Origin of the sequence: Escherichia sp. E14S1 (assembly GCF_004211995.1) — a bacterium.
Classification (GTDB): domain Bacteria; phylum Pseudomonadota; class Gammaproteobacteria; order Enterobacterales; family Enterobacteriaceae; genus Escherichia.
The window spans coordinates 1-42,773 of the sequence record NZ_RHJQ01000028.1; the positions used below are offsets into that span (position 1 = coordinate 1).

Here is a 42,773-nt window from a genome sequence, read left to right on the forward strand (position 1 = left end):
TGAATTACCGATCCACTACAGGATGAAAATCAGCGGCTGAAGAAACTGGTGGCCGATCTGAGTCTGGATAAGGAGATGTTGCAGGAGGTACTGAAACAAAAGTTCTGAGGCCGGCTCAGAAGCGCCAGGCGGTGCATTTCCTGCAGGAAGCATACCGCATCAGTGTCCGCCGGGGATGCGGGTTGCTGATGCAGAGCAGAACTGTCTACCACTGGCAGAGCCGGCGTGACGATCGGGCGATAACCCAGCGTATCCGGGAGATCGCGGAAACCCGGATACGGTATGGTTGTCCGCGTATTCATATCCAGCTGCGGCGGGAGGGCTGGCTTGTTAACCATAAGAAAACACACCGGATTTACTGTCTGGAAGGCCTCAACCTGCGCAGAAAGCGCCCCCGCAGACATGTCAGTGCAGCACATCGCCAGCAACGTCCGGTCCTGACGCATATCGATCAGTGCTGGAGTATGGATTTCGTGTCGGATAATCTGTTTAACGGACGGCGTTTCCGGGCGCTGACTGTAGTCGATAATTTTAGTCGGGAGTGTCTGGCGATCCATGCCGGAAAGTCGCTGAAAGGCGAGGATGTGGTCGGTGTGATGGAAGGGTTGCGGGTGCTGGGTAAGCGCCTGCCAGTACGTATTCAGACAGATAACGGCAGCGAGTTTATCTCAAAAAGTCTGGATAAATGGGCGTATGAACACGGCGTGACCCTGGACTTCTCGCGCCCCGGAAAGCCGACAGATAACCCGTTCATTGAATCATTTAACGGCAGTCTGCGGGATGAATGCCTGAACATTCACTGGTTCCTGTCACTGGAAGATGCGCAGGACAAACTCGACAGCTGGCGCAGGGAATATAATCATGAAAGGACACATTCATCATTAAATGACATGACTCCGGCTGAATTCATCCGAAGTCTCCGGAAAGACGAAGATCTCTGATTTAGCACTGCACTGATTTTGGGCCAGGGTCAGTTTGACCATATCACTCATTATAGCTGGCCCTGGACGTGGGTTGTTTCCAACACCTATCGCCAGGCTGTTAATGCCTTCTATAAAACCACCTTCAAGACTGGCAGCAACTCCGATGAAGATATGCAATTAGAGCGGCAATTTATCTACGACAACCCAATCTGTTTTGGCGAAGAGTCGTTATTTTCACGCGTTGATGAAATTCGTGTGCTGGAGAAAACTGCCGACTCCGCTCGTATTTATGTTCGTTTTGCATTGACCAATGGCAACAGCGAAGAGCAAGAATTTGTTTTACAGCGGCGTGAGGGTAAGTGGGAAATTGCCGATTTTATCCGCCCAGGCGGCGGAAGTTTACTTAAACAGATTGAAGCGAAGACTGCCGCCAGATTACAGCGGTGAGCGGAATAATTAATACCAGATAAAGGAAACTGGAAATGAATAATCAACTGTTACTCTTTTTTCTAATGTTCATACTCACAGGCTGCGTCAGTAATGAAAAAATCAGTCATGTAGAAAATGATATTCATCTGATAAATATAAAAGTCGATCAACTCCAACAGGATATCAACGCGTTACGTCAGGAAATTCAGGTAGCGAAAGAAGCGGCAGAAAAAGTTAACACACGGCTGGATGATGCCGGAAGATGGCCAGACGGAATTTGGGCGCACCCGCCACGGTGGTAATACTCCACTAAACATCAATCAACCATTAATCATAACAATAAAAAACAGGGAGAAATAAATAATGAAAAAGACTTTCAGCGTGGGAACACTAATTCTGGTAACTGGCTTATTAAATGGGTGCGTCAATGAGCAAAAGGTCAATCAACTGGCGAGCAATGTGCAAACATTAAATGCCAAAATCACCCGACTTGAGCAGGATATGAAAGCATTACGCCCACAAATCTATGCGGCAAAATCTGAAGCTAACAGAGCCAATACGCGTCTTGATGCGCAGGACTATTTCGATTGCCTGCGCTGCTTGCGTATGTATGCGGAATGATAAAAAAATCCCCGACAGCGTGTCAGTTGCCGGGTTAGAGGCTGTTTGCTAAGAAAAAGCCAAACATAAGGACATGATTATGCGACGCTGGCACACCTGTTTTTGTATTCTGCTGTTCTGTGGCTTCAGCGGAAACGTGTTGTGCAAAGAATCGATTAATGAAGCGATAGAACGTTTGTACCAACCATTGATCAGTAATGACGATATACCAATAACTGATGAATTCAGTCTCGATTTGCGAAGTAATATGAGCGCTACTCCCGGCAAAATGACACCCTGGCTGAATAATAATCTTTTGTGTCGCTGTGTCGATGACGCTTTCGTTTCTGCAGAAATAATCCAAAGCACACACCTAAATGGCGGCCGAACGCATGTACTGTTGCAGCTGGTTATCAAACAAAATCGCACCGATGTCCACCGGTTACTGGGGCTGATGCTGGTTCGTGAAAATGATAATCATCGTTGGCTAATAGAAGACATCGATGACGGTACTGAAATCCCCAACAGTCTACGGGCAGAAATACGCGAAGATACGCGAATGAAACGCAGAGCTGTAATTAATACCCCCTCGAGCGATCATTTTTCTCATTCGATATCAATGACGGCACTACTTGCGCAGCCAGAAAAATACCATTTGCAAAAGGTGGTTGTCGAAGGTGTTGGCAATATTGAGTTTGAAGGCAACGCCTTATATTTAAATAAAGAATCCTGGGAAAATTTTGTTCAAAGTGATAGCGTGTGGTTGGATTTTGATTTCCCAAACCCAGTCGTGACCTTAGCTCGTGCTCGTCAGCTAAATGGCGATTATGTCCGGATAGCTGGAACATTTGATATGGATATACGAGGTCATTTTGGCATGTGGAGTGGGGGTATTACCGATATTACTTTGTATGAGCGCGTCACGACCCGTAAAGAGTTTGCGCGCCACAGAGAACAAGAAATCAAAAAATTACAGGCGGAATCTGCTAAAAATAATATGGAAACGACGACAAAATGAAGCCACTATTGTTAATCATTTCTATATTAATCCCCGGCATTCTTCTGGCCCAGTCTCCCTCATTAAATGTTGCACAACCTCGTGGGATGGCTCATCTATATGACAAGCAAGATTACGTTCTTCCTTTTATAACCAACACAGTTGCCTGATAAAAATAATAAACAACCTTAATCTGAATAATCAATGTTAAGAAAATGAAACTCTAGTTTCGCTAAAATCAAAGCAAGTGAGTAAATAAAATGCTGAAATGTCCTGTTTGCTTTAGCCATCCTGTTGCCTTGCCTCATGGCGTTTGTCAGACTTGTTATAATCGATTGAAAGCCTGGCATTATCACACCAGTAATTACTGGAAAGAAAGTTGGGGAACATGCACCAGTCCTCGTCTTTCGGCTCTTTATGTCGCTGTAATGATTGTTGATGCTGCAGGAGAGTCACAACTGGCAACCCGCAAAGAAAAAGAATGGCATCTGCGGCGATTGTCTTTTGTTAGCGATTGCATTGACCATCTTGATGATACAGATCTCTTCCCACTCACCCGTTCAGAGGTGAATACGTGTAAAAAAATAGCACTTGATTACTGGTGCCAGCCTTCATGTACCAAAACCTTAGACGAAATATCTCGAAATATCGATAAAATGCTCAAGATACAAAACCCATCCGATAGGGATGCCAAAACATTAATAAGTCTGATGGCATCAAGTGAAGAGAACCTCGATTTTTTATGGTGGCAATTCATCGAGAGTTCAGTAGATTGCATTGAAAATAAACTTAGCGAAGAAATATGGCTGTACTTATTTAACAAACATTTTTCACCTGAACTCCAGAGATGGGCGCAACAACAAGATAATAAGTATGAACTCTATTTTTCTTGAGAAAATTACAAATCACCCAAAAAAAATTAATATAAATAATTTTTTCTGGCATATTTTATGCATAACAATTAAAAGGCATAGTTATTATGATTAAAACCGAATTTGGTATTATTGATGAAATTGATGCCGATAAAAATTATAGTCACTATGAACCTGAAAAATATAATTGCGTTTATATTGATGATGACATTTACATTGATGAATGGTGGGAACAACTCCAGACAATAAAAACCTTCTATCATAGTTTAAATCGTCCAGGTTATGCGCTTGCTCGCTACGGAGTTACCATTATCCCACCAGATTCATTAAATCAGTTTCTTCATATTGTAATATCAGATCCAAAATTCCAGCACGATCCTTTACTTCTTTCTTTATCAGAAGTAATACAAAAAGCCATCAGAGAAAATAAACACATGATACATTTCGGCATATAAATAAATGCCTAATGAGATAGATTCTGAAGTAATATCCCCGGTAGCAATTCTGCTACCGGGAACAGCGAATTTAACGTCCGACCGCTGCTTTAGGGCGTTTCTTCGCGCCAGCATTCACCGGACGAGATTGCGTAGACGACGCTTTTTTTGCCGTAGCAGGCGTCTGACGCTGGGTCGCCATCGGCGTATGTTTGGTCAACGCTGGACGGGTATTGCGGTTCTGACGGCGAGCTTCGCGCATCTCTTCAATGGTTGGCGCAGGCACTAAGCAATCGCGACGGCTGCCAATCAGATGCTTTTTACCCATCGCTTCCAGCGCCTGGCGGATTAACGGCCAGTTTGCCGGATCGTGGTAACGCAACAACGCTTTATGCAAACGACGCTGTTTGTCGCCCTTCGGTACGAAGACGTCTTCACTCTTATAACCAATCTTCGCCAGCGGGTTTTTCCCGGTGTAATACATGGTGGTCGAGTTAGCCAGCGGCGATGGGTAGAAGTTCTGTACCTGGTCGAGGCGGAAGCGATGCTTTTTCAGCCACAGCGCCAGGTTCACCATATCTTCATCACGCGTACCCGGGTGCGCGGAGATGAAATAGGGGATCAGATACTGCTCTTTACCTGCCTGTTTCGAGTAGGTATCGAACAGCTCTTTAAAGCGGTCATAGCTCCCCATGCCCGGCTTCATCATCTTCGACAACGGCCCTTCTTCGGTATGTTCCGGGGCAATCTTCAGATAACCACCTACGTGATGGGTCGCCAGCTCTTTGATATAGCGCGGGTCTTCCACGGCAATGTCGTAACGCACGCCGGAAGCGATCAGGATCTTCTTGATACCTTTGAGATCGCGAGCACGGCGATAGAGATTGATGGTCGGTTCGTGGTTAGTGTCCATATGCGGACAAATATCCGGGTAAACGCACGACAAACGGCGACAAGTTTGCTCGGCGCGCGGCGATTTGCAGCGCAGCATATACATGTTGGCAGTTGGCCCACCGAGATCGGAAATCACGCCAGTAAAGCCTGGAACAGTGTCGCGGATCGCTTCAATCTCATTGATGATCGAATCTTCCGAACGGCTCTGAATAATGCGCCCTTCATGCTCGGTAATAGAGCAGAAAGAGCAGCCGCCAAAGCAGCCGCGCATAATATTGACCGAGAAACGAATCATTTCGTAAGCCGGAATACGGGCGTTACCATAAGCCGGATGTGGCACGCGCTTATACGGCAGCGCAAAGACGCTGTCCATCTCTTCGGTAGAAAGAGGAATAGCAGGCGGGTTGATCCACACATAGCGGTCGCCATGTTTTTGCATCAATGCGCGGGCGCAGCCTGGGTTAGTTTCGTGGTGCAGAATACGCGAAGCATGGGCGTACAGGACTTTATCGCCCTTCACTTTCTCGAAAGAAGGCAGCAACACGTAGGTTTTTTCCCACGGTTTCGGGCGCGGCGGCTGTACGGTAACGGCTTTGGCTTCTTGTTTTTTCGGCGCCACCGGTTTGTTATCCGCGCACGGCAAATCTTCGCCATACGGATGCGGGATCGGGTCGATTTTCCCCGGGGTATCGAGACGGGTGGAATCCACGCCGCTCCAGCCTGGCAGCGCCTCTTTCACGATAATCGCGGTATTGCGCACATCGCGGATTTCGCTAATCGGCTCGCCCATTGCCAGACGGTGCGCCACTTCCACCAGCGGACGCTCACCGTTACCGAACATCAGCATGTCGGCTTTAGAATCCACCAGCACCGAGCGGCGCACGGTGTCAGACCAATAATCATAATGCGCGGTACGACGCAGACTGGCTTCAATACCGCCGAGGATCACCGGCACATCTTTCCACGCCTCTTTACAACGCTGGGTATAAACCAGTGTGGCGCGATCCGGACGCTTACCTGCGACGTTATCCGGCGTGTAAGCGTCGTCATGACGCAAACGACGATCGGCAGTGTAACGGTTGATCATCGAGTCCATATTGCCTGCGGTAACGCCGAAAAACAGATTCGGTTTACCCAGACGCATGAAATCGTCTTTGCTGCTCCAGTCCGGCTGGGCGATGATCCCAACGCGAAAGCCCTGCGCTTCCAGCATACGACCGCAAATCGCCATCCCGAAGCTTGGGTGATCGACATACGCGTCGCCAGTAACCAAAATGATGTCGCAGCTATCCCAGCCAAGTTGATCCATCTCTTCACGAGACATCGGCAAAAACGGTGCCGGTCCAAAACAGGCGGCCCAGTACTGCGGCCAGGAGAACAGGTCGCGATCCGGTTGGATCAGGGAGATAGAGCTCATTTTGCTTCCAGAAATGGTAAAAAAATAATCAAAGGCCGGGGATTATACGCTGTATCACGCGCGGAAATGAAGTGATGTTGATAAACGGTGACGAAATACCCTGGTGAAGTTTTCACTGCCGATCGGGGCAAACACATTTAAGGCTAGCGGTATCGTGGCAACTGCCGCTACTATTTATGCCGATCAGCAACGTTCAGGTCATGTTGCACGACGATCGGCTATCCGAGGACACCCACAGTAAGGCAAGGTATGGAACAGGTTATTACAAAGCGCCGCTATTACGATATTGGTCTACAGATTGAAGAGTTGCTGTATTCAGGCGTATTCAAAGCCGGAGAGCGCTTACCTTCAGAACGTGAACTGAGCGAGCGGTTTAATACCAGCCGGACTACCATTCGTGAAGCCATCATTATGCTGGAACTGAAAGGCGTACTGAATGTGAAGCAAGGGTCAGGGATCTTCTTTGTCGATTCCACCGATAAGCTCAATCAGAAATCATTAATGCCTTATTCAGAAATTGGCCCGTTCGAACTGTTGCAGGCACGCCAGGTGATCGAGAGCAATATTACCGGTTTTGCAGCCAGCCAGATCAGCTTTAACGAATTACAAGAATTAAAGAAAATCATTAGCTTGCAGGAAAAGGCGATCGCAGCGGAAAGTGATAAATTTGAAGAGCTGGATCACCGATTTCATAGCCTTATTGCCGAAGCAACGCAAAATCGTGTGCTGATCAAACAAGCCGCCGAATTATGGCGGGCAGTGCGCACAGAAAACCCCCGCTGGAAGAAGCTGAACTACAAGTATTTGCACGAAAAGCCTTTGCGTCTGCAATGGCTGGAAGATCACCGGGCTATTGTCCTTGCGCTGCAACAGAAAGATTCAGAGCTTGCCAGAGAAGCGTCCTGGAACCATCTGGAAAACAGCAAAAATGAACTGATCAAAATCTTCAAACAAGACGCTTCCATTAGCGACTTTGATGACTTTTTCTTCGCTCGTTAACCTTCATTTATCCAGAGCTGACGTGAAAAATGACGCTGGCTCTGCATCACCCCTCATCTGGTACAATCTATCTTGTTAATTGGTCTAATAAATTATCAACGGACTGATGATAAAGCGCGCTTTGCTCGTGCCGAATGCAGCGTGAATACCTAATCTGGCATAACAAATTAAAATTAAATACGTTACACAATCATCGCCAGCCTGATCAGCGTAGCGCATCAGGCAGTTTTACGTTTGTCATCTATCTCAAATCACTTCCTCTTGTTCTGTTCCGTACTTTTACCTTTCTCTGCAAGCGTGATGCATCTCTCTGTTTTTGGTCTAATGAATTATGTAAATTGGTCTACACACACCAACTACCAGGAGTAAGCACATAATGTCAGGGAACGAGAGCATCACTGTCGCCCACCATGATCAGGTCACCACCTGGCCTCGAGACGGGTTACAGGCTGATATTGTCCATATTGGTTTTGGCGCTTTTCATCGCGGACACCAGGCTGTCTATACTGATCTTACTAATCAGCTTTCGAACACCCGCTGGGGGATCTTTGAAATCAACCTGTTTGGTGATGCTCAACTGATCGAAAACTTAAATGCGCAAAATGGGCTGTTTTCGGTGGTGGAAACGTCTGCATCGCAATCTACCTCACGCCTTGTACGCTCGGTGACTGGCGGTATCCATACCCCCGTGGACGGTATTGCCGCAGCAATCCAGAAATTGACTGAACCTCAGGTAAAAATCGTTTCATTAACCATCACCGAGAAAGGCTATTGCCTCGATTCGCAAACGCGATCACTTGATCTCACCAATGGATTAATCAAACACGATCTACAAAATCCGGATGCGCCTCAGTCGGCTATTGGCTTGATCGTTTGTGCTTTGCAACAACGCAAAGCGGCCGGACTTGCCGCGTTTAGCGTACTCTCCTGCGATAACTTGCCAGACAATGGGCATCTGACGCGAAATGCCGTTCTCGGTTTTGCCCGACAACTGGACCTGCCCCTGGCTCAGTGGATCGAAGAAAATGTCTCATTTCCAGGCACGATGGTCGACCGCATTGTTCCGGCAATGACCGAATCGCAATTCGCCTTACTGGAAACTAAAACTGGTTATGCCGATCCCTGCGGGATTGTCTGCGAATCATTTCGCCAGTGGGTGATCGAAGATAATTTTGTGCATGGGCGACCGGAATGGGATAAAGCAGGCGCGATGTTTGTCAGCAATGTTCAGCCTTATGAAGAGATGAAGTTACGCATGTTAAACGGTAGCCATTCATTTCTGGCTTATAACGGCTCACTGGCAGGCTATGAATTTATCTGGCAATGCATGGAAGACGCTAATTTTCGTTCCATTACCCGCCATCTGATGATCAATGAACAAGCCCGAACACTTAATCCTGATTTAAATATCGACGTCCAGGAATACGCCGACCTGTTAATTGAACGCTTTAGCAACCGTAATGTTGCACACCGTACGGGGCAAATCGCTATGGATGGTTCGCAAAAGCTTCCCCAGCGTGCGCTAACTCCCTGGCTTAAATTGCATCAGCAAAAGCAAAACAATGCTGTTCTGTCACTGCTCGTTGCTGGTTGGTTGCATTATGTCATTGAAGCTGTTGAGAAAAGCCAGTCTGTCGCTGATCCAATGAATGAACAATTTCATGCGCTAATAAAGGAACAACAAGACGCATGGCAACAGGCGCTCGCATTACTGCACCTTAGCGCCATATTTGGTGAATTAAGCAATCATCAGCCCTTTATAAATGAAATAAAAATTGCCTTTGCAAATATAAAAAACAAGGGCATCAAGGCCACAATCAGCCAATTATTATCGGACGAGCAGAAATGAAAACATTAATTTGTCAGCAGCCTGGCGTTATGGAGTATGTGGAAAAAGATATTCCCGTGCCAGCAGATAACGAAGTGCTATTAAAAATTAAAGCCGTGGGTATCTGTGGTACGGATATTCACGCATTTGCCGGCAGACAGCCTTTTTTTAGCTACCCACGTGTATTAGGTCATGAAATATGCGCCGAAGCAGTTTCACAAGGCAGTCAGTGTCAAACGGCACAATCAGGCCAGCGCTATTCCGTTATCCCATGCATTCCGTGTGGCGAGTGCGCTGCCTGTCGGGAAGAGAAAACGAACTGCTGTGAACGTGTTTCGCTGTATGGCGTGCATCAGGATGGGGGTTTTAGTGAGTACCTTGCGGTACGTGAAGACAACCTTGTGCCGCTCCCTGACGAGGTCAGCGACAGCGCCGGCGCATTGGTTGAATGCTTCGCCATTGGGGCACATGCCGTTCGTCGGGCTGAGATCAAGGCTGCACAAAACGTACTGGTGATTGGCGCCGGGCCAATCGGTCTGGCAACGGCAGCCATCGCCAGGGCTAAAGGGGCGCAGGTTGTTGTTGCTGATATTGATAGTCAACGTCGCCAGCACGTTGTGGATAATCTTGCTATTAATGCCTTCGATCCCACACAGGAAGGTTTTATTGCCGCGCTTAGTGAAGTGTTTGGCGGCGAACTGGCTTGCGTCGTACTTGATGCTACGGGAAATAAAGCCTCGATGAGTCAGGATGTCAATCTTATTCGTCATGGCGGCAAAATTGTTTTCATCGGTTTGTATATCGGTGAACTCGTTATTGACGATCCGACTTTCCATAAAAAAGAGACAACGTTACTCAGTAGTCGCAATGCCACACGGGAAGATTTCACGTTAGTTATTGAACTGATGCGCAGCAATAAAATTCACGAAAACTTAATGAAAAACCAGGAATTTAATTTCTTTAATGTTGGCGAAAATTACCAACGTAACGTTGTAGAAAATAAAAATATGGTCAAGGGTGTGATCACTTTTTAAGGGAACAAAGATGACAACTGTTTATGTCGGTGAAGCAAATTTAAAATCACTGGTACACCACAAATTATATACTGCCGGGCTGGATACTAACACCGCACAACAAGTTACGGATGTTTTAGTACATGCCGATATTACCGGTGTGCATTCTCACGGTGTTATGCGTGTCGAACATTATTGCACTCGCCTTGCTGCCGGAGGGTTAAATAAAACCGCGCAATTTAGTATTGAGCAAATATCACCGTCAGTGGCCATTCTCGACTCTGATGACGGGATGGGGCATTCAGCATTAATTAGCGCCACAGAGCACGCCATCAAACTGGCACAGGAAGAAGGTCTTGGGTTTGTTAGCGTTAAAAACGCCTCTCACTGTGGCGCGTTGTCTTATTTTGCAGAGATGGTCACCAACCAAGGATTGATTGCTATCGTAATGACGCAAACCGATACCTGCGTAGCGCCTCATGGCGGTGCCGGGCGCTTTTTGGGAACTAACCCCATCGCCTTTGGCTTTCCGGTGGAAAACAGCCATCCGATGATTGTTGATATGGCGACCAGTGCCACGGCTTTCGGCAAAATACTTCATGCAAAGGAAACCGGAAAACATATTGGTGAAGGACTGGCGATAGATAAAGACGGTAATGGCACCACTGATCCGCATAAAATTGAAAACCTGTTACCTTTCGGTCAGCACAAAGGTTCAGGCATTGCGCTGGCTATAGATGCACTGACTGGCGTGCTGATGAATGCGAATTTTGGTAACCATATTGTTCGCATGTATGGCGATTATGACAAGATGCGTAAGCTGGCAAGTTTGGTTATTGCCATCGATCCGAAAAAGCTCGGCAATCCTGTTTTTGCTGAAACTATGGCGCAAATGGTCACGGAACTTCATGCCGTTAAACCGGTTCCCGGCGTTGAAAAAGTATTAGCACCGAACGATCCACAAATGCACTATAAAGAAAAATGTCAGCAGGAAGGTATTCCCGTTCCGGCAGGGATTTTCCATTATCTGACAGAGAATTAATAATCTCTTTTTATTCTAACGATAGAAAAGCGCTGTATTTATCGTTTCTGTTATATTAACCAGGAGCAGGATATGAAAGCACTTCGTCCTCTGACGGCATCGCTTATGCTGTTGACCAGTTGTTTATTAATTTCCAATACCACACTGGCAAAAACAACATTAAAACTCAGTCATAATCAGGATAAAAGCCATGCTGTCCATAAAGCATTAAGCTATTTAGCTGATAAAACCAAAGAATATTCTAATGGTGAACTAGTTATTCGTATTTACCCAAATGCGACATTGGGTAACGAGCGCGAATCACTGGAACTAATGAACTCTGGCGCATTGCAGATGGTGAAAGTGAATGCTGCGTCACTGGAATCTTTCGCCCCGGATTACAGTCTTTTCAGTCTGCCTTTCTTATTCCGCGACCGTGAGCATTATTATCGCGTTCTGCAAAGCGATTTAGGTAAACAAATACTCAAGTCATCAGAAAGCAAAGGTTTTGTGGGTATTACGTATTATGACGGCGGTGCGAGAAGTTTTTATTCCAATAAACCGATTACAAAACCTGAAGATTTAGCAGGAATGAAAATTAGGGTTCAACAAAGCCCCAGCGCCATTGCAATGATGAAAGCGCTTGGCGGTGTCGCCACACCGATGGCTCAGGGAGAACTTTACACTGCGCTCCAGCAAGGTGTTGTTGATGGCGGAGAGAACAATACCGTTGTCTATTCTGATATGCGTCACGCCGAGGTGGCAAAAGTCTATTCACGTGATGAACACACCATGGTGCCTGATGTGTTAATTATCAGCACCAATGTGTTGAATAAACTTGGCGACAAAGAGCGTACGGCATTATTAAAGGCAGCCGATGAATCAATGATGCAAATGAAAGATGTCATCTGGCCTGCCGCTGAAAAAGAAGCCTACGACAAAATGAAAGAGATGAACGCAACAGTGGTTGATGTTGATAAATCCGCTTTCAAAGAACGCGTAAAACCGCTATACGATGAATTTAAAGCAAAAGATGCACAATCGGCCAAAAACCTTGAGCAAGTAGAAAGTATGTAACCCTAATGGGCAGGTAATCCCTGCCCTTTCATGGAAGACTTATGCGCACACTCACTCATATTCTTAATAAGATCCTTGCCGGATGCTGCTGTATTATTCTCGCCATTATGGTGTTCTGCGTAACATGGCAAGTTATTGCTCGTTTTATTTTTAACGCTCCCAGCACCGTGCTTGATGAATTTACCCAGATTTTATTTATGTGGATGATTTTACTTGGCGGTGTATATACCGCTGGGTTAAAAAAACATCTGGCGATTGATTTGTTGGCTCAGAAACTTCCTGCGGCATCTGTTCTGACGCTTGACAGTTTTATCCAAATTATTATTACCGTTTTTGCAGTTATTTTTATGATCTATGGAGGAAACATTGTTGTTGAAAAAGCACAACATGTTGGACAAATTTCTCCTGTATTAAAATGGCCGATGGATAAGGTCTATTGGGTTATGCCTGCCAGTGGGCTTATTCTGGTCTGGTATTCAGTGATGAATATTATTGACAACTATCGTAAACGGAATTCTCATTAACGAGGGAAGTATGGACTTTGAATATATCTACCCCGTCTTAATTTTATTTGGCAGTTTTGCCGTCATGCTGGCAATAGGTGTGCCAATTACTTTTGCTATTGGCCTTTCTTCACTGTTATCTATTATTACTGCCTTACCTCCCGATGCCGCCATTTCTGTGATTTCGCAAAAAATGACAGTGGGACTGGATGGCTTTACGTTATTAGCCATTCCCTTTTTCGTGTTAGCCGGAAACATTATGAATACCGGAGGCATCGCCCGGCGGCTGGTTAACCTGGCGCAAGCATTAGTTGGGCGTCTGCCTGGCTCACTGGCTCATTGTAATATCCTTGCAAACACGCTGTTTGGTGCTATTTCAGGTTCTGCTGTTGCGTCAGCCGCCGCGGTAGGTGGGATTATGTCACCACTGCAGGAAAAAGAGGGCTATGATCCGGCGTTCTCTGCGGCAGTGAATATTGCCTCTGCCCCCATTGGTCTGATGATCCCACCGAGCAATGTGTTGATTGTTTATTCCCTCGCCAGTGGAGGCACTTCTGTTGCAGCGTTGTTCTTAGCTGGATACTTGCCAGGCATTCTCACCGCTGCTGCTTTAATGTTTGTGGCGGCTCTTTATGCACGACGTAACCATTATCCAGTGGCAGAACGCATCAATTTTCGTCAGTTTTTGCAAATATTCCGTGAATCAATACCCAGCCTGATGCTTATTTTTATCATTATTGGCGGTATTATCGCGGGGGTATTTACGCCCACAGAAGCATCGGCAATAGCAGTAATTTATAGTTTATCCCTGGCGATGATTTACCGGGAAATCACCCTTAAGAAGCTCAATGATATTCTGTTAGATTCGGTGGTAACCAGTTCAATTGTTCTGTTACTGGTAGGCTGTTCGATGGGGATGTCATGGGCCATGACGAATGCTGATGTGCCTGAGTTAATCAACGAATTGATTACCAGCGTTTCGGATAACAAATGGGTCATTCTTCTTATCATTAATATCATTCTGTTGATCGTTGGCACCTTTATGGATATCACACCAGCGATCCTGATATTTACACCTATTTTTCTGCCGATCGCCCAACATCTGGGGATAGATCCGATTCACTTCGGCATTATTATGGTTTTCAACTTAACCATCGGTCTTTGCACACCTCCTGTCGGTACCATTCTGTTTGTTGGTTGCAGTATTGGCAAGGTCAGTATCGACAAGGTAATAAAACCATTGCTGCCGATGTTTCTGGCATTGTTTGTGGTGATGGCAATGATTTGTTATTTCCCGCAGCTCAGTCTGATGCTGCCTGGGTTATTTTCAACCTGACAAACAGACGGGCCTGAATGATTCAGGTCCGTCTGTTTACGTCTTTACTCACTGTGAGGACTGCATATCGCCAGGAGATTTAATTGGTCCATTACGGTATCGGATTGACCAACAGCTGCCCTATCGAGCCGCGATCGGCCATTTCCAGCGTCTGGCTATTAAAGTAGAACGGGAAGTGCGCCCAGGAAGGCTGACCGAAATAGACAAGCAGCTCCACTTGTCCGTCGACCCAAACGGTATCTTTCCAGCCTCTGTCTTCCGGGAACGGCATTGCGCCGTTAACGTTGCGGATCTGGAACATCACGCCTTCAATATGGAACGCTTGCGGTTCATCTGCTCGTACGGTCCAGCGCTCCCATGTTCCTTGCTGCGCGGTGACATCAATACGGTTGACGTCCCACAGCTTTCCATTGATACCCGGGTCATCACTCAGACTGATATCACGGCTGCGAATCGGCGAACCGGCCATGATTTCGGTTGGCAGCAGGCGCATCGGAAGACTGTCTGTGACCAGCGGCAGAAGACCGGTTGGGCGCAGCGTTAGCACCAGCGTGGAAACCAGAATGCTGGATGGCTCAAAGAAGCCACGAATACGATCAACAATGCTCGCCGCTTCGCCACAGGTGATAGACACTTCATCACCGTTGCTCATATCCACCAGAATCTCGCGGCGCTCGCCCGGTGCCAGCGAAAGTTGCTTCACCGACACTGGCGCAGGCAGGAATCCCTGATCGCCAGAAATCACATGTAACGGGCGACCATCGCTCATCTGTAGTTGATAGCGACGAGAGTTCGACGCGTTCAGCAGTCGCAAGCGCACCCAACCACGCGAGACTTCAACGTACGGGCTTTGCACACCGTTGACCAATAACGTATCGCCAACAAAGCCGCCGCTTCCTGGCTCGCTGTATTCCGGCGTGCCAAAGTTATCCAGCCTTTTATCCTGGATAATGACTGGAAAATCATCCACGCCATAATGGTTAGGGATTGGCAGCGACTTGCTGACTTCATCTTCCACCAGCCACATTCCGGCAAGGCCGTTATAGACCTGCTGTGCCGTGCGGTTGGGGGTATTGGCGTGATACCACAAGGTCGCTGCGTTCTGGCGAATGGGGAGTACGGGCGCCCAGTCAGCGTTTGGCGACATCATGCGTGCCGGACCGCCCATCAGTGGGCCTGGCACCTGTAGCCCGGCCACCGTCATTGAGACATTTTCTGTCAGTCGGTTGCTGTAAATCAGCTTAACATCATCGCCCTTCCAGACGCGGATAGTCGGCCCAAGATAGCGACCATTGATACCCCAAACCGACGCGCGCGTTCCTGGCGTAAATGACCAGTGCGCACGCTGTACGGTCATAAACAGCGGTTGCCCACGGCGAGATTCAAGCAGCGGCGGAACGGGCAATGGTTGCTGTTGACCGGCTGCGCTGGCCTTCAGGGGGACAGCACCTGCACAGAGTGCAATCCCCGATGCCTGAATGAACTGACGCCGACTGAGTGACATATTTGCTCCATGTAAAACTGGCTAAAGTAATACCGTGCAGGAAAGTGTTCCCGCAAAAAACAGATTGCCGACTTAAACTTTTCCGGCGGCTTCGCGCTCTGCGACTTCTTTATCGAGCTCGGCGATTTTTTGTTCCATTATCGAACGACAATGGGCAGCCAGCTCGCGAACCTGATCTTTACCATATTGACTGACATCAATTGGCGGCAGCATTTCTACGATCACTAAACCATTATTCAGTCGGTTAAGATTAATCTTATTCGAAGTCGTGGAAACACACACGGGAATAATCGGCACACCTGCTGCAATCGCAGCATGAAATGCCCCTGTTTTAAACGGCAGCAGACCGCGACCACGGCTGCGCGTTCCTTCCGGAAACATCCAGATGGAGATACGGCGTTTTTTGAAATGATTCACCACTTCGGCAATCGTGCCGTGCGCTTTAGTGCGATTGTTTCTGTCGATCAATAAGTTGCCGGTTAACCAGTACAACTGCCCAAAGAAGGGGATCCATAGCAAACTCTTTTTACCCACAGTGACTGTCGGCGGCTGCACGATGTTTGATGCCGTCACCATGTCATAGTTGTTCTGGTGGTTAGCGATATAGATAGCATTGCCGTAGCTTTCAGCATCAGCAGGTTTGCGACATTCGACCTTCAGGCCGTACAGCGGCGCAAGACGACCAAACATATGCCCGAAGGTAGCCACATGCTTCGGATTACGCGGGCTGAAAAGGCAGTAAATAGAGCCGAATACACAGACTAAGATGCTGTAAATAACGGTAATAATAAGACGAAAGATATATAGCATAACACCCTCTGAAGATCTGAGAGACTGGCATTGTACGTCACCTGAAATCAGGTTAGGGCATTGTTAAAAGCCGCTCTCTGGAAAAACGTATTGTTAATCGCAACGCATGAATAAACAACGGTTTCAAGGGAATTTTTATTGTTTATACAGACTAAATGCGGCACCGGATGACGACTTCAACGTTTCATCCGGTTCACCTTTTTGACAGGAGAAGGTGCGGCCCTCTCCTGCATTTTACTCTTCGTTGTCAGCACGCCGCGGGGAGTCAATCTCGACACGGTCAATACGCTGCAAACCACGCATCAAGGTGCCGCGACGGCCACGCTCACCGGTCACTTTCAGTAACTCTTCCGGGCGCAGTTTAATTTTGCGTTTCCCGACATGAATCGTCAGCGTACTTTGTGGGGGCAGGACATACAGATGTGCAAGACCATCCTCGCCACGAGCGGCTTCTGCCGACGGGATGTTAATGATCTTGTTGCCTTTACCCTTCGACAGTTGCGGGAGCTCACTGACTGGGAACATTAGCATACGTCCAGCCAGAGTAATTGCCAGCAACATATCGGAAGGATCCTGAATCACCACTGGCGGCATAACATGCGCGTTTTCTGGCAGAGTAATCAGTGCTTTACCTGCACGGTTACGCGCCACCAGATCGTTAAAGGTACAGACGAATCCGTAACCTGCATCGGAAGCCATCAACAGTTTCTGATCGTCGCTTTCCATTAGCATGTGATCAACGGTAGCACCTGGCGGCAACGTCAGTTTACCGGTGAGCGGTTCGCCCTGACCACGCGCTGAGGGCAGCGTAATGGGGTCGATAGCGTAGCTGCGTCCGGTAGAGTCTACAAACACCACAGGCTGATTACTCTTGCCTTTCACCGCAGCTTTGAAACTGTCACCCGCTTTGTAATTCAGACCAGGGGCGTCGATATCATGACCTTTGGCGCTACGCACCCAGCCCATCTGCGACAACACAATGGTAACCGGCTCAGACGGCAACATGTCGTGCTCGCTCATCGCTTTCGCTTCTTCGCGTTCCTGCAGCGGCGAACGGCGATCGTCACCATACGCTTGTGCGTCGGCCTGTAGCTCTTTCTTCAGCAGGTTATTCATTTTGCGCTCGGAAGCCAGAATGCCTTGCAACTGATCGCGCTCTTTTTCCAGCTCGTTCTGCTCACCGCGAATCTTCATCTCTTCCAGTTTGGCGAGGTGACGCAGTTTCAGTTCGAGAATCGCTTCCGCCTGAGTTTCCGTAATGCCGAAGCGCGACATCAGCGCCGGTTTCGGTTCATCTTCATTACGAATGATCTCAATCACTTCGTCGATGTTGAGAAATGCCACCAGCAAACCTTCGAGGATATGCAGGCGCTTGAGGACTTTCTCCAGACGATAGTTCAGACGGCGGCGTACGGTATCACGACGGAACACCAGCCATTCGGAGAGGATTTCCCGCAGATTTTTCACCGCAGGACGCCCATCCAGACCGATCATATTGAGGTTAATACGATAGCTCTTTTCCAGATCAGTGGTGGCGAAGAGGTGATTCATCACCTGCTCCATATCCACGCGGTTGGAACGCGGCACGATCACCAGACGGGTCGGGTTCTCGTGGTCAGATTCATCGCGCAGATCGTCAACCATCGGCAGCTTCTTGTTGCGCATTTGCGCAGCAATCTGTTCCAGTACGCGCGCGCCAGAAACCTGATGCGGTAGTGCGCTGATAACCACCGCGCCATCTTCTTTCTTCCACACCGCGCGCATACGCACAGAACCGCGACCGTTTTCGTAGATTTTGCGGATCTCCGCTCGGGAGGTAATGATTTCCGCTTCGGTCGGGTAGTCCGGTCCCTGCACGATATCCAGTAACTGGTCGAGCGTGGTATTGGGCTGCTCAATTAAGGCGATTGCCGCCTGCGCGACTTCACGCAGGTTGTGCGGCGGAATATCCGTCGCCATGCCGACGGCAATGCCAGTGGTGCCGTTAAGTAAAATATTCGGCAAGCGGGCAGGGAGCATTTTCGGCTCTTGCAACGTGCCGTCGAAGTTTGGCACCCAATCCGCCGTTCCTTGCCCCAGTTCACTTAATAAAAGCTCGGAATATTTCGACAGGCGGGATTCGGTGTAACGCATTGCTGCGAACGATTTCGGATCGTCCGGCGCCCCCCAGTTCCCCTGCCCGTCCACCAGCGGATAACGGTAAGAGAATGGCTGCGCCATCAGCACCATCGCTTCATAGCAGGCGCTGTCGCCATGCGGATGGTATTTACCCAGTACGTCACCGACAGTACGAGCCGACTTTTTAAATTTGGCGGTAGCATTCAGGCCCAGTTCTGACATCGCATACACAATGCGGCGTTGAACGGGTTTCAGACCATCACCAATAAACGGCAACGCACGGTCCATGATCACGTACATGGAGTAGTTTAAGTAGGCGTTCTCCGTAAACTCATGCAGCGCAAGGCGCTCTGCCATATCGCTCATTAATTCTGATTCCTCAACTTATTCGCCAGCCTTCAAAGGGGCAATATTGCTGGAGATACTACATTATCTGCCGCGTCGAGTCACAGGAGATCAGCGTCATTAGCGCCGCCGGACGTGCTCCGGCGGCGATAAAGGCATCAATGTGCCTTGATATACAACTCTTTGCTGTGAACATAATCCTGAGGATTATGCAGCGGGAAACCGCCAACGTAGGATTTAAGCAGTTTGATCAGCGGTTGATAGTAGATGGGAATGAGCGGAGCCTGCTGGTTGATAATGGCCTCGGCCTGTTGATACAGCACGTTACGTTTCCCCGCATCAGTGGTTTGCGCCGCCTGATTCAATATCGCGTCATACTGCGTGTTTTTCCAGTGACCGACGTTCTCTTCACTATCGCTTTTAAGCGTGTTCAGGAAAGTGGAAGCATCATTGTACGTCGCATCCCACGACTGCCGCGACAACATGAAATCACCGCTACGCCGGGCATCAAGATACGTTTTCCACTCCATCGTGCGCAGCGTCACCTGTGCGCCAAGCCATTTTTTCCATTCGGAAGACAAGGCTATCGCCGTTTTCTCATGCAGATCGTATTTGTTGTAGAACAGTTCAAAGCGTAGCGGGTGAGAGGCGTCGTATCCCGCCTGTTTCAGCAATGCTTTTGCCGTCGCGACGCGCTCACTCATTGGCTGTTGCAATTCATCGAACGTCGCCGCACTAAAAACTTCTACCTCTGGCGGCGTCAGCGTGGTTGCAGGCGTTCGCAGCCCGAGTACCTTTTGCGCGATTAACGGCCTGTCGACCGTCAGATATAGCGCTCGCCGGACACGAACATCGTCAAACGGCGGTTTCTGCGTGTTGAAATTGTAATATTCGCTGTTCAGACGCGGGATAATCTGCAGCTCGCCTGGCAACGATTTTTCGATAGCGGGAATTTGCTGCGCCGGAACCCAGGTCAGATCGACCTCTCCCACGCGATAACGGTTATAGCCAGTGACCGAATTATCCAGGGCCAGATACTCGACCTGCTGCAAAACGGTATGCTCTGCATCGCGGTACTTAGAATTTTTGCGAGCAGTAATCTTTTCGTTAACGACCCACTTATCAAGCACAAAGACACATTTGGCTCACAAGATTCCCCATCACACCAACGGTACATAAACATCCGTTTCCAGTCGCTGCTCTGTCATCCCTTCGGCAAGATTGGTGTAGTGAAACAGGAGCGGTGCTTTACGCATTTTCTCACCACTTTCAGGAAGCCAGCGGCGAATGATGGCCCAGATGGTATGAGATATGTTATCCGGATCGCCAACATGGCGGGCAACGGCATAGCGCCCCGAAGTAAGTTCACCATTACTCACGCCATAACGATTCTCCGGAATCGGTTCGTTAACACTGCCGCAGATATCAAAGCGAAACGCATCTGGTGCGGTGGTGGCAGGATCGTCCCAGGCGACGCCAAAGGTCTGGCTTTGATTAACAGGGGAAAGCCCCGTCTCTTTGCGCCACATGATAAATTTCGCCACGCTGTAGTTGAGCAACTCAGGACTACCGCGATGCGGCAAAATCGCCACATGGGTGGATGGAAAATCGATAACACTTACTTTCAAGGTCTGGTTTTTCATTTTGCCTCCCTGCGAAATTATTCCCGGGAACGCGTCCCGGGAGCGGTAAAATTACGGGTTTACTTTGCGGATCTGTTTAACGTCAATTTCAACAGAGTTCCAGTCTTTATCCACTTCGCCCTGAATCTCAACCGTATCTTTCGGCGTTACCGTCACACCGTTCCAGCGTTTGTGGTCGATATCTACATTGATGGTGCCGCTGGCATCTTTGAACAGGTACAGATCGTCAGAGATGCGCTCAACGATATTCCCGCGCAAGGTTACCCAGGTGTCGTCACGCAGAGATTTCGCGTTTTCTACGTTAGTTACGCTGCCGTTCGGCCCCTGGAATCCTCCGGTCTGACTTTGTGTTGCCGATGGGCCAGAAAAACCACCCTGTTCTGCTGCCATTACCGGTGCGCTGCACAGGGCCATTACTGCAATTGCTGCTGCGAATTTTTTCATGTTTGTTACTCCCTTTAACGTCTGTTTCCGAGCATTAAACAAGATAGTCCTTAACAACTTCTTAAGGAAAAAAAAGAAAATTTAGGGCTGTACAGAGCACGTTACAACACGGTTTACTTGCAACAAATACAGTTATCGCAGGGATGAAAAGATGCGAATTTTACTGATAGAAGATGACATGCTGATTGGCGATGGCATCAAAACAGGTCTGAGTAAGATGGGTTTTAGCGTCGACTGGTTTACGGAAGGTCGTCAGGGAAAAGAGGCGCTCTATAGCGCACCTTACGACGCGGTAATTCTGGATTTAACCTTACCGGGCATGGATGGCCGCGATATTTTGCGCGAATGGCGAGAAAAAGGTCAACGTGAACCGGTACTGATCCTGACCGCGCGCGACGCACTGGCGGAGCGCGTAGAAGGTTTGCGCCTGGGGGCCGACGATTATCTGTGCAAACCTTTTGCGCTGATAGAAGTCGCCGCCCGGCTGGAAGCCCTGATGCGTCGAAGCAACGGGCAAGTCAGCAATGAGTTACACCACGGCAACGTAATGCTTGACCCCGGCAAACGTATCACCACCCTGGCAGGTGAACCCTTAACGTTAAAACCAAAAGAATTTGCCCTGCTGGAACTCCTGATGCGCAACGCCGGTCGGGTACTGCCGCGCAAACTGATTGAAGAAAAACTGTATACCTGGGACGAAGAGGTCACCAGCAATGCCGTCGAAGTGCATGTGCATCATCTGCGGCGCAAACTCGGCAGTGACTTTATTCGTACCGTTCACGGTATAGGCTACACATTAGGTGAGAAATGAAATTTACCCAACGCCTTAGTCTGCGAGTCAGGCTGACGCTGATCTTTTTGATTCTGGCCTCGGTGACCTGGCTGCTTTCCAGTTTTGTCGCCTGGAAGCAAACAACGGATAACGTCGACGAGTTGTTCGATACCCAGTTAATGCTGTTTGCCAAACGGTTAAGTACGCTCGATCTCAACGAGATTAACGCTGCGGATCGCATGGCACGGACGCCAAATAAATTAAAACATGGTCATGTGGATGACGACGCGTTGACCTTTGCCATCTTTACCCACGACGGCAAAATGGTGCTCAATGATGGCGATAACGGAAAAGACATTCCATACAGCTATCAACGAGAAGGATTTACTAACGGTCAACTGGTAGATGAAGATGATCCCTGGCGTTTTGTCTGGATGACGTCGTCTGATGGTAAATACCGCATCGTTGTAGGTCAGGAATGGGAATACCGTGAAGACATGGCGCTGGCGATTGTCGCCGGGCAATTGATCCCGTGGCTCGTTGCGTTACCCATTATGTTAATCATCATGATGGTACTGCTGGGTCGTGAACTCTCGCCGCTGAACAAACTGGCGCTTGCGCTACGTTTGCGCGATCCCGACTCAGAAAAACCACTTAACACCGCAGGTGTACCCAGCGAAGTGCGTCCACTGGTCGAGTCGCTGAATCAACTGTTCGATCGTACACATGCGATGATGATCCGTGAGCGGCGCTTTACCTCTGATGCAGCTCACGAACTGCGCAGCCCATTAACGGCGCTGAAAGTGCAAACCGAAGTCGCACAGCTTTCCGATGATGATCCACAGGCACGGAAAAAAGCACTAATGCAATTACATTCGGGGATCGATCGCGCTACCCGCTTGGTTGATCAGTTGCTCACCCTGTCGCGGCTCGACTCACTGGATAACCTTCAGGACGTCGCGGAGATCCCGCTTGAAGACCTCCTGCAATCGTCAGTGATGGATATTTACCATACGGCGCAGCAGGCAAAAATTGACGTGCGGCTGACGCTCAATGCCCACGGCATCAAACGCACCGGGCAACCGCTATTGCTAAGTCTACTGGTCCGAAATCTGCTGGATAACGCAGTACGTTACAGTCCACAGGGCAGCGTGGTGGACGTCACTCTGAATGCAGATAATTTCACCGTAAGAGACAACGGCCCCGGTGTGACGCCAGAGGCACTGGCGCGAATTGGTGAACGTTTCTACCGCCCCCCTGGACAAACCGCTACCGGCAGCGGGCTTGGGCTGTCGATTGTCCAGCGAATCGCCAAATTGCATGGCATGAATGTTGTGTTTGGGAATGCGGAACAAGGTGGATTTGAGGCGAAGGTGAGCTGGTAGTGGTGATATTTTTGCAAAATTCGCAAAAGACTTTGCACATTTTGCTAATTTCACCGCACAGCTCTGTGACGTACTATAGTCGGCAAACGTCTCACCTTGAGGATAAAAAATGAGCAACATCCTGATTATCAACGGCGCGAAAAAATTCGCCCACTCCAATGGTCAACTGAACGACACCCTGACCGAAGTCGCGGATGGCACGCTGCGCGACCTCGGGCATGATGTCCGCATCGTTCGCGCCGACAGCGACTACGATGTCAAAGCCGAAGTACAAAACTTTCTCTGGGCTGATGTGGTGATCTGGCAGATGCCAGGCTGGTGGATGGGCGCACCGTGGACGGTGAAGAAATATATCGATGATGTGTTCACCGAAGGTCACGGCACGCTGTATGCCAGCGATGGTCGTACCCGCAAAGATCCGTCGAAAAAATACGGTTCTGGCGGCCTAGTACAGGGCAAAAAATATATGCTTTCCCTGACCTGGAACGCACCAATGGAAGCCTTCACCGAAAAAGACCAATTCTTCCACGGCGTTGGCGTTGACGGCGTGTATCTGCCGTTCCATAAAGCAAACCAATTCCTGGGTATGGAACCGCTGCCGACATTTATCGCTAATGATGTGATAAAAATGCCTGATGTTCCCCGCTATACTGAAGAATATCGCAAGCATCTTGTAGAGATTTTTGGTTAACTAGGGCTCTGGCTTTAGAAGGAGTTAACCATGATTACAGTAATCGCAGAAATCCGTACTCGTCCTGGTCAACATCACCGTCAGGCGGTATTGGATCAATTTGCTAAAATCGTTCCAACCGTACTGAAGGAAGAAGGTTGCCACGGCTATGCGCCGATGGTGGATTGCGCTGCTGGCGTGAGTTTCCAGTCTATGGCGCCGGACTCTATCGTGATGATTGAGCAGTGGGAAAGCATCGCGCATCTTGAAGCGCACTTGCAGACCCCGCACATGAAAGCGTACAGCGAGGCCGTAAAAGGCGATGTGCTGGAGATGAATATCCGCATCCTGCAACCGGGGATTTAACATTCCTGAAAAGAGGCCGGTGTTGCTACCGGCCTCAGGTCAGATTAGCCATTCTTTCTTCCCGTTTTCAAACCCCGATGGAAATCATTAATTCGCTTAATGGTTTTAACCGCACGCTGCGGCATCGCGGAAGCCACCGACCAGACAATCATTTCCAGGCACAACAATACCGTACCATGTAGTGGCGTTTTCCCCTTTTCATCCCCGCGCGGAACATGAATCACGATACTGGCGTCTTTGCTAAAACGTGAATCCAGCGCGTTTGTCAGCAAAATAACAGGGATCCCCAGCCGTCTCGCTTCACGCAGCGTTGTCAGCCCTTCCCGATGCGCAGATTTTTGCGCCATCATGATCAGAACATCACCTCGCTGAAGCGCGATCAATTGCTCGGCAAGGCCAATACCCGTACGGTTTAGCGCCGTGGCAGGCAAGCCTATGCGGTTGAATAGTCGTGCGGTATAGTCCGCCAGAATACCCGAAGCGCCAATGCCAAAAATTGCGACTTGCCGTGCCTGCACCAACAACGCTACCGCTTGCGCAAGCGCGTGGCGGTTTTCAGGCTCTGCCAGGACATTACAGGTATACAAATGCCCTTCAAGAACAAAGTCGATTGCGGTGTTAACATCGCTCGTCAAGTTACTCACCGTCGTAGACATCTTTTCGCTGGAACTAAGGGCTGGACCAAGCCACTGTTCCAGAGTGCGTTTCAGATCACGCAGCCCGGCAAACCCCAGGGCCTGGATAGCCCGAATCACTGTGGCATCGGAAGTGTTCAACGTGGCCGCAATTTCCATCGCCGTTTGCTCGAGTACCACTTCACGATGCTCATTAATGTAGCTGGCGACAGCTCTTAACCCAGGCGTTAACTGACTCGCGCGAGTGCGAAAACGCTCACCATAAATATCAACCCGCGTTTTGTCTTTCTGAATCATTTGGCCTCCGGTAGAGGTCGTCCCGCAATTTGTGATTGTATCTGCGCAGCCATCAGCCCCAGAGATGCAAAGGAGTTAGAAATCGCCTCTTCACGAGAAATCAACACATAGCGCCCGGTTGCAAAAATAAAATCGGCATCCAGTTCAGGCAAACGCTCCGCGCTCACATCCATTCGCCCACCTTCAGGAATGCTCTCAATCAGCGGCGGAAAGCGAAAACCAGCATCGCGTAATACCCGCCCCAGCGAATGATAGCTATGCATCACATTAATTTTTCCCTGATTTGCCTGAATCACCGATACCGTTATTTTTTGGCTGTCCAGCGTCGCCTTCAGCGCATTAATTTGTGCCTGATAGCGGCGTTCAAGTATCGCCAGCTGCGCCTGTGTTCCTGTAAGTTCTGCCAGCTTGCGGTAGATTTCTGGCGCGCCCCCTTTGAGATGATCAATGCTCACCGTGGGCGCAATTTTTTCCAGTTGTTCAATAGGCGTATTACGGGTCGGTTCTGTGATGATCAGGTCAGGCTTTGCCGCCACAATCGCTTCAATATCAATGTCGGCTGTTCCAATGAAGGCGATCGATGAATTATCGAAGTCGACACCTGTCAGTAATGCGCCTGATCGAATGAAATGGCTACCGTCAGGCCGTGTTCGCCCGTGGCTGGCGACAGGAGGTACACCGAGCTCAATCAGAGGAATAGTGATATCAAGATCGTGTAAAGAGACAATTCTCTTTGGATGTGCGGGCACTGTGACTTTGCGCCCTAAATCATCGGTAAACACCTGAACAGGTTCTGTCGCGCGGGCAAAAAATGACAACAGTATCAGCAGAGAAAAAAATAAACGCATATAACTCCCGTTAAAAACTGTTCCTGCGCTGCCAGAGCAGTAGCAAAAAGAATGGTCCACCAATCAATGAAATAATGATTCCGGCAGGCAGTTGCAAAGGCAAAAAAGCCAAACGACCAATGCTATCCGCCAGGATGACTAACAACGCCCCCGATACGGCGCTCCCCAGCAGTAATGTCGTCTGCCCGCCACGTAGAATAAAACGTGATATATGGGGGGCTATCAATCCGACAAAACCGATGTTACCAACACACGAAACGCAGACGGCTGTCAGGATTATTGGTGCGGCTACACGTAACAACGCCAGACGAGAACTATTCACCCCTAACCCAGTTGCAACCTGATGACCAAGCAGAGCGATATCCGCCGTCCTGGCGGTGAACAGCAATAAAAGAGCGGCTGGCAACATCCAACAGGCTGAAATACCGACTAACATCCAGTTAGCTGCATGCAGGCTTCCCGATAACCACATCAATGCAGTTTGTACATCTCGAACATCTGCAGTGGTCATAAATACACCGATACCGGCGGCGAAAAACCAGGAAACACCAATGCCAATCAGAACAAATCGCGGGCGGGAAATATCGCGCGCACAAAAAATCACGATTAAAGCCACCAACAAGCCACCAGCAAGACCAGCCACTGGACGCCAGAACATTCCCAGCATTGGAAACTGGAAGATCAGCCACAGCACCGCCACGCTACATCCTTCTTTGACGCCGATTAAACCGGGATCGGCAAGGCCGTTACGCGCAATGGATTGCATCGCTGCCCCCGCCATACCTAACATGGCTCCGCATAGCAATGCCATGATGACTCTCGGCAAGCGAATATCCTGCACAATATAACGTGCGTCTGTGCTTACGTTTTCTGGAGCAAACAACGCTCGCCCTACTTCCGATGCCGGGATAGAGAAAGAGCCATGCATCAGACCGAATATCAGTATTCCAACCGCAAACAGAAACAGCCCACCAAGCAACACCAGATTTTTAGGGCGTACCAGCGTCGAAAACTTACCAACACGTAGTGGGCGTAGCCCGACGTTCATTATCCGACTCATTTGAACATCCTCGTCGCCATAATGACAAAAACGGGCGCACCAACTAACGCCGTCATGACACCGGTCGCTAACTCATGGGGCGTGAAAAGCGTCCGGGCAATAATATCTGCCAGTAATAACAATAAGGCGCCGATACAAGCTGAAAGAGGGAGCAGAACGCGCAGATCCGCTGATACCAGACGCCGGACAATCTGCGGTACCAACAGGCCGACAAAACCAATGGGGCCAGCAATCGATACGGCTGCGCCACAGAGCAACGCGATCGCAAGCAGGGTGAATGTTCGCGTGCGGAGTACCGAGACGCCCAGCCCCTGCGCCATGCGATCGCCCAGAGCCAACATGTTAAGAGAGGGCGCAAGGTAAAGGGCTAACACAAATCCCCCCAGAGAAAACCAGGCGGACGTACCCAGCGTCGCCCAATCCTGCCCTGCTAAATCACCTGCTAGCCATGTCCGCATCGCCAGCAGCGTTTGTTCGTCAAGAATCAGGATTGCAGCCGTTATTGAAGAAACAAACGCCGATAGCGCCACGCCGCATAAGGTGACTTTCATTGGCGTTAACCCTGAACGCCCTGCGGAGGAAAGCAGCAATATCAACAGAAACAATAACGCGCCTCCCGCAGATGCCAGCAGTGGGCGTCCAACCGGAAAGGCCAGTCCAAGCGCGCTGGCGGCAACGACAGCGAGGGCGGCTCCGGCATTTAAGCCTAAAATATGTGGCTCTCCCAATGGGTTACGAATGACAGCCTGCAACAAAGCACCAGCAACACCAAGAGAAGCACCGGTGAGCAATGCTGCAGCTAAACGCGGCAAACGGAGTCTTACAATTACGTTGTGATCGAAGTTTTGCGGTTCAAAATGAAGAAATGCCTGCAACACCGTTTGTGGTGCAATAAATCGGGCACCAATCCCTGGATATACCACGCCTCCCACCAACAGTAAGGCGAGGAAAAAAACAGTAACCAGCCCCGTGCGCATCATACTTTTTCTACACCACGAAACGGCATGAAGAACGGTTTCCCCGTCAGAGGATTTATTGATGCGTGAACATCAACGTCAAAAACCGCTTTTACCAGCTCAGGCGTGCAATATTCCCCCTCATTTAACACACGCACCACTTTCCCCTGGCGTAAAAATATCAGCGTATCGCCATAATTCACGGCAAAATTCAGATCATGCAACACCACGACGACAGTACGCCCGTGATGACGCGTTAAATCATGTAATAACTCAAGAATTTCAACCTGATAACGTAAATCAAGCCAGGTTGTGGGTTCATCCAGCAGGATATAAGGCGTCTTTTGCGCCAACACCATCGCAATCCAGCAACGCTGGCGCTGCCCACCAGAGAGTTTTTCAACAGGTAAATGTGCAAACTCCTGCGTACCGGTTAATTTCAGAGCCTCTTCTACCGCCAGCTCATCGGCGTCGCTCCATTGACGTATGAAATTTTGCCAGGGAAAACGCCCACGCGACACCAGTTCATAAACGGTTAAGCCCTCCGGCAATAATGGCGACTGCGGCAAGATCCCAAGTCTACGGGATAACGCTTTCGTTGGTTGCTCGTGAATCGCTTTACCATCCAGCAATATCGCGCCGCCCATGGGTTGCAAGATACGTGCAATGGTGCTGAGCAACGTCGACTTTCCACAGCCGTTTGCCCCAACCAGAACGGTCATTTTTTCTGTGGGAACGGAGAAAGAAACACCATCAACAATGATTTTCTTGTGATACCCGGCAGAAACATTGTCGAGGATCAGCCCCTGCCCTTTTGCGTTATGTGCCACGTGTACGCCAACTTAATCAAAGACAAACAAAAATAAAACTCATTCTCCTTTGAGAGTTTGACGCCACAAAATGTAGTAGTCAAGAAGTTAAAAGCCATACAAAAACAAGGTAAATAACAGGTGAAATATTTTTAAAAATAAAAACAAAACCATTAAATATTAATAAGTTACCATCAATTTAATTGCATTAACCTCTCATAAAAACACATGTAGCAATTTTTTGTTATTTCTCATTTACTACTACATCACCGCATGATTGAATGATTCTCAATTACATATCCGATGGCGAAATAACAAACGGATAGTGCTTAGTGAGCAACAAGAAACAATTTTCACTCGCGACAATCCGTGAGTTTTTGGGATAACAGACTAAATGGCTAAGTTCACACCTTCATTCTCAGGAATCAAAGGTCGGGCGCTCTTTTCACTGCTCTTTGCAGCACCGATGATTCATGCAACCGACACTGTAACGACCAAAGATGGCGAAACAATCACTGTTACAGCGGATGCAAATACCGCAACTGAGGCGACCGATGGTTATCAACCCCTGAGCACCTCCACGGCGACATTAACCGATATGCCGATGCTAGATATCCCGCAGGTGGTCAATACGGTTAGCGATCAGGTTCTGGAAAATCAGAATGCGACGACGCTGGATGAGGCGCTTTATAACGTCAGTAACGTGGTACAGACCAATACATTAGGCGGAACTCAGGACGCCTTTGTACGTCGTGGGTTTGGTGCTAACCGGGATGGCTCCATCATGACCAATGGTCTGCGAACCGTACTTCCTCGTAGCTTCAACGCTGCAACTGAACGTGTGGAAGTGCTAAAAGGTCCGGCCTCCACGCTGTATGGCATTCTCGATCCTGGCGGACTGATTAACGTCGTGACAAAGCGCCCGGAAAAAACATTCCATGGTACTGTCTCAGCCACTTCCTCCAATTTTGGCGGAGGCACTGGGCAACTGGATATCACAGGCCCCATTGAAGGTACTCAGCTGGCATATCGCCTGACGGGGGAAGTGCAGGATGAAGATTACTGGCGGAATTTCGGTAAAGAGCGCAGCACATTTATTGCCCCATCACTCACCTGGTTTGGTGATAATGCAACAGTAACCATGCTCTATTCACATCGGGATTATAAAACGCCGTTCGATCGTGGAACGATTTTCGACCTTACGACGAAACAGCCCGTCAACGTTGATCGAAAAATACGTTTCGACGAACCGTTTAATATTACAGATGGTCAGTCCGATCTGGCGCAACTCAACGCAGAATATCATCTCAATAGCCAGTGGACAGCGCGCTTTGATTACAGCTACAGCCAGGATAAATACAGCGATAATCAGGCTCGTGTTACCGCGTATGATGCAACGACAGGAACGCTGACACGGCGTGTTGATGCAACTCAGGGATCTACCCAGCGTATGCATTCTACTCGTGCGGATCTGCAAGGGAATGTTGATATTGCTGGATTCTATAATGAGATTCTGGGTGGGGTGTCATATGAATATTATGATCTTCTGCGCACAGATATGATTCGCTGTAAAAACGCTAAAGATTTCAATATCTACAACCCCGTTTATGGCAATACCAGCAAATGCACAACGGTTTCGGCGTCGGACAGCGATCAGACGATCAAACAGGAGAGCTACTCAGCTTATGTACAGGATGCGCTCTATCTGACAGATAACTGGATTGCTGTCGCCGGGCTCCGCTATCAGTATTACACGCAATATGCGGGTAAAGGCCGTCCTTTTAATGTCAATACTGACAGCCGCGATGAACAATGGACGCCCAAACTGGGGTTAGTCTACAAACTGACGCCATCGGTATCCTTATTTGCGAATTATTCGCAAACATTTATGCCGCAATCGTCAATTGCCAGCTACATCGGCGATCTTCCACCGGAATCATCTAATGCTTACGAAGTCGGGGCAAAATTCGAGCTGTTCGATGGTATAACCGCAGATATTGCGCTGTTTGATATCCATAAACGTAACGTGTTGTATACCGAAAGTATTGGTGATGAAACCATCGCCAAAACGGCAGGCCGCGTTCGTTCAAGAGGGGTAGAAGTCGACCTTGCAGGAGCATTAACAGAAAACATTAATATCATTGCCAGCTACGGCTATACCGATGCTAAGGTTCTGGAAGATCCTGATTATGCAGGAAAACCATTGCCGAATGTTCCTCGTCATACCGGTTCGCTATTCCTGACCTATGACATTCATAACATGCCTGGCAATAACACACTAACGTTTGGCGGTGGCGGACATGGCGTAAGCCGTCGTTCGGCAACCAATGGGGCTGACTATTATCTGCCAGGCTATTTTGTTGCCGATGCCTTCGCCGCATACAAAATGAAATTGCAGTATCCAGTCACTCTGCAATTAAACGTCAAAAACCTGTTTGATAAAACGTATTACACCTCTTCCATCGCCACAAATAATCTGGGTAATCAGATTGGCGATCCGCGTGAAGTACAATTCACGGTGAAAATGGAATTTTGATAAAAAAAGCCCGGTATACGCGTGTATACCGGGCTATGTTTTATTCTCCTGACGGGAAGATCATCAGACCTCAATCTCCGCCATGTCGCCTTTCTCTTGCAACCAGTTACGGCGGTCTTCCGAGCGTTTCTTCGCCAGCAGCATGTCCATCATCGCGTCGGTACGCTGATCGTCTTCATCGTCGATGGTCAACTGCACCAGACGGCGAGTGTTCGGGTCGAGCGTGGTTTCACGTAGTTGCAGCGGGTTCATTTCACCCAGACCTTTAAAACGCTGGACATTTGGCTTGCCTTTCTTGCGTTTTAATTGTTCGAGCACGCCCTCTTTCTCTTCTTCCGTCAAGGCGTAATAGACCTCTTTACCAAGGTCAATGCGGTAGAGCGGTGGTAGCGCTACATATACGTGACCATGTTTCACCAGCGTACGGAAGTGTTTTACAAACAAGGCGCAGAGCAACGTGGCAATGTGCAGACCATCGGAATCAGCATCCGCCAGGATACAGATCTTGCCATAACGCAGTTGGCTAAGATCGTCGCTGTCAGGATCGATACCGATCGCTACCGAAATATCGTGTACTTCCTGTGAGGCCAGCACTTCGTCGGAAGAAACTTCCCAGGTGTTAAGGATCTTACCTTTCAGCGGCATGATCGCCTGATATTCACGATCGCGCGCCTGCTTGGCAGATCCGCCTGCAGAGTCCCCTTCCACAAGGAACAGTTCGGTACGGTTAAGATCCTGCGCGGTACAGTCTGCCAGTTTGCCAGGCAGTGCCGGGCCGCTGGTCAGCTTTTTACGCACCACTTTTTTGGCCGCACGCATACGGCGCTGGGCGCTGGAAATCGCCATCTCCGCCAGCAGTTCAGCCGCCTGAACGTTCTGGTTCAGCCACAAGGTGAAGGCATCTTTCACCACGCCCGAAACGAATGCCGCACACTGACGCGAAGAGAGACGCTCTTTGGTCTGCCCGGCAAACTGCGGATCCTGCATTTTTACTGACAGCACATAGGCGCAGCGATCCCAGATATCTTCCGCCGACAGCTTCACGCCGCGCGGCAGAATGTTGCGGTATTCGCAAAACTCACGCATCGCGTCCAGCAGCCCCTGACGCAGACCGTTAACGTGCGTACCGCCCTGCATCGTTGGGATCAGGTTGACGTAGCTTTCGGTCAGCAGTTCGCCACCTTCCGGCAGCCACAAGAGCGCCCAGTCCACCGCTTCGGTATCGCCAGAAAAATTACCGATAAACGGTTTTTCTGGCAGCGTCGGCAGACCATTTACCGCTTCCGCCAGGTAATCATTCAGACCGTCCTGGTAGCACCAGCGTTGTTCGGTATTGTTGATCTCATCTTTAAAAGTGATCTCAACGCCAGGGCACAGTACCGCTTTGGCTTTCAGCACATGTGTAAGACGGGAAACAGAGAAGCGCGGGCTGTCAAAGAAAGTTTCATCCGGCCAGAAGTGCACGCTGGTGCCTGTGTTGCGTTTACCGCAAGTACCAACAACCTGCAAATCCTGCACCTTTTCGCCATTTTCAAAGGCGATGTTATAAATCTGACCATCGCGGCGCACGTTAACTTCTACGCGCTTCGACAGGGCGTTAACCACCGAAATCCCCACGCCGTGCAGACCGCCAGAGAACTGGTAGTTTTTGTTAGAAAATTTACCGCCCGCGTGCAAACGGCAAAGAATCAGTTCTACCGCCGGAACACCTTCTTCCGGGTGAATATCCACCGGCATTCCACGGCCATCGTCAATCACTTCCAGCGACTGGTCAGCATGTAAAATAACGTCCACGCGTTTTGCGTGACCGGCCAGTGCTTCATCCACACTGTTATCAATGACTTCTTGCCCCAAATGGTTAGGGCGAGTGGTATCCGTATACATCCCCGGACGGCGGCGAACCGGCTCAAGCCCGGTGAGTACCTCAATGGCATCAGCGTTATAAGTTTGCGTCATGGTTTAAGTTAGTAATTCGAGTTGATCGTCAGAGATGGTGCAGACCAAGAAAATCGACGATCGGGTTGAAATAATCTTCGAAGCCCGTGAATGCGTGGTTGCCGCCTTCTATAACAGTCTGGCGGCAGGAAGCGTAGTACGCCACCGCCTGGCGGTAATCCAGCACTTCATCTCCCGTCTGTTGCAGCAGCCAGAGCAAATCCGGCGCTTCCAGCGGGTCAATCTGCATGACTTTAAGATCGTAAATATGGCGAGACTCTAGCACATATTGCTGCCCGGTGTAGGGGTTCTCGTTCTGACCGAGATAGTCAGTAAGCAGTTCAAACGGGCGCACCGCCGGGTTTACCACCACTGCGGGCAGCATAAAACATTGCGACAACCAGGTGGCGTAATATCCCCCCAGTGACGAACCGACAATACCCAGCGAATCGCCGCCATGTTCCAGGACAATGGATTCCAGCAGTTCTGCCGCATCGGAAGGATACGGCGGTAACTGCGGAATAATCATCTCAACGTCAGGGTGATGTTCCGCCAGCCAGTTTTTCAATAAGCTCGCTTTCGCAGAACGCGGCGAACTATTGAAACCGTGTAAATAAAGAAGCGTCGACATCAGTAACCTTCTGAAGCGGTATCTGGTTGGAAACGGGAGTCTGCCAGGCGGTGTACTTCTGTGGTCAGCGTGCCATCGGCATGGAGTTCCAGCGTACGCCAACCGGGCGCGATAGTGTCCAGCGTGAAGTTGGAACAGTGCGGCTTAAACTGCACGCAGGTCGATGGCGTTGCCAGCAGGCGACGACCATTCCAGTCGAGATCCAGTTCCTGATGGATATGGCCGCATAACAGATATTTGACGTGCGGAAAATTCACCAGCACGTTATCCAGTTCACCCGCGTTACGCAGACTGTGTTGGTCAAGCCAGCTACAGCCCGCAGGCAACGGATGATGATGCAGCAAAAGCAAGGTATGGCGCTCTGGCGCATCAGCCAGTTTACGTTCCAGCCACTCGAGTTGAAACTCGCTTAGCTCACCGTGCGGTACGCCAAACACCTGGCTGTCCAGCAACAGGATTTGCCACTGTTCACCGATAAACACGCGTTTCGCTGAAGATATACCCGCGTCCTGTAGCGCGCTGTACATCGCAGGCTGGAAATCATGGTTGCCCGGCAGCCAGACGCAGGGCGCACGAAAACTTGCGATGCCTTCAGCGAAGTGCTGATAGGCCGCAGCCGTTTGATCCTGCGCTAAATCACCTGTCGCGACAATCAGGTCGAATTCGTGCTGGTGTGGGCGAATCGCCTCCAGCACCGCCTGGTAACTTTCCCAGGTGTTCACCCCTAACAGGGCTTCGTGCTTTTGCGCAAACAGGTGAGTATCGGTAATTTGTAAAATCCTGACTCTGGACTCACCAGCCAGAGGAAGGGTTAACAGGCTTTCCAAATGGTGTCCTTAGGTTTCACGACGCTAATAAACCGGAATCGCCATCGCTCCATGTGCTAAACAGTATCGCAACCAGTCCGCTAAAAACTGATTAATTTGATGCTTTTCGTCGCGTTGATGCAACTTTTTATTAGGATAATCATACCGCGCTTTGAAGCGAAAAATCTGCTGACTTGAACACACTTCAGCCACCATCGCGTCATGATACAGACGCACAGTCATCGACGGAAGGCTCCAGTAACTGATCGCTGGCGCAATCTGTTCAATAGTCACCAGGGTAGTGTATCGGGTCGATTCCACAATCGTTAGCCGATATTGTGCGTTTGCCACCTGATAGCTTACAGTTTCACCGGGTGCGTCATTGCGCGGTAACAAACGGCGCAATTGTGAAAAGTTCATCTCGCACAGGCGCATCATTTCAGGAAAGTCAGGTGTGTAACGCTTCATTTATGCCCACTCATTTTTTAACGCTTGATGATGCAGTTGCAGCCATTGCAAAGCGATGACCGACGCTGCGTTGTCGATTTTCCCCTCTTCTACCCATTGGTATGCCTGTTCCCGACTTACCACATGAACGCGAATATCTTCGTTTTCATCAGCCAGACCGTGAATACCGCTTGCGGTCGTGGCGTCCACTTCGCCCACCATAATTGACGAACGCTCGCTGGTGCCGCCTGGGCTTGCCAGGAAACTTAACACCGGTTTGGTCCGTTTCACGTTTAGTCCCGCCTCTTCAATCGCTTCGCGACGGGCAACATCTTCCACACTCTCACCTTCTTCAATCATCCCGGCAACCATTTCCAGTAACCAGGGCGTTTCGCTGGTGTCATACGCGGCGATTCGTATCTGCTCAATCAGTACAACTTCATCGCGCACTGGGTCAAAGGGTAGCAAGACTGCGGCGTGACCGCGTTCAAAAATTTCCCGCCGGACCTCATGACTCATTTGCCCGTTGAATAAACGATGACGAAATCTATAAAGATCTAATGAAAAAAAGCCGCGATAAAGTGTTTCTCGTGCAATAATTTCTACATCGTTTTTGCCAAATGTAACGGGCAGGTTGTCTGGCTTAAGCATGGCTAATGTCCTGGCACTAATAGTGAATAAAATGTGAATTTCAGCGACGTTTGACTGCCGTTTGAGCAGTCATGTGTTAAATTGAGGCACATTAACGCCCTATGGCACGTAACGCCAACCTTTTGCGGTAGCGGCTTCTGCTAGAATCCGCAATAATTTTACAGTTTGATCGCGCTAAATACTGCTTCACCACAAGGAATGCAAATGAAGAAATTGCTCCCCATTCTTATCGGCCTGAGCCTTTCTGGGTTCAGTTCGTTGAGCCAGGCCGAGAACCTGATGCAAGTTTATCAGCAAGCACGCCTTAGTAACCCGGAATTGCGTAAGTCTGCCGCCGATCGTGATGCTGCCTTTGAAAAAATTAATGAAGCTCGCAGTCCATTACTGCCACAGCTAGGTTTAGGTGCAGATTACACCTACAGCAACGGCTACCGCGACGCGAACGGCATCAACTCTAACGCAACCAGTGCGTCCCTGCAGTTGACCCAGTCCATTTTCGATATGTCGAAATGGCGCGCACTGACCTTGCAGGAAAAAGCTGCCGGTATTCAGGACGTCACTTACCAGACCGATCAACAAACTTTGATCCTCAACACCGCGACCGCTTATTTCAACGTGTTGAATGCCATTGACGTGCTTTCTTATACTCAGGCACAAAAAGAGGCAATCTACCGTCAGTTAGATCAAACCACCCAACGCTTTAACGTGGGCCTGGTGGCGATCACCGACGTGCAGAACGCCCGCGCACAGTACGATACCGTGCTGGCGAACGAAGTGACCGCACGTAACAACCTCGACAACGCCGTTGAGCAGCTGCGTCAGATCACCGGTAACTACTATCCGGAACTGGCGGCGCTGAACGTCGAAAACTTCAAGACCGACAAACCACAACCGGTTAACGCGCTGCTGAAAGAAGCCGAAAAACGCAACCTGTCGCTGTTACAGGCACGTTTGAGCCAGGATCTGGCGCGCGAGCAAATTCGCCAGGCGCAGGACGGTCACTTACCGACTCTGGATTTGACGGCCTCTACCGGAATTTCTGACACCTCTTACAGCGGTTCAAAAACCCGTGGTGCGACAGGTACCCAATATGACGACAGCAATATGGGTCAGAACAAAGTGGGCCTAAGCTTCTCGCTGCCGATTTATCAGGGCGGAATGGTTAACTCGCAGGTGAAACAGGCACAGTACAACTTTGTCGGTGCCAGCGAGCAACTGGAAAGCGCCCATCGTAGCGTCGTGCAGACCGTGCGTTCCTCCTTCAACAACATTAATGCATCTATTAGTAGCATTAACGCCTACAAACAAGCCGTGGTTTCCGCCCAAAGCTCTTTAGACGCGATGGAAGCGGGCTACTCGGTCGGTACGCGTACCATTGTTGACGTGTTGGATGCGACCACTACGCTGTACAACGCCAAGCAAGAACTGGCGAATGCGCGTTATAACTACCTGATTAACCAGCTGAATATTAAATCAGCTCTGGGTACGCTGAACGAGCAGGATCTGCTGGCACTGAACAATGCGCTGAGCAAACCGGTTTCCACTAACCCGGAAAACGTCGCACCGCAAACGCCAGAACAGAATGCTATTGCTGATGGTTATGCACCTGATAGCCCGGCTCCAGCCGTTCAGCAAGCATCCGCACGCACTAACACCAGTAACGGTCATAACCCTTTCCGTAACTGACGACGACGACGGGGCTTCGGCCCCGTCTGAACGTAAGGCAACGTAAAGATACGGGTTATCTGCCGCATTCTTCCCCCTTCTCGCTTCAATTTCGACCAGCCATCCTCTATTCTGATGGGTATTTACCACTGGTCCTGGAAGACAAAAATGAAACGGACAAAATCCATACGCCACGCATCGTTCCGCAAAAACTGGAGCGCACGCCACCTGACACCTGTCGCTCTCGCTGTTGCTACTGTTTTTATGCTGGCAGGCTGTGAAAAGAGTGATGAAACAGTGTCTCTCTATCAAAATGCTGACGACTGTTCAGCTGCAAACCCAGGCAAAAGCGCCGAATGTACCACCGCGTACAACAATGCGCTGAAAGAAGCAGAACGTACTGCGCCGAAATACGCCACTCGTGAAGACTGTATTGCCGAATTTGGTGAAGGTCAGTGCCAGCAGGCACCAGCCCAGGCTGGCATGGCACCTGAAAACCAGGCGCAGGCCCAGCAATCCAGCGGGAGTTTCTGGATGCCGCTGATGGCCGGCTACATGATGGGACGTCTGATGGGCGGCGGCGCGGGATTTGCACAGCAGCCGCTGTTCTCCTCGAAAAACCCAGCCAGCCCGGCTTACGGTAAATATACCGACGCGACTGGTAAAAACTATGGCGCAGCCCAGCCAGGCCGCACCATGACCGTACCGAAGACGGCAATGGCACCAAAACCGGCGACCACCACTACCGTTACCCGTGGCGGTTTTGGTGAATCTGTTGCCAAACAAAGCACTATGCAGCGTAGCGCAACCGGCACCTCTTCTCGTTCAATGGGTGGCTGATACCGATGGAAAGAGTCAGTATTACCGAGCGCCCAGACTGGCGTGAAAAAGCCCACGAATACGGTTTCAATTTTCACACCATGTACGGCGAGCCGTACTGGTGTGAAGATGCTTACTACAAGTTGACCCTCGCCCAGGTTGAAAAGCTGGAAGACGTCACCGCCGAACTGCACCAGATGTGCCTGAAAGTGGTGGAAAAAGTGATCTCCAGCGATGAGCTGATGACCAAATTCCGCATTCCAAAGCACACGTGGAGTTTTGTGCGTCAGTCATGGTTGACGCACCAGCCGTCGCTTTATTCACGCCTTGATCTGGCGTGGGATGGCACTGGCGAACCTAAACTTCTGGAAAATAACGCTGATACGCCCACGTCACTGTATGAAGCAGCATTCTTTCAGTGGATCTGGCTGGAAGATCAGCTTAACGCAGGCAACCTGCCGGAAGGCAGCGACCAGTTTAACAGTCTGCAAGAAAAGCTGATCGATCGCTTTGTCGAGCTGCGTGAACAGTATGGCTTCCAGTTGCTGCATCTCACCTGCTGTCGTGACACGGTGGAAGATCGTGGCACCATCCAGTATTTGCAGGACTGCGCGACGGAAGCTGAAATCGCTACCGAGTTCCTGTACATCGACGATATTGGTTTAGGCGAAAAAGGTCAGTTCACGGATTTGCAGGATCAGGTGATTGCTAACCTGTTCAAGCTTTATCCATGGGAATTTATGCTGCGCGAGATGTTCTCCACCAAGCTGGAAGATGCTGGCGTACGCTGGCTGGAACCGGCGTGGAAGAGCATTATCTCCAACAAAGCACTTCTGCCGCTACTGTGGGAGATGTTCCCGAATCATCCGAACCTGTTGCCCGCTTATTTTGCTGAAGATGATTATCCAGAAATGGAAAAATATGTGGTTAAGCCAATCTTCTCGCGTGAAGGCGCAAACGTGTCGATTATCGAGAATGGCAAAACCATTGAAGCAGCAGAAGGTCCGTATGGCGAAGAAGGGATGATTGTTCAGCAATTCCATCCGTTACCAAAATTTGGCGACAGTTATATGCTGATTGGTAGCTGGCTGGTGAACGATCAACCCGCCGGAATTGGCATTCGTGAAGACCGTGCGTTGATCACCCAGGATATGTCTCGGTTTTATCCACATATTTTTGTTGAATAACACTGCTTAATATTGCCCCGATAATCGGGGCAACTTTTCATAATCCATCATTTATAATCTCCATCAATATATAAATCCATACATCTCCAACTTTTATTTAACATTAATAACCAATTTAATGTTAAATCGTCATATGTAAGTGATATTGCAATTAAAGTAAGTAAATAAATCACCGCATAACACATTGATATATATTAAATATTTTATATTTACCTCTTCATATTTTAATTTAATAATTAAAAAACAATGTCGCAGAGATCACACTACGCAATATTGAATATTGTTATTGATATATCGCCACCCTACTATCCATTAAAAATAAATAGTTGTTTCAACAAATAACAACATATTCAAAAGCAGCAAAACATTCTCATATTTTATTAGAGTTACATTATTCATTCACAAAACAAATTTATTAGTACCATCTCAACAGTCGATATTCATCATTATTATATATTTGCGTTATATAAGGAGATATATCCATGTTTGATAAATATAGAAAAACACTAGTAGCCGGAACAGTAGCATTAGCCCTGGGGTTGTCTGCAACTGGCGTAATGGCGGCGGGTTTTAAACCTGCACCACCTGCCGGGCAACTCGGTGCAATCATTGTCGATCCCTACGGCAATGCACCACTGACCGCTCTGGTTGACTTAGATAGCCACGTCATTTCTGACGTCAAAGTTACCGTCCACGGGAAGGGCGAAAAAGGCGTTGAAATCAGCTATTCCGTGGGCCAGGAGTCACTAAAAACTTACGATGGTGTACCGATTTTTGGTCTTTATCAGAAATTTGCCAACAAAGTGACCGTTGAGTGGAAAGAAAACGGCAAGGCCATGAAAGATGATTACGTGGTGCAAACTTCAGCCATCGTCAACAATTACATGGATAACCGTTCCATCTCTGATCTACAGCAGACCAAAGTCGTTAAAGTCGCACCTGGTTTTGAAGATCGCCTCTATCTGGTTAATACCCACACCTTTACTGCACAAGGTTCCGATCTCCACTGGCACGGTGAGAAAGATAAAAATGCAGGGATCCTCGATGCAGGTCCGGCCACCGGCGCACTGCCCTTTGATATCGCGCCCTTTACTTTCATTGTCGATACCGAGGGTGAATACCGCTGGTGGCTGGATCAAGACACCTTCTACGATGGCCGTGACCGTAATATCAACAAACGTGGTTATCTGATGGGTATCCGCGAAACACCACGCGGCACCTTTACCGCAGTACAAGGCCAGCACTGGTACGAGTTCGACATGATGGGTCAGGTGCTGGAAGATCATAAACTGCCGCGCGGATTCGCTGACGCCACTCATGAATCCATTGAGACGCCTAATGGTACGGTACTGTTGCGCGTAGGTAAAAGTAACTACCGTCGCGATGACGGCGTACACGTCACCACCATTCGTGACCATATCCTCGAAGTCGATAAATCTGGTCGCGTTGTCGATGTATGGGATCTGACGAAGATCCTCGATCCGAAACGTGATGCTCTGCTCGGTGCACTGGATGCAGGCGCAGTTTGCGTCAACGTTGACCTTGCTCACGCCGGACAGCAGGCAAAACTGGAGCCAGATACACCGTTTGGCGACGCGCTGGGTGTAGGACCAGGTCGTAACTGGGCGCACGTCAACTCCATCGCCTATGACGCGAAAGATGACTCAATTATCCTCTCTTCTCGTCACCAGGGCGTTGTGAAAATTGGTCGTGATAAACAAGTGAAATGGATCCTTGCCCCCTCGAAAGGCTGGGAAAAACCATTGGCCAGCAAATTGCTGAAACCCGTTGATGCTAACGGTAAGCCGATCACCTGTAACGAAAATGGCCTGTGTGAAAACTCAGACTTCGACTTTACCTATACCCAGCATACCGCATGGATCTCCAGCAAAGGTACACTCACTATCTTTGATAACGGCGACGGTCGCCATCTGGAACAACCTGCCTTACCAACCATGAAATATTCCCGTTTTGTGGAATATAAGATTGATGAGAAGAAAGGTACCGTTCAGCAAGTTTGGGAATACGGTAAAGAACGTGGTTACGATTTCTATAGCCCAATCACCTCCATTATCGAATACCAGGCTGACCGTGACACCATGTTCGGCTTCGGCGGCTCCATTCATCTGTTTGACGTCGGTCAGCCGACCGTCGGCAAGTTGAACGAGATCGACTACAAAACCAAAGAAGTGAAAGTGGAAATCGACGTGATGTCTGATAAACCCAACCAGACACACTACCGTGCGCTGTTAGTCCGTCCAAAACAGATGTTTAAATAATTAAGAAGGGAATAAAAATGTCGAAATTAGGGATCTCATCACTGTTTAAAAGCGTACTGCTTACTGCGGCTCTGGCGGTTTCATTTACTGCTTCTGCATTTACCGAAGGCACGGATTATATGGTACTGGAAAAACCGATTCCGAATGCCGACAAAACGCTGATTAAGGTATTCAGCTACGCCTGCCCGTTCTGTTACAAGTACGACAAAGCGGTTACCGGTCCGGTATCGGAAAAAGTGAAAGATGTCGTTGCTTTCACGCCGTTCCATCTGGAAACCAAAGGCGAATACGGTAAACAGGCGAGCGAAGTCTTTGCTGTCTTGATCAATAGAGATAAAGCAGCAGGTATTTCCTTATTTGATGCTAACTCTCAGTTTAAGAAAGCCAAGTTTGCCTACTACGCGGCTTATCACGACAAAAAAGAACGCTGGTCTGACGGTAAAGATCCCGCTGCCTTTATCAAAACGGGTCTGGATGCTGCTGGTATGAGCCAGGCGGATTTTGAAGCTGCACTGAAAGAGCCAGCGGTACAAGAAACACTGGAAAAATGGAAAGCCTCTTATGAAGTCGCCAAAATCCAGGGGGTTCCGGCTTACGTCGTTAATGGTAAGTACTTGATCTACACCAAGAGCATCAAATCCATCGACGCGATGGCAGACCTTATCCGTGAGTTAGCAAGCAAATAACAGGGAAACAGGCTATGGGTATTAAGGGAATGTGGAAAGACCTTCGCACATCACCAGTCGACACACTGGTCAGATGGCAGGAGCAACGCTTTTTGTGGTTGTTAAGAGCCTGTACATCATTCTGTG

Annotated in this window: 39 protein-coding genes and 2 pseudogenes; 24 read left to right on the forward strand and 17 right to left on the reverse strand. The window is 49.2% G+C overall.

The window, feature by feature from the left end:
- Positions 1 to 15: 15 nt before the first annotated feature.
- From D9734_RS21110 to D9734_RS21140, 7 genes and pseudogenes are all read left to right on the forward strand, one after another.
- Positions 16 to 941: pseudogene (locus D9734_RS21110) on the forward strand (IS3 family transposase); the annotation flags it as partial.
- A gap of 18 nt (positions 942 to 959) precedes the next feature.
- Positions 960 to 1,370, forward strand: coding sequence for a hypothetical protein (locus D9734_RS21115; protein ID WP_240780554.1), 411 nt, complete (start codon positions 960 to 962; stop codon positions 1,368 to 1,370).
- Positions 1,371 to 1,405: 35 nt separating this feature from the next.
- The gene (locus D9734_RS21120; protein ID WP_130210311.1) at positions 1,406 to 1,654 is read left to right on the forward strand and encodes an LPP leucine zipper domain-containing protein; all 249 of its coding nucleotides are present in this window, start codon (positions 1,406 to 1,408) and stop codon (positions 1,652 to 1,654) included.
- 61 nt (positions 1,655 to 1,715) lie between these two features.
- Entirely contained in the window at positions 1,716 to 1,973 is a 258-nt protein-coding gene (gene yqhH / locus D9734_RS21125; protein ID WP_130210313.1) for a lipoprotein YqhH, read from the forward strand.
- A gap of 79 nt (positions 1,974 to 2,052) precedes the next feature.
- Entirely contained in the window at positions 2,053 to 2,970 is a 918-nt protein-coding gene (locus D9734_RS21130; protein WP_130210315.1) for a hypothetical protein, read from the forward strand.
- A gap of 239 nt (positions 2,971 to 3,209) precedes the next feature.
- A complete protein-coding gene (locus D9734_RS21135) occupies positions 3,210 to 3,842 on the forward strand; it encodes a hypothetical protein (RefSeq protein ID WP_240780555.1) in 633 nt (210 codons plus the stop codon).
- A gap of 86 nt (positions 3,843 to 3,928) precedes the next feature.
- Entirely contained in the window at positions 3,929 to 4,276 is a 348-nt protein-coding gene (locus tag D9734_RS21140) for a hypothetical protein (protein WP_130210317.1), read from the forward strand.
- 70 nt (positions 4,277 to 4,346) lie between these two features.
- Here D9734_RS21140 and D9734_RS21145 read toward each other — a convergent pair whose 3' ends face one another.
- Positions 4,347 to 6,566, reverse strand: a complete 2,220-nt coding sequence (locus D9734_RS21145; protein WP_000095187.1) for a YgiQ family radical SAM protein — start codon at positions 6,564 to 6,566, stop codon at positions 4,347 to 4,349.
- 249 nt (positions 6,567 to 6,815) lie between these two features.
- Here D9734_RS21145 and D9734_RS21150 point away from each other — a divergent pair, with 249 nt between their 5' ends.
- The 7 genes from D9734_RS21150 (at position 6,816) to D9734_RS21180 (ending at position 14,343) form a co-directional block, all read left to right on the forward strand.
- Entirely contained in the window at positions 6,816 to 7,565 is a 750-nt protein-coding gene (locus tag D9734_RS21150) for a FadR/GntR family transcriptional regulator (RefSeq protein WP_130210319.1), read from the forward strand.
- Positions 7,566 to 7,941: 376 nt separating this feature from the next.
- On the forward strand, positions 7,942 to 9,414 hold the full coding sequence (locus tag D9734_RS21155) for a mannitol dehydrogenase family protein (protein WP_130210321.1): 1,473 nt from the start codon (positions 7,942 to 7,944) through the stop codon (positions 9,412 to 9,414).
- Positions 9,411 to 10,427 (forward strand): zinc-binding alcohol dehydrogenase family protein, encoded by a 1,017-nt coding sequence (locus D9734_RS21160; RefSeq protein ID WP_130210323.1) that lies wholly within the window; start codon positions 9,411 to 9,413, stop codon positions 10,425 to 10,427. Before D9734_RS21155 ends, D9734_RS21160 begins: the two co-directional genes overlap by 4 nt.
- 10 nt (positions 10,428 to 10,437) lie before the next feature.
- Positions 10,438 to 11,448: an Ldh family oxidoreductase gene (locus D9734_RS21165; RefSeq protein ID WP_130210325.1), complete on the forward strand. Its 1,011-nt coding sequence runs from the start codon at positions 10,438 to 10,440 to the stop codon at positions 11,446 to 11,448.
- Positions 11,449 to 11,520: 72 nt separating this feature from the next.
- Entirely contained in the window at positions 11,521 to 12,504 is a 984-nt protein-coding gene (locus tag D9734_RS21170; RefSeq protein WP_130210327.1) for a TRAP transporter substrate-binding protein, read from the forward strand.
- 41 nt (positions 12,505 to 12,545) lie between these two features.
- Positions 12,546 to 13,028 carry a TRAP transporter small permease gene (locus D9734_RS21175; protein WP_130210329.1) on the forward strand — a complete coding sequence of 161 codons (483 nt, stop codon included), beginning with the start codon at positions 12,546 to 12,548 and terminating at the stop codon, positions 13,026 to 13,028.
- A gap of 10 nt (positions 13,029 to 13,038) precedes the next feature.
- The gene (locus tag D9734_RS21180; RefSeq protein WP_130210331.1) at positions 13,039 to 14,343 is read left to right on the forward strand and encodes a TRAP transporter large permease subunit; all 1,305 of its coding nucleotides are present in this window, start codon (positions 13,039 to 13,041) and stop codon (positions 14,341 to 14,343) included.
- 91 nt (positions 14,344 to 14,434) lie between these two features.
- On the opposite strand, the gene ftsP is transcribed toward D9734_RS21180, so the two are convergent.
- The 6 genes and pseudogenes from ftsP to ygiW all read right to left on the reverse strand — a co-directional run bounded on the left by ftsP (position 14,435) and on the right by ygiW (position 21,207).
- On the reverse strand, positions 14,435 to 15,847 hold the full coding sequence (gene ftsP / locus D9734_RS21185) for a cell division protein FtsP (RefSeq protein WP_130210333.1): 1,413 nt from the start codon (positions 15,845 to 15,847) through the stop codon (positions 14,435 to 14,437).
- A 72-nt stretch (positions 15,848 to 15,919) separates the two neighbouring features.
- The gene (gene plsC / locus D9734_RS21190; RefSeq protein ID WP_000965725.1) at positions 15,920 to 16,657 is read right to left on the reverse strand and encodes a 1-acylglycerol-3-phosphate O-acyltransferase; all 738 of its coding nucleotides are present in this window, start codon (positions 16,655 to 16,657) and stop codon (positions 15,920 to 15,922) included.
- A gap of 234 nt (positions 16,658 to 16,891) precedes the next feature.
- Positions 16,892 to 19,141, reverse strand: a complete 2,250-nt coding sequence (gene parC / locus D9734_RS21195; RefSeq protein ID WP_130210335.1) for a DNA topoisomerase IV subunit A — start codon at positions 19,139 to 19,141, stop codon at positions 16,892 to 16,894.
- A 137-nt stretch (positions 19,142 to 19,278) separates the two neighbouring features.
- Positions 19,279 to 20,253: pseudogene (locus D9734_RS21200) on the reverse strand (ABC transporter substrate-binding protein); the annotation flags it as partial.
- 27 nt (positions 20,254 to 20,280) lie between these two features.
- On the reverse strand, positions 20,281 to 20,763 hold the full coding sequence (locus D9734_RS21205) for a GyrI-like domain-containing protein (protein ID WP_130210337.1): 483 nt from the start codon (positions 20,761 to 20,763) through the stop codon (positions 20,281 to 20,283).
- Between the two features lie 51 nt (positions 20,764 to 20,814).
- Complete coding sequence (ygiW, locus tag D9734_RS21210) at positions 20,815 to 21,207, reverse strand: OB fold stress tolerance protein YgiW (protein WP_096251400.1); 393 nt, start codon at positions 21,205 to 21,207, stop codon at positions 20,815 to 20,817.
- Positions 21,208 to 21,358: 151 nt separating this feature from the next.
- On the opposite strand from ygiW, the gene qseB reads away from it, so the two are divergent.
- The 4 genes from qseB (at position 21,359) to D9734_RS21230 (ending at position 24,400) form a co-directional block, all read left to right on the forward strand.
- On the forward strand, positions 21,359 to 22,018 hold the full coding sequence (qseB, locus tag D9734_RS21215; protein ID WP_130210339.1) for a quorum sensing response regulator transcription factor QseB: 660 nt from the start codon (positions 21,359 to 21,361) through the stop codon (positions 22,016 to 22,018).
- A complete protein-coding gene (gene qseC / locus D9734_RS21220; protein WP_130210341.1) occupies positions 22,015 to 23,364 on the forward strand; it encodes a quorum sensing histidine kinase QseC in 1,350 nt (449 codons plus the stop codon). The genes qseB and qseC overlap by 4 nt, the downstream gene beginning before the upstream one ends.
- A gap of 109 nt (positions 23,365 to 23,473) precedes the next feature.
- Positions 23,474 to 24,055 carry an NADPH:quinone oxidoreductase MdaB gene (gene mdaB, locus D9734_RS21225; RefSeq protein WP_000065430.1) on the forward strand — a complete coding sequence of 194 codons (582 nt, stop codon included), beginning with the start codon at positions 23,474 to 23,476 and terminating at the stop codon, positions 24,053 to 24,055.
- Positions 24,056 to 24,085: 30 nt separating this feature from the next.
- Positions 24,086 to 24,400 carry a putative quinol monooxygenase gene (locus D9734_RS21230; RefSeq protein WP_000633737.1) on the forward strand — a complete coding sequence of 105 codons (315 nt, stop codon included), beginning with the start codon at positions 24,086 to 24,088 and terminating at the stop codon, positions 24,398 to 24,400.
- A gap of 44 nt (positions 24,401 to 24,444) precedes the next feature.
- On the opposite strand, the gene D9734_RS21235 is transcribed toward D9734_RS21230, so the two are convergent.
- The 5 genes from D9734_RS21235 to D9734_RS21255 are packed head-to-tail and all read right to left on the reverse strand — an operon-like array spanning position 24,445 to position 29,026.
- Positions 24,445 to 25,332 carry a MurR/RpiR family transcriptional regulator gene (locus D9734_RS21235; protein WP_130210343.1) on the reverse strand — a complete coding sequence of 296 codons (888 nt, stop codon included), beginning with the start codon at positions 25,330 to 25,332 and terminating at the stop codon, positions 24,445 to 24,447.
- A complete protein-coding gene (locus D9734_RS21240; protein WP_130210345.1) occupies positions 25,329 to 26,180 on the reverse strand; it encodes an iron-siderophore ABC transporter substrate-binding protein in 852 nt (283 codons plus the stop codon). Before D9734_RS21240 ends, D9734_RS21235 begins: the two co-directional genes overlap by 4 nt.
- Before the next feature lie 10 nt (positions 26,181 to 26,190).
- Positions 26,191 to 27,228, reverse strand: coding sequence for an iron ABC transporter permease (locus D9734_RS21245; RefSeq protein WP_130210371.1), 1,038 nt, complete (start codon positions 27,226 to 27,228; stop codon positions 26,191 to 26,193).
- Between the two features lie 8 nt (positions 27,229 to 27,236).
- A complete protein-coding gene (locus D9734_RS21250) occupies positions 27,237 to 28,220 on the reverse strand; it encodes an iron ABC transporter permease (RefSeq protein ID WP_130210347.1) in 984 nt (327 codons plus the stop codon).
- Positions 28,217 to 29,026 carry an ABC transporter ATP-binding protein gene (locus D9734_RS21255; protein WP_130210349.1) on the reverse strand — a complete coding sequence of 270 codons (810 nt, stop codon included), beginning with the start codon at positions 29,024 to 29,026 and terminating at the stop codon, positions 28,217 to 28,219. The genes D9734_RS21250 and D9734_RS21255 overlap by 4 nt, the downstream gene beginning before the upstream one ends.
- A 373-nt stretch (positions 29,027 to 29,399) precedes the next feature.
- On the opposite strand from D9734_RS21255, the gene D9734_RS21260 reads away from it, so the two are divergent.
- Positions 29,400 to 31,541: a TonB-dependent siderophore receptor gene (locus D9734_RS21260; RefSeq protein ID WP_130210351.1), complete on the forward strand. Its 2,142-nt coding sequence runs from the start codon at positions 29,400 to 29,402 to the stop codon at positions 31,539 to 31,541.
- A gap of 63 nt (positions 31,542 to 31,604) precedes the next feature.
- Here D9734_RS21260 and parE read toward each other — a convergent pair whose 3' ends face one another.
- The 5 genes from parE to nudF are packed head-to-tail and all read right to left on the reverse strand — an operon-like array spanning position 31,605 to position 36,011.
- Positions 31,605 to 33,497, reverse strand: a complete 1,893-nt coding sequence (parE, locus tag D9734_RS21265; RefSeq protein WP_130210353.1) for a DNA topoisomerase IV subunit B — start codon at positions 33,495 to 33,497, stop codon at positions 31,605 to 31,607.
- 28 nt (positions 33,498 to 33,525) lie between these two features.
- Entirely contained in the window at positions 33,526 to 34,107 is a 582-nt protein-coding gene (gene yqiA / locus D9734_RS21270; RefSeq protein WP_130210355.1) for an esterase YqiA, read from the reverse strand.
- Complete coding sequence (gene cpdA / locus D9734_RS21275; RefSeq protein ID WP_130210357.1) at positions 34,107 to 34,934, reverse strand: 3',5'-cyclic-AMP phosphodiesterase; 828 nt, start codon at positions 34,932 to 34,934, stop codon at positions 34,107 to 34,109. Before cpdA ends, yqiA begins: the two co-directional genes overlap by 1 nt.
- 24 nt (positions 34,935 to 34,958) lie before the next feature.
- The gene (locus D9734_RS21280) at positions 34,959 to 35,381 is read right to left on the reverse strand and encodes a DUF1249 family protein (RefSeq protein ID WP_000833390.1); all 423 of its coding nucleotides are present in this window, start codon (positions 35,379 to 35,381) and stop codon (positions 34,959 to 34,961) included.
- Entirely contained in the window at positions 35,382 to 36,011 is a 630-nt protein-coding gene (gene nudF, locus D9734_RS21285; RefSeq protein ID WP_130210359.1) for an ADP-ribose diphosphatase, read from the reverse strand.
- Between the two features lie 204 nt (positions 36,012 to 36,215).
- Here nudF and tolC point away from each other — a divergent pair, with 204 nt between their 5' ends.
- The 5 genes from tolC (at position 36,216) to D9734_RS21310 (ending at position 42,647) form a co-directional block, all read left to right on the forward strand.
- Positions 36,216 to 37,697, forward strand: coding sequence for an outer membrane channel protein TolC (gene tolC / locus D9734_RS21290; protein ID WP_130210361.1), 1,482 nt, complete (start codon positions 36,216 to 36,218; stop codon positions 37,695 to 37,697).
- Between the two features lie 147 nt (positions 37,698 to 37,844).
- On the forward strand, positions 37,845 to 38,516 hold the full coding sequence (locus D9734_RS21295; RefSeq protein ID WP_000831534.1) for a DUF1190 family protein: 672 nt from the start codon (positions 37,845 to 37,847) through the stop codon (positions 38,514 to 38,516).
- Positions 38,517 to 38,521: 5 nt separating this feature from the next.
- The gene (locus D9734_RS21300) at positions 38,522 to 39,682 is read left to right on the forward strand and encodes a glutathionylspermidine synthase family protein (RefSeq protein WP_130210363.1); all 1,161 of its coding nucleotides are present in this window, start codon (positions 38,522 to 38,524) and stop codon (positions 39,680 to 39,682) included.
- Between the two features lie 482 nt (positions 39,683 to 40,164).
- A complete protein-coding gene (locus D9734_RS21305; protein ID WP_130210365.1) occupies positions 40,165 to 41,961 on the forward strand; it encodes an aryl-sulfate sulfotransferase in 1,797 nt (598 codons plus the stop codon).
- A gap of 17 nt (positions 41,962 to 41,978) precedes the next feature.
- Positions 41,979 to 42,647 carry a thiol:disulfide interchange protein DsbA/DsbL gene (locus D9734_RS21310; protein ID WP_130210367.1) on the forward strand — a complete coding sequence of 223 codons (669 nt, stop codon included), beginning with the start codon at positions 41,979 to 41,981 and terminating at the stop codon, positions 42,645 to 42,647.
- Positions 42,648 to 42,773: the final 126 nt, after the last annotated feature.

Coding starts and splice junctions, on each gene's coding strand:
- mdaB (WP_000065430.1), top strand. CDS start 23,474: ATGAGCAACATCCTGATTATCAACGGCGCGAAAAAATTCGCCCACTCC.
- D9734_RS21260 (WP_130210351.1), top strand. CDS start 29,400: ATGGCTAAGTTCACACCTTCATTCTCAGGAATCAAAGGTCGGGCGCTC.
- D9734_RS21160 (WP_130210323.1), top strand. CDS start 9,411: ATGAAAACATTAATTTGTCAGCAGCCTGGCGTTATGGAGTATGTGGAA.
- D9734_RS21300 (WP_130210363.1), top strand. CDS start 38,522: ATGGAAAGAGTCAGTATTACCGAGCGCCCAGACTGGCGTGAAAAAGCC.
- parE (WP_130210353.1), bottom strand. CDS start 33,497: ATGACGCAAACTTATAACGCTGATGCCATTGAGGTACTCACCGGGCTT.
- plsC (WP_000965725.1), bottom strand. CDS start 16,657: ATGCTATATATCTTTCGTCTTATTATTACCGTTATTTACAGCATCTTA.
- D9734_RS21305 (WP_130210365.1), top strand. CDS start 40,165: ATGTTTGATAAATATAGAAAAACACTAGTAGCCGGAACAGTAGCATTA.
- D9734_RS21130 (WP_130210315.1), top strand. CDS start 2,053: ATGCGACGCTGGCACACCTGTTTTTGTATTCTGCTGTTCTGTGGCTTC.
- D9734_RS21205 (WP_130210337.1), bottom strand. CDS start 20,763: ATGAAAAACCAGACCTTGAAAGTAAGTGTTATCGATTTTCCATCCACC.
- D9734_RS21145 (WP_000095187.1), bottom strand. CDS start 6,566: ATGAGCTCTATCTCCCTGATCCAACCGGATCGCGACCTGTTCTCCTGG.
- qseB (WP_130210339.1), top strand. CDS start 21,359: ATGCGAATTTTACTGATAGAAGATGACATGCTGATTGGCGATGGCATC.
- D9734_RS21155 (WP_130210321.1), top strand. CDS start 7,942: ATGTCAGGGAACGAGAGCATCACTGTCGCCCACCATGATCAGGTCACC.
- nudF (WP_130210359.1), bottom strand. CDS start 36,011: ATGCTTAAGCCAGACAACCTGCCCGTTACATTTGGCAAAAACGATGTA.
- ftsP (WP_130210333.1), bottom strand. CDS start 15,847: ATGTCACTCAGTCGGCGTCAGTTCATTCAGGCATCGGGGATTGCACTC.
- D9734_RS21150 (WP_130210319.1), top strand. CDS start 6,816: ATGGAACAGGTTATTACAAAGCGCCGCTATTACGATATTGGTCTACAG.
- yqiA (WP_130210355.1), bottom strand. CDS start 34,107: ATGTCGACGCTTCTTTATTTACACGGTTTCAATAGTTCGCCGCGTTCT.
- yqhH (WP_130210313.1), top strand. CDS start 1,716: ATGAAAAAGACTTTCAGCGTGGGAACACTAATTCTGGTAACTGGCTTA.
- D9734_RS21250 (WP_130210347.1), bottom strand. CDS start 28,220: ATGATGCGCACGGGGCTGGTTACTGTTTTTTTCCTCGCCTTACTGTTG.
- D9734_RS21120 (WP_130210311.1), top strand. CDS start 1,406: ATGAATAATCAACTGTTACTCTTTTTTCTAATGTTCATACTCACAGGC.
- D9734_RS21310 (WP_130210367.1), top strand. CDS start 41,979: ATGTCGAAATTAGGGATCTCATCACTGTTTAAAAGCGTACTGCTTACT.
- D9734_RS21240 (WP_130210345.1), bottom strand. CDS start 26,180: ATGCGTTTATTTTTTTCTCTGCTGATACTGTTGTCATTTTTTGCCCGC.
- D9734_RS21230 (WP_000633737.1), top strand. CDS start 24,086: ATGATTACAGTAATCGCAGAAATCCGTACTCGTCCTGGTCAACATCAC.
- D9734_RS21235 (WP_130210343.1), bottom strand. CDS start 25,332: ATGATTCAGAAAGACAAAACGCGGGTTGATATTTATGGTGAGCGTTTT.
- D9734_RS21295 (WP_000831534.1), top strand. CDS start 37,845: ATGAAACGGACAAAATCCATACGCCACGCATCGTTCCGCAAAAACTGG.
- D9734_RS21140 (WP_130210317.1), top strand. CDS start 3,929: ATGATTAAAACCGAATTTGGTATTATTGATGAAATTGATGCCGATAAA.
- D9734_RS21170 (WP_130210327.1), top strand. CDS start 11,521: ATGAAAGCACTTCGTCCTCTGACGGCATCGCTTATGCTGTTGACCAGT.
- D9734_RS21165 (WP_130210325.1), top strand. CDS start 10,438: ATGACAACTGTTTATGTCGGTGAAGCAAATTTAAAATCACTGGTACAC.
- D9734_RS21280 (WP_000833390.1), bottom strand. CDS start 35,381: ATGAAGCGTTACACACCTGACTTTCCTGAAATGATGCGCCTGTGCGAG.
- D9734_RS21180 (WP_130210331.1), top strand. CDS start 13,039: ATGGACTTTGAATATATCTACCCCGTCTTAATTTTATTTGGCAGTTTT.
- tolC (WP_130210361.1), top strand. CDS start 36,216: ATGAAGAAATTGCTCCCCATTCTTATCGGCCTGAGCCTTTCTGGGTTC.
- qseC (WP_130210341.1), top strand. CDS start 22,015: ATGAAATTTACCCAACGCCTTAGTCTGCGAGTCAGGCTGACGCTGATC.
- parC (WP_130210335.1), bottom strand. CDS start 19,141: ATGAGCGATATGGCAGAGCGCCTTGCGCTGCATGAGTTTACGGAGAAC.
- D9734_RS21135 (WP_240780555.1), top strand. CDS start 3,210: ATGCTGAAATGTCCTGTTTGCTTTAGCCATCCTGTTGCCTTGCCTCAT.
- D9734_RS21175 (WP_130210329.1), top strand. CDS start 12,546: ATGCGCACACTCACTCATATTCTTAATAAGATCCTTGCCGGATGCTGC.
- ygiW (WP_096251400.1), bottom strand. CDS start 21,207: ATGAAAAAATTCGCAGCAGCAATTGCAGTAATGGCCCTGTGCAGCGCA.
- D9734_RS21245 (WP_130210371.1), bottom strand. CDS start 27,228: ATGAACGTCGGGCTACGCCCACTACGTGTTGGTAAGTTTTCGACGCTG.